General features: G+C 59.6%; 50 protein-coding genes (1 of these 50 only partly in view). 23 read left to right on the top strand and 27 right to left on the bottom strand.

The window, feature by feature from the left end:
* From Q7C20_RS00995 to Q7C20_RS00950, 10 genes are all read right to left on the bottom strand, one after another.
* A protein-coding gene (locus Q7C20_RS00995) for a fimbrial protein (protein ID WP_375064552.1) crosses the window boundary here: on the bottom strand, positions 1–779 show its 5' portion. The gene continues 178 nt to the left of window position 1, outside the view; only the first 779 of its 957 coding nucleotides appear in the window; it begins with the start codon at positions 777–779; its stop codon lies off the left edge, out of view.
* 88 nt (positions 780–867) lie between these two features.
* Positions 868–1,416, bottom strand: a complete 549-nt coding sequence (locus Q7C20_RS00990; RefSeq protein WP_375064550.1) for a fimbrial protein — start codon at positions 1,414–1,416, stop codon at positions 868–870.
* 11 nt (positions 1,417–1,427) lie between these two features.
* Positions 1,428–1,907 carry a fimbrial protein gene (locus Q7C20_RS00985; protein WP_375064548.1) on the bottom strand — a complete coding sequence of 160 codons (480 nt, stop codon included), beginning with the start codon at positions 1,905–1,907 and terminating at the stop codon, positions 1,428–1,430.
* A gap of 13 nt (positions 1,908–1,920) precedes the next feature.
* Positions 1,921–2,403: a fimbrial protein gene (locus Q7C20_RS00980; RefSeq protein WP_375064546.1), complete on the bottom strand. Its 483-nt coding sequence runs from the start codon at positions 2,401–2,403 to the stop codon at positions 1,921–1,923.
* Between the two features lie 10 nt (positions 2,404–2,413).
* Complete coding sequence (locus Q7C20_RS00975; protein ID WP_375064544.1) at positions 2,414–2,986, bottom strand: fimbrial protein; 573 nt, start codon at positions 2,984–2,986, stop codon at positions 2,414–2,416.
* Positions 2,987–3,007: 21 nt separating this feature from the next.
* Entirely contained in the window at positions 3,008–3,769 is a 762-nt protein-coding gene (locus Q7C20_RS00970; protein ID WP_375064542.1) for a fimbria/pilus periplasmic chaperone, read from the bottom strand.
* A complete protein-coding gene (locus Q7C20_RS00965; RefSeq protein ID WP_375064540.1) occupies positions 3,766–6,369 on the bottom strand; it encodes an outer membrane usher protein in 2,604 nt (867 codons plus the stop codon). Before Q7C20_RS00965 ends, Q7C20_RS00970 begins: the two co-directional genes overlap by 4 nt.
* Before the next feature lie 19 nt (positions 6,370–6,388).
* Positions 6,389–6,949, bottom strand: coding sequence for a fimbrial protein (locus Q7C20_RS00960; RefSeq protein ID WP_375064538.1), 561 nt, complete (start codon positions 6,947–6,949; stop codon positions 6,389–6,391).
* 53 nt (positions 6,950–7,002) lie between these two features.
* Entirely contained in the window at positions 7,003–7,512 is a 510-nt protein-coding gene (locus Q7C20_RS00955; protein WP_348058223.1) for a fimbrial protein, read from the bottom strand.
* Between the two features lie 504 nt (positions 7,513–8,016).
* Positions 8,017–8,202 carry a hypothetical protein gene (locus Q7C20_RS00950; protein ID WP_375064535.1) on the bottom strand — a complete coding sequence of 62 codons (186 nt, stop codon included), beginning with the start codon at positions 8,200–8,202 and terminating at the stop codon, positions 8,017–8,019.
* Positions 8,203–8,508: 306 nt separating this feature from the next.
* On the opposite strand from Q7C20_RS00950, the gene galU reads away from it, so the two are divergent.
* Positions 8,509–9,342, top strand: coding sequence for a UTP--glucose-1-phosphate uridylyltransferase GalU (galU, locus tag Q7C20_RS00945; RefSeq protein ID WP_020293893.1), 834 nt, complete (start codon positions 8,509–8,511; stop codon positions 9,340–9,342).
* A gap of 327 nt (positions 9,343–9,669) precedes the next feature.
* Positions 9,670–11,028, top strand: a complete 1,359-nt coding sequence (gene gorA / locus Q7C20_RS00940) for a glutathione-disulfide reductase (RefSeq protein ID WP_375064532.1) — start codon at positions 9,670–9,672, stop codon at positions 11,026–11,028.
* Here gorA and Q7C20_RS00935 read toward each other — a convergent pair whose 3' ends face one another.
* Positions 11,029–12,036: a DNA-binding protein gene (locus tag Q7C20_RS00935; RefSeq protein ID WP_375064530.1), complete on the bottom strand. Its 1,008-nt coding sequence runs from the start codon at positions 12,034–12,036 to the stop codon at positions 11,029–11,031.
* Positions 12,037–12,206: 170 nt separating this feature from the next.
* Between Q7C20_RS00935 and Q7C20_RS00930 the strand changes: the two genes are divergently transcribed.
* From Q7C20_RS00930 to ahpF, 3 genes are all read left to right on the top strand, one after another.
* Positions 12,207–13,139, top strand: a complete 933-nt coding sequence (locus Q7C20_RS00930; protein WP_375064528.1) for a site-specific integrase — start codon at positions 12,207–12,209, stop codon at positions 13,137–13,139.
* Positions 13,140–13,271: 132 nt separating this feature from the next.
* The gene (ahpC, locus tag Q7C20_RS00925) at positions 13,272–13,835 is read left to right on the top strand and encodes an alkyl hydroperoxide reductase subunit C (RefSeq protein ID WP_375064526.1); all 564 of its coding nucleotides are present in this window, start codon (positions 13,272–13,274) and stop codon (positions 13,833–13,835) included.
* A gap of 127 nt (positions 13,836–13,962) precedes the next feature.
* Positions 13,963–15,519 carry an alkyl hydroperoxide reductase subunit F gene (gene ahpF, locus Q7C20_RS00920; RefSeq protein WP_375064524.1) on the top strand — a complete coding sequence of 519 codons (1,557 nt, stop codon included), beginning with the start codon at positions 13,963–13,965 and terminating at the stop codon, positions 15,517–15,519.
* A 52-nt stretch (positions 15,520–15,571) separates the two neighbouring features.
* Here the strand turns inward: ahpF and gloA are convergent, their stop codons facing one another.
* Positions 15,572–16,093: a lactoylglutathione lyase gene (gene gloA, locus Q7C20_RS00915; RefSeq protein WP_348061173.1), complete on the bottom strand. Its 522-nt coding sequence runs from the start codon at positions 16,091–16,093 to the stop codon at positions 15,572–15,574.
* A 198-nt stretch (positions 16,094–16,291) separates the two neighbouring features.
* On the opposite strand from gloA, the gene Q7C20_RS00910 reads away from it, so the two are divergent.
* Positions 16,292–16,828, top strand: a complete 537-nt coding sequence (locus Q7C20_RS00910) for a DUF4946 domain-containing protein (RefSeq protein ID WP_375064845.1) — start codon at positions 16,292–16,294, stop codon at positions 16,826–16,828.
* 108 nt (positions 16,829–16,936) lie between these two features.
* Here Q7C20_RS00910 and Q7C20_RS00905 read toward each other — a convergent pair whose 3' ends face one another.
* From Q7C20_RS00905 to Q7C20_RS00895, 3 genes are all read right to left on the bottom strand, one after another.
* The gene (locus Q7C20_RS00905) at positions 16,937–17,302 is read right to left on the bottom strand and encodes a histone-like nucleoid-structuring protein, MvaT/MvaU family (RefSeq protein ID WP_348061177.1); all 366 of its coding nucleotides are present in this window, start codon (positions 17,300–17,302) and stop codon (positions 16,937–16,939) included.
* 199 nt (positions 17,303–17,501) lie between these two features.
* Entirely contained in the window at positions 17,502–19,043 is a 1,542-nt protein-coding gene (locus Q7C20_RS00900; RefSeq protein WP_375064521.1) for an EAL domain-containing protein, read from the bottom strand.
* Positions 19,044–19,163: 120 nt separating this feature from the next.
* Complete coding sequence (locus Q7C20_RS00895) at positions 19,164–20,033, bottom strand: LysR family transcriptional regulator (RefSeq protein WP_375064519.1); 870 nt, start codon at positions 20,031–20,033, stop codon at positions 19,164–19,166.
* A 77-nt stretch (positions 20,034–20,110) separates the two neighbouring features.
* Between Q7C20_RS00895 and Q7C20_RS00890 the strand changes: the two genes are divergently transcribed.
* Together Q7C20_RS00890 and hppD are read left to right on the top strand one after the other, a co-directional pair.
* Positions 20,111–21,034 (top strand): DMT family transporter, encoded by a 924-nt coding sequence (locus tag Q7C20_RS00890; protein ID WP_375064516.1) that lies wholly within the window; start codon positions 20,111–20,113, stop codon positions 21,032–21,034.
* 245 nt (positions 21,035–21,279) lie between these two features.
* Positions 21,280–22,356, top strand: coding sequence for a 4-hydroxyphenylpyruvate dioxygenase (gene hppD / locus Q7C20_RS00885; protein WP_375064514.1), 1,077 nt, complete (start codon positions 21,280–21,282; stop codon positions 22,354–22,356).
* 56 nt (positions 22,357–22,412) lie between these two features.
* On the opposite strand, the gene rarD is transcribed toward hppD, so the two are convergent.
* The 3 genes from rarD to Q7C20_RS00870 all read right to left on the bottom strand — a co-directional run bounded on the left by rarD (position 22,413) and on the right by Q7C20_RS00870 (position 26,544).
* A complete protein-coding gene (gene rarD, locus Q7C20_RS00880; protein ID WP_375064512.1) occupies positions 22,413–23,294 on the bottom strand; it encodes an EamA family transporter RarD in 882 nt (293 codons plus the stop codon).
* A gap of 357 nt (positions 23,295–23,651) precedes the next feature.
* The gene (locus Q7C20_RS00875) at positions 23,652–24,662 is read right to left on the bottom strand and encodes an aldo/keto reductase (RefSeq protein ID WP_375064510.1); all 1,011 of its coding nucleotides are present in this window, start codon (positions 24,660–24,662) and stop codon (positions 23,652–23,654) included.
* A 571-nt stretch (positions 24,663–25,233) separates the two neighbouring features.
* Positions 25,234–26,544, bottom strand: coding sequence for an MFS transporter (locus Q7C20_RS00870; protein WP_375064508.1), 1,311 nt, complete (start codon positions 26,542–26,544; stop codon positions 25,234–25,236).
* Between the two features lie 161 nt (positions 26,545–26,705).
* Between Q7C20_RS00870 and Q7C20_RS00865 the strand changes: the two genes are divergently transcribed.
* The 3 genes from Q7C20_RS00865 (at position 26,706) to Q7C20_RS00855 (ending at position 29,611) form a co-directional block, all read left to right on the top strand.
* Positions 26,706–27,812 carry a sugar diacid recognition domain-containing protein gene (locus tag Q7C20_RS00865; protein WP_375064506.1) on the top strand — a complete coding sequence of 369 codons (1,107 nt, stop codon included), beginning with the start codon at positions 26,706–26,708 and terminating at the stop codon, positions 27,810–27,812.
* A gap of 91 nt (positions 27,813–27,903) precedes the next feature.
* The gene (locus Q7C20_RS00860) at positions 27,904–29,049 is read left to right on the top strand and encodes a glycerate kinase (RefSeq protein WP_375064504.1); all 1,146 of its coding nucleotides are present in this window, start codon (positions 27,904–27,906) and stop codon (positions 29,047–29,049) included.
* A 49-nt stretch (positions 29,050–29,098) separates the two neighbouring features.
* The gene (locus Q7C20_RS00855; RefSeq protein ID WP_375064502.1) at positions 29,099–29,611 is read left to right on the top strand and encodes a GNAT family N-acetyltransferase; all 513 of its coding nucleotides are present in this window, start codon (positions 29,099–29,101) and stop codon (positions 29,609–29,611) included.
* Here the strand turns inward: Q7C20_RS00855 and Q7C20_RS00850 are convergent.
* Positions 29,608–30,300 (bottom strand): aspartate/glutamate racemase family protein, encoded by a 693-nt coding sequence (locus tag Q7C20_RS00850; RefSeq protein WP_375064499.1) that lies wholly within the window; start codon positions 30,298–30,300, stop codon positions 29,608–29,610. The genes Q7C20_RS00855 and Q7C20_RS00850 overlap by 4 nt on opposite strands.
* Before the next feature lie 175 nt (positions 30,301–30,475).
* Between Q7C20_RS00850 and Q7C20_RS00845 the strand changes: the two genes are divergently transcribed.
* Together Q7C20_RS00845 and Q7C20_RS00840 are read left to right on the top strand one after the other, a co-directional pair.
* Complete coding sequence (locus Q7C20_RS00845) at positions 30,476–30,970, top strand: hypothetical protein (RefSeq protein ID WP_375064497.1); 495 nt, start codon at positions 30,476–30,478, stop codon at positions 30,968–30,970.
* A gap of 87 nt (positions 30,971–31,057) precedes the next feature.
* Entirely contained in the window at positions 31,058–31,729 is a 672-nt protein-coding gene (locus tag Q7C20_RS00840) for a DUF3313 domain-containing protein (RefSeq protein ID WP_375064495.1), read from the top strand.
* A 54-nt stretch (positions 31,730–31,783) separates the two neighbouring features.
* Here the strand turns inward: Q7C20_RS00840 and Q7C20_RS00835 are convergent, their stop codons facing one another.
* The 3 genes from Q7C20_RS00835 to Q7C20_RS00825 all read right to left on the bottom strand — a co-directional run bounded on the left by Q7C20_RS00835 (position 31,784) and on the right by Q7C20_RS00825 (position 37,793).
* On the bottom strand, positions 31,784–33,184 hold the full coding sequence (locus tag Q7C20_RS00835; protein WP_375064493.1) for a DUF1254 domain-containing protein: 1,401 nt from the start codon (positions 33,182–33,184) through the stop codon (positions 31,784–31,786).
* A 239-nt stretch (positions 33,185–33,423) separates the two neighbouring features.
* Positions 33,424–33,789 carry a response regulator gene (locus tag Q7C20_RS00830; protein ID WP_375064491.1) on the bottom strand — a complete coding sequence of 122 codons (366 nt, stop codon included), beginning with the start codon at positions 33,787–33,789 and terminating at the stop codon, positions 33,424–33,426.
* Positions 33,790–33,989: 200 nt separating this feature from the next.
* The gene (locus Q7C20_RS00825) at positions 33,990–37,793 is read right to left on the bottom strand and encodes a hypothetical protein (RefSeq protein ID WP_375064489.1); all 3,804 of its coding nucleotides are present in this window, start codon (positions 37,791–37,793) and stop codon (positions 33,990–33,992) included.
* Positions 37,794–38,069: 276 nt separating this feature from the next.
* Between Q7C20_RS00825 and Q7C20_RS00820 the strand changes: the two genes are divergently transcribed.
* The 5 genes from Q7C20_RS00820 to Q7C20_RS00800 all read left to right on the top strand — a co-directional run bounded on the left by Q7C20_RS00820 (position 38,070) and on the right by Q7C20_RS00800 (position 44,637).
* Positions 38,070–41,567 (top strand): response regulator, encoded by a 3,498-nt coding sequence (locus Q7C20_RS00820; protein ID WP_375064487.1) that lies wholly within the window; start codon positions 38,070–38,072, stop codon positions 41,565–41,567.
* Positions 41,568–42,398: a CheR family methyltransferase gene (locus Q7C20_RS00815; RefSeq protein ID WP_375064485.1), complete on the top strand. Its 831-nt coding sequence runs from the start codon at positions 41,568–41,570 to the stop codon at positions 42,396–42,398.
* Complete coding sequence (locus Q7C20_RS00810; RefSeq protein ID WP_375064483.1) at positions 42,395–42,994, top strand: chemotaxis protein CheB; 600 nt, start codon at positions 42,395–42,397, stop codon at positions 42,992–42,994. Before Q7C20_RS00815 ends, Q7C20_RS00810 begins: the two co-directional genes overlap by 4 nt.
* The gene (locus Q7C20_RS00805; RefSeq protein WP_375064481.1) at positions 42,988–44,181 is read left to right on the top strand and encodes an ATP-binding protein; all 1,194 of its coding nucleotides are present in this window, start codon (positions 42,988–42,990) and stop codon (positions 44,179–44,181) included. Before Q7C20_RS00810 ends, Q7C20_RS00805 begins: the two co-directional genes overlap by 7 nt.
* 78 nt (positions 44,182–44,259) lie before the next feature.
* Entirely contained in the window at positions 44,260–44,637 is a 378-nt protein-coding gene (locus tag Q7C20_RS00800; RefSeq protein ID WP_049713300.1) for a response regulator, read from the top strand.
* Between the two features lie 25 nt (positions 44,638–44,662).
* Here Q7C20_RS00800 and Q7C20_RS00795 read toward each other — a convergent pair whose 3' ends face one another.
* From Q7C20_RS00795 to Q7C20_RS00785, 3 genes are all read right to left on the bottom strand, one after another.
* Entirely contained in the window at positions 44,663–46,285 is a 1,623-nt protein-coding gene (locus Q7C20_RS00795) for an ATP-binding protein (RefSeq protein ID WP_375064843.1), read from the bottom strand.
* A 44-nt stretch (positions 46,286–46,329) separates the two neighbouring features.
* Positions 46,330–47,832 (bottom strand): ATPase domain-containing protein, encoded by a 1,503-nt coding sequence (locus Q7C20_RS00790; protein WP_375064478.1) that lies wholly within the window; start codon positions 47,830–47,832, stop codon positions 46,330–46,332.
* A 148-nt stretch (positions 47,833–47,980) separates the two neighbouring features.
* Positions 47,981–49,039 (bottom strand): hypothetical protein, encoded by a 1,059-nt coding sequence (locus Q7C20_RS00785; RefSeq protein ID WP_375064476.1) that lies wholly within the window; start codon positions 49,037–49,039, stop codon positions 47,981–47,983.
* Positions 49,040–49,385: 346 nt separating this feature from the next.
* On the opposite strand from Q7C20_RS00785, the gene Q7C20_RS00780 reads away from it, so the two are divergent.
* The 5 genes from Q7C20_RS00780 to Q7C20_RS00760 are packed head-to-tail and all read left to right on the top strand — an operon-like array spanning position 49,386 to position 54,943.
* Positions 49,386–51,035 (top strand): AMP-binding protein, encoded by a 1,650-nt coding sequence (locus tag Q7C20_RS00780; RefSeq protein ID WP_375064474.1) that lies wholly within the window; start codon positions 49,386–49,388, stop codon positions 51,033–51,035.
* 21 nt (positions 51,036–51,056) lie between these two features.
* Entirely contained in the window at positions 51,057–51,824 is a 768-nt protein-coding gene (locus tag Q7C20_RS00775; RefSeq protein ID WP_375064472.1) for an SDR family NAD(P)-dependent oxidoreductase, read from the top strand.
* A gap of 12 nt (positions 51,825–51,836) precedes the next feature.
* Positions 51,837–53,021, top strand: coding sequence for an acetyl-CoA C-acyltransferase (locus Q7C20_RS00770; RefSeq protein WP_375064470.1), 1,185 nt, complete (start codon positions 51,837–51,839; stop codon positions 53,019–53,021).
* 9 nt (positions 53,022–53,030) lie between these two features.
* Positions 53,031–54,158 carry an acyl-CoA dehydrogenase gene (locus Q7C20_RS00765; protein ID WP_375064468.1) on the top strand — a complete coding sequence of 376 codons (1,128 nt, stop codon included), beginning with the start codon at positions 53,031–53,033 and terminating at the stop codon, positions 54,156–54,158.
* An 11-nt stretch (positions 54,159–54,169) separates the two neighbouring features.
* Complete coding sequence (locus Q7C20_RS00760; protein ID WP_375064466.1) at positions 54,170–54,943, top strand: enoyl-CoA hydratase; 774 nt, start codon at positions 54,170–54,172, stop codon at positions 54,941–54,943.
* 137 nt (positions 54,944–55,080) lie between these two features.
* Here Q7C20_RS00760 and Q7C20_RS00755 read toward each other — a convergent pair whose 3' ends face one another.
* Both Q7C20_RS00755 and Q7C20_RS00750 read right to left on the bottom strand, forming a co-directional pair.
* On the bottom strand, positions 55,081–56,232 hold the full coding sequence (locus tag Q7C20_RS00755) for an acyl-CoA dehydrogenase family protein (protein ID WP_375064464.1): 1,152 nt from the start codon (positions 56,230–56,232) through the stop codon (positions 55,081–55,083).
* A gap of 3 nt (positions 56,233–56,235) precedes the next feature.
* Positions 56,236–57,339, bottom strand: coding sequence for an enoyl-CoA hydratase/isomerase family protein (locus tag Q7C20_RS00750; protein ID WP_375064462.1), 1,104 nt, complete (start codon positions 57,337–57,339; stop codon positions 56,236–56,238).
* Positions 57,340–57,360 lie beyond the last annotated feature (21 nt).

Below are 57,360 nucleotides of genomic sequence, written 5' to 3'. Positions count from 1 at the left end.
ACGTCCGGATTGGTCATGCTCAAAAGGCGAGGATCAAACGACGACGGGATGCCTTTGTAGGTGATCGTAATCGGTGTGGTAATTCCGCCTTGCGGGCAGGAGTAGGTCAGTCTGCGGTCGCTGCGCATCGGCGTCGTCAGCGGGTCAGTGCCGATTGCCCGTTGGTGGACGGTGCCGAAATTGACTTCAATCGGGCTATTGTTGTTGATCGTGCACGTCGATGGCGCGACGGTGAAATTGTTGTTGGCCTTATAGGTGACGGTGAGTCGCGGTTGGGTAGGGTCGTAATTGTTGGAACTGGTGAGACGCAGCAGGCCCAAATTATCGCCCACTCGAACATCGATTGGATTAGACGGATCATTGCGCATCAGAATGTAGGGCGTGACATTGACCGGGTAAAACGCCGCGTTGTTGGGAATGGTGACGATGCGTATACCCGCCGGAACAGGGCTGTTATAGAACGATCCATTCAGGCGTAAACCGGTCCTTTCACCGCCGAATTTGGGGCCGGGCGTCCAGGCCGTGCCGGCTGAACTTCCTGTCGACCAGTAATCCTCCCGCCACGAAGGGCCGCCATCGGGGGTGTAGCGGCATTCCAGCCGTGCGCCTTCCAGTGTGATGCGGGTTCCATCGGCGCTCAGGGTGACGGTGACGGGAACAACCAGGTCAGGATTGCCATTTTGCCAGGGGCCACCGTTGACGCGACAATCGACAGCCAGTGCAGTCGGACTAACGCCACTCAACACGAGAAGCCCCATGGCTCCATAGAGTCGTTTCATTTTGATCTCTCGCTGCTGTTCTTCCCGGGCACGGTTCGACGAACACTCGACCGTGCCCAGGGGGAGATTTAACGGTTGTTTGACGCTGCTACGGATAGTCGAGCGTAAATGTGGAGGTCACTGTGAAGCGGCCATACCCGATGGTTTGATCCCTGATCGCGTCCGGCTCACCCTTCACGTAGGCCTTGAGCTCGATGACGTTGCTGCCAATACTCAGCACCTGTTCGTCGCTGACGGCATTGAGGGGCAAGGGCTTGTCGCTCGGCGTTTCCAGGCCAAGCCCAATACCGGAAGCACCGCTTCCTCCGTCCAGTGCGAACAACCCTGGCAGCGCGGCGTTTTCTGCTCCGCCGAACTGAATGGTGACCGAGTTGCCGATCGTGGTATCGCAGTTCTCAAGATGCAGCTTGAAGCCTCTGCCCTGTGAGCGCGTGTTGATGTAGAGGTGCTTGCTTGTCACGTCCCACAGTTCCAGAGTGATCGCTTCGTCGCCGGGGCGAATGGTGCAGGCTTCCTCAACCAGGTTGCCCTTCAATCTCAGGTTGTCAGCCGCCTGCGCGTTGGCAAGCATGCCGAACCCGAGCAGTAGTGCCAGGCCGGCACGTGGCCAGGCTTGTTGATCCCTTGCATGTCGCATAGCGTTGACTCCTACTCGTATTCAGCCAGGAGCGTGGCCACCGCAGAAAACCTTGCGGGGGCGAGTACCGCGCCGGGCTGTTTGACCGGTACCACTTCCAGCGTCGGCGGTAACGACAGGCTGATGTCCAGCGGCGTGTTGAGTTGAAACGGCAGGTTGTTCTGGAACAGCCGGATACCCAATTCGGGCACGCTGGTCTGCACCGCCGAGTCATCAAATGCCGTCGGCGTACCGTTAATGCTCAACTTCAATTCCCACGGCAGCGTGGCGGGGCCACAGCTGATGGTGTAACCCACACCTCTGCGGTATTTCACCCCGTCGACGCGCTTGACGCCCACATCTCCAAAGTCCACTTCGATGGTGTTTCCTGCATCAATCGTGCAGGGCGGCGGCTCATTCAGTGTTCCACTGAACGTCAGGTTGGCCGACGCTGCGCAGCACAGGCCGAGGGAACACAAGGCGAGCGAGGTTCGCCGTTGCCAGCAGGTCATGAGTTATTCCCCTTCATTGGTAATCGACCAACAGGGTCGCAGTCGCATCAAAGGCCCCTCCGGTCAATGTGCTGCCCGGGCGTTTGACGGGCACCGCCTGCACCACCGGAAAGTCCGGATAGGTAAAATTCACGGCGCGGTTCAGCGGCCAGTCAGCGCCGTTGACGAACAGCTTTACGCCAAGGTCCGCCTTGCGCGTCATGAGCACCGCACTGTCAAACGCAGCACCGGCACCCCTGAGTTCCAGCGTCAGCGCGTTGCTGAAAGGCGCGTCGCACGTGACGGTGTAGGGCACATCCCGACGGTAATTGACCCCGTCAACCCGTGACGTCAGCAGGTCGTTACCGAAGGGCACATTGAGCGTGCTGCCGCTGTTAATCACACACGGCGGAGGCGCGATGATCACTGCGCGAATGGTCAGGCCGGTCTCGGCCTGCACCCCCTGGCCGAGCGTGCATAACACGCTGATACCGATAAGAATGGTTGACTTAGCCATCGTTGCGCCCCTAGTCATAATTGAGCCTGAAATCCACCACGGCCCGGTACGCGCCGCTGCTCAGCGGCGCGGAAGTGCGCGTGGGCTGGACCGTCCAGACCTGTGTGTTGCTGGCCAACGGCAAAAACAGCGGTTCGCCCCTGGCGCCCAAGTTGACATCGCGCCCCAGGGCGTCGGTCAGGTGCAGGCCCATTCCGGTGATGCCTTGCACCTTGACCAGCCGTGGATCATCGGCATCGGCGGGGGCCATAAAGGCCACCGACAGCACGGGCTGAAACGCGCTCCATGTCAGGTTTCCGGTGCGTTCGCTGCGGATGCTGCCGGCGGTGCGCTGGCAATCGGCAAAACGCAGTTCGAAGGCAATCGCCTTGGCCTTGTCGCCAGGGCGTTGCAGCTGGCTGGTCGATACGGCGCCGAGGTCAATGGTTTGATGCAGCGAGGTCATTTCCAGGCTGCAGGGAGGCTCATGCATCGAACCGGAAATATTCAGCATCCCGTTCATGCCTTCGACGTCCTCGGCCAGCGCCTGCCCGGCGAAGGCCAGCAACAGGCTTCCCACGGCCTTTACAGTCGGTGAATTCATGCGGTTCTCCGGCAGCGCGCGCTAGTCATTGGGCGTCGAGCCTTGGGCGTTCACCTTGCAGGTGTTGCCACTGCAGGTGAAGGCCAGCACCGGACGTCCGCCGTAGTCATTCACGTAAGCCAGGTACGGGCTGGTGCCCAGCACTTGGGCGGTCGGGCCAAGGGTCAGCGTGCCTTTGGGTGGAACCATCACCGGCTCAAAGCCCGCCACGGTTTTGCCGTCCTTGGTGCTGCGTGCGTCTACCAGGGTCACGTAGTAGGGCGTGGGGTTGTTCACCTGATAACGCTCGCCGTCGCGGGTGAGGGTCAGCTTTTCCTGCCAGGGGTTAGACAAATCCTGCTGGCTTGGCCGGATGGCGTGTGGTCGGTAGAACAACTTGATGCGGGTCTGTAGCGCAATTTGCAGTGTGTTGGCTTTGTCGCTGCGCGGCGGGATTTCGCGCAAGTTGAAGTAGTAGACCGTCTCGCGGTCCTGCGGCAGCGACTTGGCCGCAGGCAGCGCCTGAACCTTCACCTGGCTTTGTTTGCCCGGCTCCACGCGCTGCACCGGCGGCAGTACGATCAGGGGCGTGGCAATCTTTTTCCCGGCCTCATCCTCAATCCAGCCCTGAGCCAGGTAGGGCAATTGGGTGTTGTTGTTGGTGATGTTCACGCTGGTGGCGTCTTTGCCGCCATCGAAAATCACGCGGGTACGGTCCAGGCCGATGGCGGCGTTGGCGCTGTGGCTTACGCCCAGCGCCAACAGGGCGAGGGCAGGGAGCGTGATGGGTTTATTCGGTGTCATGAGGAAGTTTTCTCCGTATCGGTGCGCGTCCCGGTCAGTGCTGCTGGCTCGGGCGAGGTTTTTTCCATGGCTACCATTCGGCAACCCAGGTGCAAGGCATCGGTCAGGCCGTCCGCCGGTAAAACCACTGGAAGGGTGAGGGTGCAGCGCGCAGTTCCGCCCCAACTGACGACCATTTCTTCGCCGGCCTGAATGCCGCTCAGGTAAACGCTGCCGCCGTCATTCACAATGCCTGTGTCCTGTTGCTTGGCATTCCTTACGGTCGCGCCGAAAGGGGGTGAGGTGCCATCCGGCAGGCGAAGCACAGCCATGGCTTTCTCACCGGCGATCACTTGCAGGGTGCGATAACCGATTGCGCCTTCGGTGAGGGTCAGTTGGGTGACGGATTGAGTGGCTTCGACATTGCCCGGCAAGTTCTCCAGGTCGACACTGGCCGCCGTACGCTGGTAGCTGCCGATGTCGGAAATGACCGCTTTGCCGAACGCGTTACTGCGGGTCGGCGTGCCGTAGCCGCGTACTGGCACATCGGGCACACCGCCGGTGTCGACCATCAAGCGTGTGCCGCCGGTGCTGTTGGTGCGGTGCAGTGCAGCGCCGTAAGGCGTCAGCGTGCCACCGCCGCGTGCAGACACAGTCAGGCTGGTGTAACTGCCTTCTTGCCGACTGGCGGCCAGATCGAAGTCAGCCCGGTCACCGATATGGCTCAAATAACCGCTGGCCGCTTTGTCACTCGCGCTGAGTTGGTAACTGTTGCGCTCATCCAGGCGATCGCTGTAGCGCGTCGACAGGCTGCTACTGCCTGCGGCCCTGTTTGCATCCATCGACAGGGTGCCGCTTGGCCCCAATGGCAGACTGACCGTCAGCGCTACGCCGTTATCCTTATAGTTATAATCGTGGGTGCGATGCACATTCAGGGATAAGCTCATGTTTTTGATTGTCCCGACATTAAAGTAGCGTGACACCGACACATTCCAGCGCTGCGTAGGCGGCCGCTCCCAATAGGTTTGTTTGTTGTAACTTGCGTAGACGGTGGCGCCTAAATCACGAAACTGTTTATTGACCGTTGCGGTATACAGCGCCTTGCTCCCGCCAATAGGTTTCCAGTCGCCAATTAATTCGTCGTATTTGTCGCGCCCGGCAAGTTCCCCATTTCTGCCGTAATGCCGCGCGTCCAGGTATTCACTCATGCTCAAGTAATTCTTTTCGGAAAACCGGTAACCGGCGAACGTGATCTGGCTGTCGTATTGTTCAAAGTTCTTCGAATATTGAAGGCGGTATGATTTACCCGAGAGTTTCTCGTCCCACACGGTTGCGCTGGACTGAGTTGCATCCAGCGACACGGCGCCAAACATCAACAGGTCACGGCCCACGCCTAACGACAAGGCGCGGTAGTTGTTATCCGTTATGGCGCCGCCATACAGCGACCAACCATTACTGACGCCCCAGGAAAACTCGCCGGTGCCGAACACGTCACCGTCTGCGCCGTATTGAAGATTGGACGGTCGTCCCGTGGCCAGTTTGTAACGCACGTGGCCAGGGCGGGTCAGGTAAGGCACGCCCGCCGTATCGATCTTGAAGCTGTGGACCGAACCGTCCTGTTCTTCTACCCGTACATCCAGCCTGCCGGTGACTGCGTCATTGAGGTCCTGGATCCGGAAAGGCCCGGCCGCGACCAGCGTTTCATAGAGCACACGCCCTTGCTGGCTGATGATGACCCTGGCATTGGTCTTGGCGACGCCGACCACCTCAGGTGCGTAACCGCGCAAGTTGGGTGGCAGCTGGGTTTCGTCGGACTTAAGGGCGGCGCCGGTAAAACGGAAGCTGTCGAACAGGTCTGAATACAGGTAATCCTCGCCCACAATCAGGCGCGCCTTCAGCGCCGGAATGGCCCGATAGGCGTAGTAACGACTCCACTCCAGCTCATGTTTCCTGGCGGTTGCCTCGCGGTCTTTGTCGACACGCCCCTGCCAGTCGGCCCTGAGACGCCAAGCGCCGGCATTCGCGCCCAGTGTGCCGTTACCACTGAAGTTGGTGCGGGTACCGTTATCCCGTTGATGGCTCGACTGCGCCGTCATGTTGTAGTCAACCAACAGCCCCGGCACGCCTTCGTCCCAGCGCGAGGGCGGGTCCCAATTGATGGCGCTGTATTCGAGATAGGCTTGGGGCAAACTGATGTTGAGCGTGGATGTGGCCAAATCGCCACTGACCTCCATGCCCGGCAAACCCTGAATGTCCAGGCATTCGCCGGCTTTCCACCAGCTGAGTTCGGCAGCATTTGATTCTTTGAGTCCCAACTGATCCACAAGCGCTTGCGACACACAGGCCTGGCTGCCTTTGGGATCATTGTCGGGCGGATAAAACGCCACTGACTGTTCAGAAATTGGCTGGTTGTTTATCTGCACCACCATTGAATAGGTGCCGGGCAGAATGAACCCGCTGCGGGCAAACCGAGACAAGTCGATATTGCTGCGGTCATTGAGATCCAGGACGTCGGTATTGAACTCGATATCCCCGGCACCCAATGCGGTTCCCGCAACCGACATCAACCCGCCAATCAGGTGTGGGCGCAGCGTATTTTTGATCTTCGACGCATTCAACATGGAAACAACCCATTACTGTTCAAAAGTATTCCAACTTGAACCGCACTGCGGCGCGGTGGGCGCCAGGTAGCAGCGGCAGACCGTTGCCGATCAGGCGAAGCGTGTAGTGCAGTGTCATGTCGCCTTCGGCCAAGGGGCGTAAAGCCATCGGCTCACCCGGAACACTCTCTTCACCGGCCGAATCCCAGATATGAAACGCGGCACCCTGTGAGTCGCCAAAGGCGGCAAAGGAGCGGCCTTCCCGGTCGCTGGAACCGTCAAACGTGACTCGCAGGTGTTGCCAATCCGGCAGGCTTGCACCCGGGCGCAACGGGTCGGGGCGGCTCAACGAGCAATTGACCAGGCGCAGCTGGAAGGGGTGTGGCTCGCCCATCGTGTTGCGCAACAGCCGGCCAATGGGTTCGGGATTCATCTCGATGGACTGGTCAACGCTGCCCAGTTCCAGGCCACACGCTGAGTCAACGATCTCTCCACCCAGCGTCACCAGCCCATCGCCCTGGGAGGGCGTTTGCGCAAGGGCGCAGGGGCTGAGACCTATCGTGAATGCAGAGGTGATAGCGATACGCAGGAATGTGTTCACCTTTATCTCCCGTCAGCTTTCCCCCGCCACCCAAAGAGCGGCGGGGGAAACACTTACTGATAAGCCAGGGTGAAGTTGGTGACCGCGCTGAAATCGCCCGGGATGATCGGGTCGGTGGCTGCGCCTTGTACGTAGGCGCCGAATTCCAGGGTGTTGTCACCGGCGACGATGGCCTGCGGGGTGGTAGGGACACCCAGCTCAATGGCTTTGCTGCCATGGGTCATCATGATCCCGATACCGCCGGCACCGCCGATGGTGCCGATTGCACCGGGAACAACCGACGATGGCGCCGCGGTGAAAGTGGTGGTGACTGTGTTGTCGGTAAGGCCTGTCAGGTCGCAGCCTTCCAGTTCAATCAGCACGCGGCGCGCTTCTGATTTGCCGCCGGTTTGCAGTTGATGCTTGGCAATCGCCCCCAGGTTAACCGTTTGATCCACCGAGTCGGGTTTGATAGAGCAGGCACCTGAGTGAACCGACCCCAGAAACGTAACCGTTCCATCCGCCGCTTGAGCAACGGACATCGAACCTGCTAACAGCCCGAGAGACAACAGCACAGTTTTCATTTCAGTTTTCATTTGCAAGAACCCATCTAGGAGTAAAAGTTATAAATACCCGGCGCATTTCGGCGCAGGGCGCATCAGGCACGCATTCACGGCCAGCGCCATTCAGCATTTATGAGTGGTCAGTCGATGCCGCGAACTCAGCCTTTTGGTGAACGGCAATGCAGCCTGAAAAAACATGTGCTTTTCCAATTAGTTGCATTGCTATTCGGCATAAGTTCGAAGCCAGGCAATTGTCCGGTCTAAACATGAAAAAGTAAGTCGCCGGATTCGCACAGGTGCGTAGCCTGGGGTTGCTGATTGATATAAGAAGATTATGGCAATTTGCCAAAACTTGAAAAGTGGCTGTAAGAAATGAACTACACGGGGTTTTATGGGAGGGGCTTAGTTGTTGTAATGTCTGTCAGAATAAGATGACAGTCGCCTGAAAACAATGAAGTTTGTGTTTAAACGACGCGCACAAAAAAGCCCCGATTAACGGGGCTCTTTGCGCGGCGGCCTTGAGGCTTATTTGCCCTTTGGGCGTTTGCTTGAGGCGTGGCCTGCTTCATCCACAAATACTTCGGCCACCGCACACGCTTCACGTTCGGTCGCGAATGCCCCGGCGACGCTGTCTCCGTGGAAGTTGATCAAGTGCCAGCCGTCCGCTCGCTGGGTGATCAGGTAGCCGTTTACGCCTTTTGGTTCTGACATCTATCAATCTCGTGGTCTGGTTCAAGCGGGCCATGATAACGCCAAACGCCGCCTTGAGGCGCAAGTTGTTGCAGGTCAGTGCCCTGCACTGAAAAGCGTGCTAAAACGGTCGCAGCCCTTTTAAACAGACAGGCGAGGGCAATTGACTGGCACCGTTGGTGAGGCTGTTCGCAAAACCTTCGGAACTTACGCCGGGATTTTTTCTCTATGTTGACATCGCAACGCCAGCAGGACCCATTGTAAGGTGACTGCGGCCTCATTAGACTGCGCCGAATTCCGTACGCACAGCCCTTTGTAAGGACTCATATGATCAAGAAATGCTTGTTCCCAGCAGCCGGTTACGGCACTCGCTTCCTGCCAGCGACCAAAGCCATGCCCAAAGAGATGCTGCCGGTGGTGAACAAGCCACTGATTCAGTACGGCGTCGAAGAGGCACTGGATGCCGGCTTGAATGAAATCTCCATCGTCACTGGCCGTGGCAAACGCGCACTGGAAGACCACTTCGACATCAGCTACGAGCTGGAAAACCAGATCAAGGGCACCGACAAGGAAAAGTACCTTGTGGGCATCCGTCGCCTGATCGACGAGTGCAGCTTTTCGTACACGCGCCAAACTGAAATGAAAGGCCTGGGTCACGCGATCCTCAGCGGCCGCCCTCTGATCGGTAACGAGGCGTTCGCCGTCGTCCTGGCCGATGACTTGTGCGTTAACCTCGATGGCGAGGGCGTATTGGCCCAGATGGTCAAGCTGCACAAGCACTATGGCTGCTCGATCGTTGCCATCCAGGAAGTTGATCCAAGCGAAACCCAGAAATACGGCGTTATTGCCGGTGAAGAAATCAAGCCAGGCCTGTTCCGTGTCACTGACATGGTTGAAAAGCCGAAGCCGGAAGATGCACCGTCGAACCTGGCAATCATTGGCCGTTACATCCTGACGCCGGACATCTTCGAAAAAATCGAAGCGACAGAGCCGGGCAAAGGCGGTGAAATCCAGATCACCGACGCGCTGATGAAGCAGGCTGCCGAAGGCAACGTGCTGGCGTACAAGTTCAAAGGCACTCGCTTCGACTGCGGCGGCGCTGAAGGCTATATCGAAGCCACCAACTTCTGCTTCGAGCACTTCTACAAGAAAGGCAGCTAAAGCGCTGAGTTGTTTTCAGCCTGTCGGGTAGCGCACTGTTGCCAGTGTGGGACCTGACCAGCAAAAAATGCTCCGTATCGAAAGGTACGGAGCATTTTTCGTTATAGGTGTTCTGGAAATGGGCTAGTTGTGGCGAGGGAGCTTGCTCCCGCTGGGCCGCGCAGCGGCCCCAAAGATGGGACTGCTGCGCAGTCCAGCGGGAGCAAGCTCCCTCGCCACAGGTGCGGTGCCTGCCTTTAACTGACCTGCATTAGTCAGTCTGTGTGGCTTTTTCGTTTTTCAGCCCCATGTAAGTCGGTATGCTGATGTTCTGCCGAGGAGAGTGAAATGGCCTACGATTTTGACCTGTATGTAATTGGCGCCGGTTCCGGCGGTGTTCGCGCGGCGCGCTTTGCCGCAGGCTTTGGCGCCAAAGTTGCGGTTGCAGAAAGCCGCTACCTGGGCGGCACCTGCGTAAACGTTGGATGCGTGCCGAAAAAACTGTTGGTCTACGGCGCGCATTTCGCCGAAGACTTCGAGCAAGCCAGCGGTTTTGGCTGGTCACTGGGCGAGGTGAACTTTGATTGGGCGACGCTGATCGCCAACAAGGACCGCGAAATCAACCGCCTCAATGGCATCTACCGCAACCTGCTGGTCAACAGCGGCGTGACCCTGCACGAAGGGCATGCGCGCTTGGTGGACCCGCATCAGGTAGAAATCAATGGCGAGCGTTTTACCGCCAAGCACATCCTGATCGCTACCGGTGGCTGGCCACAGATTCCCGACATCCCGGGCCGCGAGCACGCGATAGGCTCCAACGAGGCCTTCTTCCTCAAAGAGCTGCCCAAACGCGTGCTGGTGGTGGGCGGTGGTTACATTGCGGTTGAATTTGCGGGCATCTTCCATGGCTTGGGCGCGCACACCTCGCTGCTGTATCGCGGCGACCTGTTCCTGCGCGGTTTTGATGGTTCGGTGCGCACTCATTTGAAGGAAGAGCTGACCAAGCGTGGCCTCGACCTGCAATTTAATGCCGATATCGAACGCATCGACAAACAAGCCGACGGCAGCCTCAAGGCCACGCTGAAGGATGGCCGCGTGCTCGAAGCCGATTGCGTGTTCTACGCTACGGGCCGCCGCCCGATGCTGGACAACCTCGGGCTGGAAAACACCGGCGTCAAGCTCGATGAGCGTGGCTTCGTTGAAGTGGATGACCTGTACCAGACCGCCGAGGCGTCGATCCTGGCTATTGGTGATGTGATCGGCCGCGTGCAGTTGACGCCGGTCGCCCTGGCTGAAGGCATGTCCGTGGCACGTCGTCTGTTCAAGCCGGAACAGTATCGTCCGGTGGATTACGCGATGATCCCGACGGCGGTGTTCAGCTTGCCGAACATCGGCACGGTTGGCCTTACGGAGGAAGAGGCGAAGAAGAACGGCCACAAGGTTCAGGTCTTCGAAAGCCGCTTCCGCCCGATGAAGCTGACCCTGACCGACTGCCAGGAAAAAACCCTGATGAAACTGGTGGTCGACGCCGACACCGACAAAGTCTTGGGTTGCCACATGGTCGGCCCGGACGCCGGCGAGATCGTGCAAGGCCTGGCGATCGCGCTCAAGGCGGGCGCGACCAAGCAGCATTTCGACGAAACCATCGGCGTGCACCCTACGGCGGCGGAAGAGTTCGTCACCATGCGCACGCCTAAGGCCGACTGATCAGGTGGCAGGTTTTGCGTCTGGCGCCGTTGCAACGACGGCGGCGAGGCGCAATGCCTCGATACTCGCCTGGGCTTTGATCAGGTCCAGCTCCAGCGCCTTGTTGTCCTGTTGCTGGGCGGTGAGCGCGTCCTGCCGCGCCTGGTTTTCCTGCACGGCAACGCGCAAGCGCTCCTGGAGCAGGGCGCGTTCGCTGTCGACCTGACTGACCTGCTCGCTCAATTTGAGCTGTTGTGCCTGGTCCTTGCGGGTCTGTTCCTGTGCCGCCTGCAATTCTTTCGCCGTCACGCGGTGTTCAATCAGCAGTCTTTCATTGTCGCGGTGCAACTGAGTGATTTCATCCTGGCGCACCATCGCGCTTTGCTGGGCCTGGCGCAATTCCGCCTGAACCTGCTGCAACTGACCTTCGTGGCGCCGTTGTTCTTGCTCGCGCTGCTCCTTGACCGCATTGCGGTAATGCTCAAGCGCATCCCGAGCGTGCAGGTGCTTGTCTTCGAGCGAGCGAATCTGCTCGTCCTTATCGTTGATTCTTAATTCGTAATCACTGCATGCCTGGCTCAGCCCGGCGTTACGGGTTTGCTCGGTCTGCAGGCTGGTGCTGGCGGTCTGCAAGGCGGCGCTTTCTTCCGCCAGTGCCGCCGCTTGAATATCAAACTGCTGCTTGAGTTGAGCGTGCGCGGCTTCCAGCGTCTCTATCTGGGCGAGCAGGGTGGCTTTGTGTTTCTCAAACTGCGCCAGCGCCAGGTCGATGGGCTCTTGGGCTTTCTCTTTCAAACGCTGAGCCAGCCGTGCCACCAGCTCGCCGAGCTCGTCGTCGATGGGCGCTTCGGTGATGGTGACGCGGGTTTCGCTTTCTTCCAGCTCCTTCAAATAACGATGAATCGTGGTTTTCGAGCCGGTATTGCCCATCTCGATGCGTACTGCATCGATGCTCGGGTTTTCGCCACGGGCCAGGATCGCCAGGCGTGCCGTTTGAACCACTGCTTTGTTTATGCCGCCGCGCGCCATGAGGTCTCCGTCGATTTTGTACTGTGGTACGTAGTATGTAGATACATACTGTAACACGAATAAAAATCCGTTTAAATTCATGATTTAACAGATGGGATATTGGCGTATTATCCCGCATCAGGAGCTTTTTACGCTCGCAAACACGCCGTAGCAGTACGAATGGGGCTTTCATGAGCGACCTGGACCGTTATCTAAACGCCGCCACCCGCGATAACACGCGGCGCAGCTACCGCGCGGCCATCGAGCATTTCGAAGTGAGCTGGGGCGGGTTCCTGCCAGCGACCAGCGACAGCGTGGCGCGCTACTTGGTGGCGCACGCCGGCGTGTTGGCAGTGAACACCTTGAAACTGCGGCTCTCGGCGTTAGCGCAGTGGCACACCAGCCAAGGCTTTCCGGACCCGACGAAAGCCCCCGTGGTGCGCAAAGTGCTCAAGGGCATTCGTGCCGTGCACCCGGCGCGGGAGAAACAAGCCGAGCCCTTGCAGCTCCAGCATCTGGAACAGGTGGTGGCGTCTCTGCAAAGTGAAGCCCAGGCGGCGACTGCTGCACAGGATCAGCCGCGCTTGCTGCGCGCCCGGCGCGACACGGCGCTGATCCTGCTCGGCTTCTGGCGGGGTTTTCGCAGCGATGAATTGTGCCGCCTGGAGATTCAACACGTGCAAGCCGTGCCGGGCGCTGGCATCAGCCTGTACCTGCCGCGCAGTAAAAGCGACCGCGACAACCTCGGTAAAACCTACCAAACCCCGGCGCTGCTGCGCCTTTGCCCGGTGCAGGCCTACAGTGAATGGCTCAGTGCTTCGGCGCTGGTGCGCGGCCCGGTGTTCAGGGGCATTGACCGCTGGGGCAACCTGAGCGAGGAGGGGTTGCACGCCAACAGTGTGATCCCGTTACTGCGCCAGGCCCTTGAGCGCGCGGGCATTCCGGCCGACCTTTACACCAGCCACTCCCTGCGCCGTGGCTTCGCGACATGGGCACACCGCAGCGGCTGGGATTTGAAGTCGCTGATGAGTTACGTCGGCTGGAGCGACATGAAATCCGCCATGCGCTATGTTGAAGCGACGCCCTTTCTCGGCATGACCTTGGCCACCCAGCCGCTCATGTGAAGTTTCTTCTATTAATACAGCTACCTGATAGGGAAAACCAATCGTCAGCATCAGGTTTGCCAATGAGCCATCGACGGAAAGAGTCGGTAGGATTCATCTCATCAACTTCTTAACCCTGACGGAGAGTCAACGATGCCTATCATCAACAGCCAAGTAAAACCGTTCAAAGCTACCGCGTACAAAAACGGCAACTTCGTAGACGTGTCGGACGCTGACCTGAAAGGCAAATGGTCCGTTGTGTTCTTCTACCCAGCCGACTTCACCTTCGTTTGCCCAACCGAGCTGGAAGACCTGGCCGACAACTACGAAGAATTCAAAAAGCTGGGCGTCGAAATCTACAGCGTTTCCACTGACACCCACTTTGCTCACGCTGCCTGGCACAACACTTCGCCAGCCATCGGCAAAATCCAGTACACCATGATCGGCGACCCAACCCTGACCATCTCCCGCAACTTCGACGTACTGATCGAAGAAGCTGGCCTGGCAGACCGCGGCACCTTCGTGATCAACCCGGAAGGCCAGATCAAAATCGTTGAGCTGAACGACGGCGGTGTTGGCCGTGACGCTTCCGAGCTGCTGCGCAAAATCAAGGCTGCTCAGTACGTCGCTGCTCACCCAGGCGAAGTGTGCCCAGCCAAGTGGAAAGAAGGCGAGGCCACTCTGGCTCCGTCCCTGGACCTGGTCGGCAAGATCTAAGTCTGTGAAGCCTCAAGGGCGGGTATCCGCACTTAAGTAAGCTGCAACCGCCCTCGAAACGCCCGGGCGAGATTCGCTCGGGCGTTTTTTTGTCTGCAATAAACCGAATTAACAGGAAATCGCCCGTATGTTGGACGCCAATCTTAAAGCTCAGTTGAAGTCATACCTGGAACGGGTCACCCAGCCGATCGAGATCGTCGCCTCCCTCGACGACGGCGCGAAATCCCAGGAAATGCTCGCTCTTTTGCAGGATGTTGTCAGCCTCACCACGCTGATCACCCTGCACACCGATGGCGATGATGCGCGCAAGCCGTCGTTCTCCATCAACCGCCCGGGTGCCGATATCAGCCTGCGTTTTGCCGGCATCCCAATGGGCCATGAATTTACTTCGCTGGTGTTGGCCTTGCTGCAAGTCGGTGGCCACCCGTCGAAAGCCAGTGTCGAAGTGCTTGAACAGATTCGCGCCCTGAAAGGCGAGTTCAGCTTTGAGACGTACTTCTCGCTGTCTTGCCAGAACTGCCCGGACGTGGTCCAGGCGCTGAACCTGATGGCTGTGTTGAACCCGAACATCCGCCACGTCGCCATCGACGGCGCGCTGTTCCAGGCTGAAGTCGATGAGCGCCAGATCATGGCGGTACCGAGCGTTTACCTGAACGGCGTGAACTTCGGCCAGGGCCGCATGGGCCTGGAAGAAATCCTCGCCAAACTCGACACCAGCGGCATCGAAAAAGCCGCCGAAAAAATCAGTGCCAAAGACGCCTTTGACGTGCTGGTGGTCGGTGGTGGCCCTGCCGGTTCCTCCGCTGCGATCTACGCCGCACGTAAAGGCATCCGCACCGGTGTGGCCGCTGAGCGTTTTGGCGGGCAAGTGCTGGACACCATGTCCATCGAGAACTTTATCTCGGTACAGGAAACCGAAGGGCCGAAACTGGCCAGCGCCCTTGAGGCCCACGTGCGTCAGTACGACGTGGACATCATGAACCTGCAGCGCGCCATTAGCCTGATCCCGGCCAAAAACGCCGGTGACTTGCACGAGATTCGCTTTGAAAGCGGCGCGACGCTCAAGTCCAAGACCGTGATTCTGGCTACCGGCGCTCGCTGGCGTGAGATGGGTGTGCCGGGCGAGCAGGAATACAAAGCCAAGGGCGTGTGCTTTTGCCCGCACTGCGATGGTCCGTTGTTCAAGGGCAAGCGCGTGGCAGTGATCGGCGGCGGTAACTCCGGCGTTGAAGCCGCCATCGACCTGGCCGGTATTGTCAGCCACGTCACCTTGCTTGAGTTCGACAGCAAGTTGCGCGCCGACGCAGTATTGCAGCGCAAGCTTCACAGCCTGCCGAACGTGGACGTGATCACCAGTGCCCTGACCAGTGAAGTGAAAGGCGATGGCCAGAAAGTCACCGGCCTGGCGTACAAGGATCGCGACAGCGGCGAGTTCAAGACCATCGACCTGGAAGGTATCTTTGTGCAGATCGGCTTGTTGCCTAACACCGATTGGCTCAAAGGCACTGTAGAGCTGACACCGCGCGGCGAGATCATCGTCGATGCACGTGGCGAGACTTCTCTGCCAGGCGTGTTTGCCGCCGGTGACGTGACAACCGTGCCGTACAAACAGATCGTGATCGCGGTAGGCGAGGGCGCCAAGGCTTCCCTCAGTGCTTTTGATCACCTGATTCGCACGTCGTAACCTTTAGCGTCAGCCATAAAAAAACCCATGAGCGATCATGGGTTTTTTTCGTTTACATCGGCGCTGGCTGAATGATCTCAACCCAGTACGCATCCGGGTCTTTGATGAAGGCCAGGCTTTTCATGCGGCCATCGCTCAGGCGCTTCTGGAAGTCGCAGCCCAGCGCTTCGAAGCGCTCGCAGGCGGCCACGATATCCGGCACTGAAATGCAGATGTGGCCAAAGCCACGTGGGTCGGTATTGCCGTTGTGGTAGGCAAAATCGGCATCGTTTTCGGTGCCGTGGTTGTGGGTCAGTTCAAGGATGCCCGGAATCGACTTCATCCATTGGGTGCGCTCGGCGGCGTCGGCCGGAATGTCGGCCTTGTCCACCAGGGCAAGGAAGTACAGGCTGAATTCGGCTTCAGGGAAGTCGCGTTTTTCAACCAGGGAAAAACCCAGCACGCGGGTATAGAAATCCAGCGATTTGGTGATGTCCTTGACCCGCAGCATGGTGTGGTTGAACACGAAGTTCGCGGTGGCGGTGTCAGGCTGGGCAGTGACGCCCGGGAAAGTGTTCAGATCGTGCAGGCTCATGGGCCCTCCAGAAAAAAATGGGGCAAACGCAGCTCCAAGTGAAAAGAGCGGTCCCTTGGCGTGCGGCCGGCATCCGTGCAGCCAAACCATGATACGCAAGGCCCGCGCGCTGCGCCAAATGAAAAAGGTCACGCAGGCCTTGCGACGGGCGGGTGCGCAGGCTCAAACTTTGGCGCTGGAATCTTGGGTATTTTCGCAATGATTGAATTTCGTAAACCGTTGTTGAGCGCTGTGTGTGTGCTGTTGGGCAGCTCGTACGTGTGGGCGGCCGACCCGGAAATTCACTGGCCCAGCGGTTGGCAGGTCGAGGAAGTGGTACCTGACGGCGAGGCCCCGGCAAAGCCCCAGGCTGTGTCACGCCAGCGCGCGATCAAAAATGATGAAAATGGCAACACCTTGATGGTCATGGAGTTGACCGGTACACCGATTGAAGCCGGGCACAAAGTTAATCTTCAAGGTGTATTGCTGGAAATGCGTAAATCCATCCAGAAAGATTTTGCTGGTGGCGGTTATCAAAGCGTGTGCAGCAAGATGCACCAGACGACGTTAAGTAACCTTGACGCGCTGGAAACTACTTGCGTGATTACCGAGAATGGACGCCACGTATTGTCACAAACATTGGTAGGGGCGGTGGACGCCGATAAGGCTTATGTTTTTTCGTACGCCGGCCAAACGGATGCATACGAAGCCAGCAAGGGCGAAGTCAGTTCAGTGCGTGACAGCCTGAAACTTTGAATGGTGCGCGCGGGTCGATGTTGAACAAAATGAAAGGTTAGTTAAGTTCGATTTCGAACCCTGAACAAAAAAACCCGCCTCGGCGGGTTTTTTGTTAGTGCAGCCTGATCACTTGCGCAACCAGGACTCTACGGTGTCGGAACCGTGCTCTTCTTTCCAGGCTTTGAGGCCGCGGTGGTTGCCGCCTTTGGTCTCGATCAGCTCGCCGGTGTGCGGGTTGTGGTAAACCTTGACCACGCGCGCGCGACGCTGTTTTGGGGCGGCAGCGGTCGCAGCACCGGCCTTGCCAGGGTTAGGATCAAGGATCGAGATGATGTCACGCAGGCCTTTGCCGTAGTGCTTCATCAGCGCCTGGAGCTTTTCTTCGAATTCGATTTCTTTCTTCAGGCCGGCGTCGTTCTTCAGGGATTCCAGCTGGGCGAGCTGCTCTTGAAGGGCTTTTTCTGCTGCGCGAAATTCGGCGAGTCTGGACAAAATCTGTACTCCAATAGTGTAGTTTGCTGATTCAACTGCAGACAAAGCTATAAGCCAGGCGCTTATAAAAATAACTCAAAGAAAATAGTCTTTCCGAGAGTGCTGCACAGGCAGGAAAAATTGTAGTAGTTAATGCGTTAAGAGTAAATCACGTCTTTTGTCTGAATAAAATATTTCATCCTGGCCATCGAATGGCTATTCAATGGCTGGTCAAAGACTTAATGAATTCGGCGCAAGGCAAGGGTCGGCCAAACAGGTAGCCTTGCAGGAAATCCACCCCGTGTGCTGCCAGATAGTCGCACTGCTCGGGTGTTTCTACGCCTTCGGCGACAATGCCCAGGTCCAGCTTGGCGCAAAGCTCAATGATGCTGTCCAGAATATGCCGCGAGAGTGCGTCGGCCCCAATCATCGCGACAAAGCTTTGATCGATCTTCAAGTAGTCCACATTGAAGTTGCGCAAGTAACCCAAGCTTGAGTGGCCTGTACCAAAGTCATCAATGGCGATCATGACGCCGAGTTGATGCAGGGCGTCGAACAGGCGTCGAGTGATGTCGGTCGGCTCAATCAGCTCCCGTTCCGTCAACTCCAGCACCAGCGTGATCTGGCCGGGAGGGAAGGCGGCCAGAAATTCCCGGCAGTCATCCACCAGCGCCAGATCCAGGCAATGTCGGGCGGTGATATTCACGCCGATATGAAAGCCTGGCGCGAATCGCGCGGCATGCGGCGCGAGTTGCGCAGCGGTCTGGCGCAGCAGGGCACGGGTCATGGGCACGATCAGCCCGGAATGCTCGGCCAGCGGTATGAACAGGTCAGGGCGCACCAGGCCTTCCTTGGGGTGTTGCCAGCGCATTAATACTTCACAGCCGGCCCATTCCTGGGTGTCGCCGCGCACGACTGGCTGGAAGTACGGGATAAATTCGTTGGCGCCCAATGCACGCTGTAACTCCTGGGTCGGCGCGGATGAGCGCTTTTGCAGCCAATGGGCGAGCGCGCCTGCCAGCACGCCAAAGAACACCAGCAAGCTGAACAAGGCGGGGTAGCGCGCCTCCATGTAGCGCCACACTTCACCGGCGGGCATGCCGGCGTCGACGCTGTAGTGATAGCGCTCGGACACCCGGTGATGATGAGCCACTGGGAACACCGGAGCAGCGCTGTTGTGCACCTTGCCATCGGCATCCAGCCAGTTGGGCCCGACCTGCAAAACCAGGTGCGCGTACCGGCTGATCAGGCGCAACGCGTTGGTCAGGTGGTAGCCGTCGACCGAGGCGAATGCGGCCTTGTCACCGTCGACCAGTCGATACACCAACAGGGCCGTGTCGGGTGTCACCGGGTTGCCGTTCATCAACCACAGCCTGCCGTCGACGTAGTCATCCGGGTTGACCGGCGACTGATAATTGTCACCGAACAGCGAGCTGCAATAGATGTTCTTCTGCCAGGACAAGGTGGTGGCGCGCACAAACGGGCGACGCGTGACCTGCTCACGCAGCGCCAGTTGCGCACCGCTGTCGCACGGCGAACCCGCCAGCGGCAGCAAGGCCTGGGCGGCGAGGGCAGTGTTGTCGAGCATCAGGTCAAACTGGCGCACCGCTTCCTGGGCGGTCTGCGCGGTGCTGTATTGCAAGGTGCGTTCGGCTTGCCAGTGCAGGATGACCACGCCCAGCGCAATCGGCAGCAGGCCGCTGAGTGCGGTGATGAAGCAGCGGGTGGCGCGTTTTCGCGGGCCGTTGACGGTCAAGGGCATGGGTATAACGACCTGTTGCAAGGTGGGAGTTCGCCCCAAGGGCGGATCAGAATCAATCGATGATAGATGGCTCTTTGGAAATAAGCTTGCCGCACCTGACCGTTCGGCCAGGTGCAGCGACTAAAAAGCACTGCGTTGCGCCAACCGGATAAACGCCAGGGTTGCCGGCGTTGACTCACGCTGGTCCAACACGGCCAGGCCAATTTCACGGCTGACCGGCGGCGACAGCGGTCGTACCTGATAACGCGGGTCCGGCGCCTCAGGCAACGACGCCTGCGCTACCACGCTCACACCGTCGCCCCGGCTCACCGCCTCCAGGGAGCTGAGCAGTTGCGAGTATCGGTAGCGCACATTCGGTGTCAGCCGCGCCGAACTGAACAGCCGCGAGACCAGCTCCAGCGAACCGGCTTCGGTGAGGATAAAAGGGTCGTCACACAGCGCCTTCAACGCCACGCTGGCGTGTGCGGCCAACGGGTGCGCGGCCGGCAGCAGAGCGACCATCTGGTCCTCGAACAGCGCAAACGTATCGAAACGTTCCTGTTCCAGCACCACGAACCCCACGTCGATGCGGCGCTCATCCAGCCACTGGATCACCTGACGGTCCGGGCCTTCGTCCACATGCACTTCGATACCCGGATGCGCCTCGCGAAACTGCTTGAGAATGCGCGGCAGCAGCCGGTTGGACGATGTAGGGCCAAAAGACCCGATGCGTAGCGTGCCGCGCTTCATGCCTCGGGCATCGGAAGCTTCCTGCTGCAGAGTGCTGGCCACGCCGAGCAAGGTGCGTGCGCGCATCAACAGTTGCAGGCCGATGTCGGTCAGTTGCACTTGGGACTGGTGCCGGCGAAACAACTCCACGCCCAGTTCCTGCTCGAGGGCCTTGATCGCATGGGACACCGCCGACTGGCTGATCCCCAGGCGCAGGGCAGCGCTGGTGAAGCCTTGCAGCTCGGCGACCCGCGAAAAGATTTCAAGTTGCGTGAGTGTCATGAGCATTTACTCATTTTACGATGACTTGTCATTAGCGCGAGCATACGCCAATCCTGACCGCCATAGAGCACGCGCTGATGCCTTATTCTTCCGACCGCCTGACCTACGTAAAGCTGGCCTCGGTCACCATGATCTGGGGCGCCACCTTCGTCGCCGGCCGCTACCTGGCGGCCGATGTCGAGCCGTTGCTGGCCGCGACTTTGCGCTTTGTGCTGGCCAGTGTGGCATTGCTGGTGTTTATGGCAGTTGCACGCATTCGTCTGGTTCGGCCCAGCGTTGGGCAGCTTGTGCAGTTGGCGATGCTGGGTTTTTTCGGCATCTATTTCTACAACTTGTGCTTTTTCTATGGGCTGCATTACATCAACGCCTCGCGAGCCTCGCTGATCGTGGCGTTGAACCCGGCGGTGATCGGTCTGGCGTCACGGGTGTTGTTCAAGGAACGCCTGGGGCCGACCAAATTACTGGGCATCGCGCTGTGCCTGGGCGGCGCAGGCGCCGTTATCGTCAGCCGTAACCCGGCGCTTCTGGACGGCGCGGCGAACGCCTGGATCGGCGACCTGCTGATTTTCGGCTGCGTGGTGGGGTGGGGCGCGTATTCGCTGTTTTCCCGTGGCCTCAACCGGGAGCTGGGTGCCTTGCAGACGGTGACCTGGTCGATTTTACTCGGCACCTTGATGCTCGCGGCCACCACTGCGTTCAGCGGCAAACTGACAGTCGCCGCCGTGCAAGCCATTCAACTGCCGCAGTGGCTGAGCCTGCTCTACCTGGGCGTATTGGGTTCGGCACTCGCCTATATCCTTTGGTACGACGGTATCCGCCACATCGGCGCAACCCGCGCCGGGGTGTTTATCGCGCTGAACCCGCTGACGGCGGTGATCTGTGGGGCGATGCTGCTGGGCGAGCAACTGACGTTGCCGATGCTGCTGGGCGGCGCAGTGATCCTGCTCGGCATCTTCCTGTGCAACAAACCCCTTGCACCGGCCAAGGCATTGGGGATTTGATAAGACTACGGACAAACGTTGTTACGCTGTGTAGAATCGATTTACGCATACAAGAATATGGACTTGCGCTCACGCAAGCCTCGGCCGTCAGAGACTGATGACACCATGAAGCTACTCGGCTCCCCCCTCATCTTTGGTGACTTCCTCGCCCGCAGCGTGCGAGGCCTGTCCTGTGCGCCACCGCGCAACCTCATCCTTGCACGCAACTGAACAATTGCTACCCACACGCATGATGAGGTGCCGACATGGCCGACCAATACGAAAACCCAATGGGCCTGATGGGCTTTGAATTTATCGAATTCGCATCGCCAACCCCGGGCGCACTGGAGCCGATCTTCAAGATCATGGGCTTCACCAAAGTAGCCACCCACCGCTCCAAAAACGTCGACCTGTTCCGCCAGGGCGAAATCAACCTGATCCTCAACAACGAGCCTGACAGCCTCGCCTCGTACTTCGCGGCCGAGCACGGCCCGTCGGTGTGCGGCATGGCGTTTCGCGTCAAAGACTCGCAACAGGCCTACAACCGCGCACTGGAACTGGGCGCCCAGCCGATCCACATCCAGACCGGCCCGATGGAGCTGAACCTGCCGGCCATCAAGGGCATTGGCGGCGCACCGTTGTACCTGATCGATCGTTTCGGCGAAGGCAGCTCGATCTATGACATCGACTTTGTGTACCTGGAAGGCGTAGAGCGCAACCCGGTGGGCGCGGGCCTCAAGGTCATCGACCACTTGACCCACAACGTGTATCGCGGGCGCATGGCCTACTGGGCCAACTTCTACGAAAAACTGTTCAACTTCCGTGAAGCGCGCTACTTCGACATCAAGGGCGAATACACCGGCCTGACCTCCAAGGCCATGAGCGCACCGGACGGCATGATCCGCATCCCGCTGAACGAAGAATCGTCCAAGGGTGCAGGGCAAATCGAAGAGTTCCTGATGCAGTTCAACGGCGAGGGCATCCAGCACGTGGCGTTCCTCACCGACGACCTGGTCAAGACCTGGGACGCGCTGAAAGGCATCGGCATGCGCTTCATGACCGCGCCACCCGACACCTACTATGAAATGCTCGAAGGCCGCCTGCCCGACCACGGCGAGCCGGTGGATCAACTGCAGTCGCGGGGCATTCTGCTCGACGGTTCGTCGATTGAAGGCGACAAGCGCCTGCTGCTGCAGATCTTCTCGGAAACCCTGATGGGCCCGGTGTTCTTCGAATTCATCCAGCGCAAAGGCGATGACGGGTTTGGCGAGGGCAACTTCAAGGCGCTGTTCGAGTCGATCGAACGCGACCAGGTGCGTCGTGGTGTACTGACCGCCGACTAAACCATAAAAAAGCCCGGCCGAGGATTACCCCGGCCGGGCTTTTTATCGCCTGCCTTTCAAGCTTTGCGCTGACGCACCAAGTGCTTGAAACCTTCGTACACCAGCACCATCACCGCCATCCAGATCGGGATATAGGTCAGCCATTGGCTGCCCTTGATGCCGTCTCCCAGTATCAACGCTACGCCCAGCAACAACACAGGTTCAACGTAGCTGAGCAGCCCGAACAGGCTGAAGGGCAGCAAACGGCTGGCAACGATATAGCTCACCAGAGCCGACGCGCTGATCACCCCCAGCATCGGAATCAACGCGTACAGCTTTGGGTGACTATCCATCACCGCAAAGCCTTGTTCGCCATGCTGCACGAACCACCAGGCCACCGGCAGCATCAGTGCCATGTCGAGCCACAGGCCGCCCAGGTTATCGGTGGCCAGGTATTTGCGCACCACGAAATAGATCGGGTAACCAATGATGACCACCAGGGTCGCCCAGGAAAAACCGCCGGCCTGATACAGCTCATTCAGCACGCCAAGCGCGGCAAAAAACACCGCAATTTGTTGCAGACGCGACAAGCGCTCGCCGTACACCAGGCGCCCGGTCAGCACCATGGTCAGCGGCAACAGGAAATACCCCACCGACACATCCAGGCTGCGCCCGTTCAGCGGCGCCCACATAAACAGCCACAATTGCACGCCCAGCAACGCGGAAGACAACACCACGCCGCCCAACAGACGTGGCTTGGCGGCCAGCATCCGCACCAACTCCCACACCCGTCGCCACTCACCGCTGACGATCATGAACAGCGTCATGCACGGCACGGTCAGCAGCATGCGCCAGCCGAAAATCTCCAGGCCACTCAATGGCGTCAGCAGCGATGTGAAGTAATACATAACGGCAAACAGCACAGAGGCCGAGACCGATAAAACAGCACCTTTAGACACACTGTCCTCGCGAAAAACGATTGATTCAGAAGGGTGTGGATTATGGTGCTTTTGGCCGGGGAGAGGTGGGCTGTTTGGGAGCGTATTTATGGAAAAATGCTCACCGCCGTCGATTTTGAGACGCCGTTGTGGCGAGCAGGTTTGCTGTGGCGAGCGGGCTTGCCCCGCGTTGGGCTGCGCAGCAGCCCTGAAACCTGCAACCGTGAATTGTCTGAAATTACGCGGTGGCTTTACTGGGGCCGCTTCGCGCCCCAACGCGGGGCAAGCCCGCTCGCCACAACAAGCCCGCTCGCCACAGGAAGCCCGCTCGGCACGACAAGCGCACTGGCCACAACACGCCAGTGCTCCACAATCAAGCTAGGGGCGTGGCGTGCGGCCGGATACAAAATGGCCTACATCATTGAATCCCGGTGTGGACGAATGCCCCGGCGTCACCAGCGAATCAATAAACGCTTCATCTTCAGCCGTGATCTTCACTTCCAAAGCGCCCGTGTAAGCGTCCCACTGCGCCTCGGTCCGTGGCCCGACAATCGCCGAGCTCACCGCTGAGTTGTTCAACACCCAGGCAATCGCAAACTCAACAATGCCTACGCCGCGTCCTTGTGTGTATTGCTGAATCTGTTGAGCGATGCGCAGCGACTCCACGCGCCATTCGGTTTCCAGAATGCGTTTGTCCTGGCGCGCCGCGCGGCTGCCGGCTTCGGGTGTGACATCCGGTGCATATTTGCCGCTCAGTACGCCACGGGCCAACGGGCTGTAAGGCACCACGCCCAGGCCATAGGCAGCGGCTGCAGTAATCTGCTCGACCTCGGCCTGGCGGTTGACGATGTTGTACAGCGGCTGGCTGATAATCGGCCGGTCCACGCCCAGGCGCTCGGCCACGCGAATCACCTCTGCGATACGCCAGCCACGGTAGTTGGACAAGCCCCAATAGCGGATCTTGCCCTGGCGGATCAGGTCGCCGATTGCCGACACGGTCACTTCCAGCGGTGTGTTGTGGTCTTCGCGGTGCAGGTAATAAATGTCCAGGTAGTCGGTGTCCAGGCGCGTCAGGCTGGCTTCCAGTGCGTTAAAAATACGCTTGCGGCTCAGGCCGCTGCGGTTCGGCAAACCGTCGGTGGGGCCAATCGCAACTTTGGAGGCCACCACCCAATCCTGGCGATTGCGAACAATGGCTTCGCCGACGATTTCCTCAGAGCGCCCGCCGGTGTAGACGTCGGCCGTGTCGATAAAATTGATGCCCTGGTCCCACGCCTTGTCGATGATGCGCAGCGAGTCTTCGGTGTCGGTCTGTTCGCCAAACATCATGGTGCCCAGGGTCAGCGCGCTGACCTTCAACCCGGACTGGCCCAATGTGCGGTAAATCATGCAAAGCTCCTCATGGCAGGGAAATGTGAGGTATGCAATACCAGACTCAACCGCTCTGGAACAAGCCCTGAGCGCGTTTCTTCACTGATGCAGCAAGGTCTGACAGCGCGCCTTTAAAAATCGGTGCAGCACTTTCACGCGCTCCCACAGTTTTGACCGGGTACAACTTCAGTAGCTGCACAAGTCCGCTTTTCTGTGGGAGCTGGCTTGCCTGCGATGCGCATAGGTATCTACACAACTCGAGCTAGACGCTTAAACACCAGTAGGTAGGGCTTTCGTGGCGAGCGGGCTAGCCCCGCGTTGGGCTGCGAAGCAGCCCCGATAAAGAAGAATACGGTGTATCAGACTACTTCGTAGTGGCTGGTTCTGGGGCTGCTACGCAGCCCAACGCGGGACAAGCCCGCTCGCCACAGAGAGATTCGCCAGCCTCTAAAAGTTGTGTAGATACCTATGCTGCGATGCAGGCACATCGGTACATCAGGCAAAACCAGTTGATGCCATCGCAGGCAAGCCAGCCCCCACAAAAGCCAGATTCCACACTGAGCCACTTTTTGGCTGGAACGAATCCCTGCTACGCCGTCAAAGTCCGCGTCATTCGTAAAGCCAAAACACTCCCCGCAACAATCACGGCCGCCAGCAAGTACAACGCGATATCCGTTGACCCTGTGGCGTCTTTCACGAACCCGACAATATATGGGCTCAGGAACCCGGCCATCTGGCCCATGGAGTTGATCAGTGCCAACCCGCCGGCTGCGGCGCCTGCGCTGAGCATGGCGGTGGGCACTGGCCAGAACATCGGCAGGCCGGTCAGCGCGCCCATGGTGGCAATGGTCAGCCCAAGGATCGCGATCGCTGGCGTGGTGGCAAAATTCACCGCAATCACCAGGCCAATGGCGCCCATCAGCATCGGCACTACCAGGTGCCAGCGACGTTCTTTGCGCAGGTCCGCCGAGCGGCCTACCAGCAGCATGAACACCGCCGCCAGCAGGTAAGGGATTGCACTGAGCCAGCCGATTACCAGGTTATCGCTGAACCCGAGGTTTTTGATGATCGATGGCAGCCAGAAGTTGATCGCGTACACACCGCTCTGGATGCAGAAGTAGATCAGGCCAAACGCCCAGATCGCCGGGTTTTTGAACACTTCGGCGAGGGAGTCGGTGGTGGTTTTCGGCTTGTTGGCCAGGTCGGTCGCCTGGTCAGCTTCCAGCACCGCGCGTTCGTGGGGTTTGAGCCATTTGGCGTGGGCGAAGCTGTCGCTGAGCAGGAAGTAGGCGAGGGCGCCGAGGATCACGGTCGGGATGCCTTGCAGCAGGAACATCCACTGCCAGCCCGCGAGGCCGTGTTGGCCGGCGGCGAAGTGGTTGAGGATCCAGCCGGAAAACGGGCTGCCGAGCAAACCGGAAACCGGGATCGCCGACATGAACAACGCCATGATTCGCCCACGGCGGAAGGTCGGGAACCACTGCGAGAGGTACAGCACCACTCCCGGGAAGAAGCCGGCTTCGGCGGCACCGGTCAGCAGGCGCAAGCCGTAGAAATGTGTCGGCGTCGTCACAAACAACAGGCAGGTGGACAAAGTGCCCCACACGATCATCATCAGCGCAATCCAGCGCCGTGGGCCGAATTTGGTCAGCGCCAGGTTGCTCGGCACGCCGCACAGCACGTAGCCGATGAAGAAAATCCCGGCGCCGAGGCCGTAGACGGTTTCACTGAATTTCAAGGCATCGAGCATCTGCAACTTGGCAAAGCCAACGTTTACCCGGTCGAGGTAGTTGAACAGGTAGCAGATGAATATGAAGGGGATCAGGCGCAGGGTGATGCGCTTGTAGATGGCGTTTTTATCGTCATCGGTGGCCAGTGTGGCAGCGGCGCTCTGGGACATGGGAGTCTCTCTTTATTATGATTTTTTGCGATGCGAGGGTAACGTCTATCGCCAGATGAGTCTCGGCCACCACGCGGGGTGCTGTCTTTGTGCTTGCGCACAGTGAAGCATGAATTGCGCTGTGCCGATGAACAACCCATGCGTTTAAGGAAGTTAGCCCCATGTTCGAGCTGGATCATGACCTGGCGCAGGATATTGTCGATCGCACCATGGCCATCCTGCCCTATAACGTCAACGTCATGGACAGTCAGGGGCTGATCCTTGGCAGCGGCGAACCGGAGCGCATCAACACCCGCCACGAGGGTGCGCAATTGGTGCTGGCCAACGGGCGCGTGGTGGAAATCGACGGTCAGACCGCAAAGCACCTCAAGGGTGTGCAGCCCGGCATCAACCTGCCGTTGATGCACGACCAACGCCTGATCGGCGTGCTGGGCATTACCGGCGAACCCGAGCTGTTGCGCACGTATGCGCAACTGGTGCGCATGACCGCCGAAATGCTCGTCAGCCACCGCCATCAGCAAGCCGAGCAGCAATGGCGGCGCCAGCGTTGCGACGACCTGCTGGCCCTGTTGCTGGCCGAGAGCGGCGATTCACCTCGCTTGGTGGATGAGGCGCAGCAGCTGGGCCTCAAGCCGCAACTGGCGCGCACGCCGTATCTGTTTGAATTGGGCGTGGGCCAGTCGGCGGATGCGTTAAGCGCCTGGCTCACCAGCCGTTACCCGGACAGCTGGTGCGTGAGCTCCGCGCAGTTTTCCCTGCTGTGGTGCAGGCCCGCGGCGGTGCAGGTGGACAATCCCAGGTTGCTGGAGAAACTTCAGGGCCTGGGCTGGAACATCCTGCGCGTGGCCGTCGGTGGGCAAGCCGATGGCCTGGCCGGGTTGCGCCGTTGTTACCGCCGCGTAGGTGACTTGCTGGCTTACGGTCGCGATATCCTCCCGCAGTCGCGGCTGCTGACCCTCAACCGATACCGCCTGCCCGTGATGCTGTGGCGCCATCGCAACGACGACGCCCTCGACGAATTGCTCAACCCGCTGCGCAAAGTGCTGGTCAAGGACACCAACGGCCAACTGCTCGCGACCCTGCGCAGTTGGTGCGAACACGACGGCCAAAGCCAGGCCTGCGCCGATGCGCTGGGTATTCACCGCAACAGCCTGCGTTACCGCATGGAGCGCATCGCCGAACTCAGCGGCGTTGACCCGCTGACCCTGGACGGCATGCTCGCGCTCTACCTCGGCGTACAGCTGTTGCCCCAGGCTTTGTCGGAATGAACAACAAACCTCACGCGTACTTGTGCATCGGACCGGCGTCATTCCCCGAGCCAACTGGCAGCATGGGCCTTATAAAAAACGGAGAACGCCCATGAAAATCATCATCGCCCCCGACTCGTTCAAGGACAGCCTGAGTGCCGAAGGCGTCGCCCAGGCCATTGCCGAAGGCCTGGCCCAGGTGTGGCCGGATGCCGAGCTGATCCAGTGCCCGATGGCGGACGGCGGTGAAGGCACGGTGGATGCGGTGCTTGCGGCCTGCAACGGCGAACTGCGTCGCCAAACCGTTCAAGGGCCACTGGGCGGCACGGTTGACGCGCGCTGGGGCTGGTTGGCCGACAGCCGCACCGCCATTATCGAAATGGCCGAAGCCAGCGGCCTGCAGCTGGTGCCGCCGGGCCACCGCGATGCGTGCTGCAGCACAACCTTTGGCACCGGCGAGTTGATTCGCGCCGCACTGGACCTGGGCGCCAAGCGCGTGATCCTAGCGATTGGCGGCAGCGCGACCAACGACGGTGGCGCCGGCGCCCTGCAGGCCTTGGGCGTGCAATTGTTCGATAGCCAAGACCAGCCCTTGCCGCCGGGCGGCCTGGCCTTGGCCCGTTTGGCGCGTATCAGCCTGGACACGCTCGACCCGCGACTGGCGCGCGTGCGCGTTGAAATCGCGGCCGACGTGAACAACCCGCTCTGCGGGCCGCACGGCGCCTCCGCCATTTTCGGCCCGCAAAAAGGTGCCAATCCCGAGCAAGTGCAACAGCTGGACGCAGCCCTCGGCCACTTCGCCGACCGCTGCGCCAAGGTGCTCCCCAAAGACGTTCGCGACGAGCCCGGCAGCGGCGCCGCCGGTGGCTTGGGTTTTGCCGCCAAGGCTTTTTTGGGCGCGCAGTTCCGCGCCGGGGTGGAGGTGGTCGCCGAGCTGGTCGGCCTGGAGGCAGCCATCCGTGGCGCCGACCTGGTCATCACCGGCGAAGGCCGTTTTGACGCCCAGACCCTGCGCGGCAAAACGCCCTTCGGTGTGGCGCGAATCGCTCAACAACACGCTGTACCCGTGATTGTTATTGCGGGCACATTAGGCGATGGCTACGAGCAGATGTACGCCCATGGTGTGGACGCCGCGTTCGCCTTGCCCGCTGGCCCGACAACACTCGAGCAGGCCTGCGCCGAGGCACCGCGTCTGCTGCGTGAGCGCGCAGCAGATATTGCGCGGGTATGGCGAGTGGCGACGTTGCGCAGCCAGTAGAGCCGCCTCTACACTGGTCGGCCAGCTGCTTTTCAAAGGATGAAGCACCATGCACACACCTGAACCGTCTATCGTGATCCAGCGCTTTACCGAGGCCCACCTGGAAGGCGTGGCTGCGCTCTACAACGAACCCGCCGTGTGCCGTCAGGTGCTGCAAATGCCTTTTCAGTCAGTGGAAATGTGGCGCAACCGCCTGGTGATGGACAACGAACGGCGCCTGCAACTCGTGGCGCTGCACGGCGGCGAGGTGATCGGCCAGTTGGGCCTGGAACAGTACCTGCGCGTGCGCCAGAGCCATGTCGGTTCGTTCGGCATGGGCGTTTTACCCGCCTGGCAGGGCAAGGGCGTCGGGTCGCGCTTGCTGACGGCCGCGCTGGAGGTGGCCGACAACTGGATGAACCTGCACCGCGTCGAACTCACCGTGTACGCCGACAACGAAGCCGCGCAACACCTGTACCGCAAATTCGGCTTCGAGATTGAAGGCCGGCTGCGCGATTACGCCGTGCGTGACGGCCAGTACGTCGACACCCTGAGCATGGCGCGCCTGCGCAAATCGGCTTAGTCCGCCAAGGCAAACGCCACCGCAGCCCGCGCATGCAGCTCGGTGGTGTCCAGCAACGGCAGCTGGCTGTGTTCCGGCTTTATCAGCAAGCTGATCTCCGTACAACCCAGAATAATCGCCTGGGCGCCTTGCGCCGCCAGCGACTCAATCACGCGCTGATAGACCTGGCGCGACGCCGCGCTGATCACGCCCACACACAATTCCTCGTAGATAATCCGGTGCACGGCCTGGCGCTCGTCCGCGTCGGGTATCAGCACGGTCAAGCCCTGGGCCGCCAGACGCGATTTGAGAAAGTCCTGTTCCATGGTAAACGCCGTGCCGAGCAGGCCGACCGTCAGCGTTCCGGCTTGCACCGCCGCCAACGCTGCCGCATCAGCAATATGCAGAAACGGAATCGACACCGCCGCCTGTATACGTGGCGCCACCAAATGCATGGTGTTGGTACACAGCACCACGCAATCGGCGCCGCCGGCTTGCAGGCGGCGCGCGGCATCTTCGAGGATCAGCGCGGTGTCATCCCAACGCCCTTCGTGCTGGGCCTGTTCCACCGGGCCGAAGTCCACGCTGTACATCAACAGCTGCGCCGAGCGCAGCGGGCCGAGCTGATCGCGTACGCACTGGTTGATGATGCGGTAATACTCAGCGCTGGACTCCCAGCTCATGCCGCCGATAAGGCCGATGGTGCGCATGCGTAGCTCCGGACAAGGAATGTCGCTTCACCTTACTCATCGGCCGTCGATTAGTCATACGCAGTTGCCCGCCAAATGAGCGGTGCAGTTGGCAGGTCGGTGTTAATCCCACAGTGAACCGCTGCATCTGCCATGATCAAGGCTCGCAACCTGACTCACCCAAAGGATTCCTGCAATGGACGATGTACAGCAACTGGGCGAGATGCTTCGTCATTACGCCGACAGCGAAGCGCATAAAAAACAGCAGTTCGAGGTGCAATCAGCGCGCTGGGCGCAAAAGCTCGGCGAGTTGTTCGGGCAGATTGAACAGTGGCTGGAGCCGGTCAAGAGCGCAGGTTTGCTCGAAGTACACCGCGAAGCCTACGTCGCCAGCAACGCCAGCATCCCTTCAGAGACGTCGACGTTCAAAACCGAAAAACTCAACGTGCAGATTACCGGCAAGAGCGTGGAGTTCGTGCCGGAGGTGATGGGCGTGGGCGGTTTTATTTCCGTGTCGGTAATAGGCCTGACGGCTGCGCGCCACGGCAGCGTGTCACTGGTACTGCCGGCGGATAAAAACGACTGGCTGTGGAAAAAGACCAACGGCCTGAAAGACCCGGACACCTTCACCTTCAACGCCAACTTCCTGGCGTCGCAGCTGCAAAGCCTGATCCCCCGCGAGCGCGGCTGAGCGTCGCTTGAAATAACGGCTTATTTGCGAGAGTTGGCTATACCTACAGTTCAGTGGTTTCGATGGTTATCGCCAAGGAGTTCAATGATGAAATCAGTCCTGATGATAAGCACGCTGTGGGTTGCCTCACTTGCAATGGCAGGCTGTGCCAGCAACGTGACCCAACCGGACGAATACTCCGGTTTCCTCTCGGATTACAGCCAGCTCAAGCAAGCCAAGTCACCTTCGGGCGCCGAGGTCATGCGCTGGGTCGATCCTGACCTCAAGCTTTCCAGCTATAACGCGGTGTTCGTCGAGCCGACGCAGTTCTACCCCAAACCCCAGGCGACGTCGAAAATACCGGCCAGCACGCTCAACGGCATCAATACCTATTACAACCAGGCGCTCAAGCGCGAGCTGGTCAAGTCTTTGCCGCTGGCTAACGCCCCGGGGCCGGGTGTGATCGTGGTGCGTGCGGCGATCACCGCCGTCGGCAGCAAGACCGAAAGCCTCAAGCCCTATGAATACGTGCCCGTGGCCCTGGTCGCGGCGGCGGTGAGTACCGGCGCGGGCATTCGTGATCAAGAGACGATGTTGGGTACCGAAGCACAGTTTCTCGACGGCGCGACTGGCAAGGTGATCGCGCAAGTGGTGCGCAAAGGCACCGGCAAGCCGCTGTCCAACGAGTCCCAGGTGATGAAAGCCGATGACGTCAAGGGCGTGATGGATGGCTGGGCCTCGGACCTGCACCAGTCGTATATCAAACTCAAAGGCCAATAAACGGTTTTTAACCCTGAGCCGTGCGCGCCCGCTTCTGCAAGCGGGCGCGCGGTATTACTTGAGCGGTGTCAACGGTGGCAGCTTCCATTGACCGTTGATGGCCTCAGGCTTGGGCAGGTAAATACGCAGCACGGCGTAAAACGGACGGGGCGGCGCGGGCAACCAGTTGCTCTGTTCGGCTTTCGGTGGCTCGTGGTGCTGCAACGCCAGCGTCAGGCCGCCGTCGGCGTCCAGCTTGAGGTCTGGCAGCATCCGCGAATTGATCAAGTAGCGTTTCTTGAGGTTGGGTACCAGCTGCTTGGTTTTGGCGTCGTACATAGTCAGCGACCAGAACGCTTCGGCAGGCGGCAGTTGGCCCTTGTCGAAATGCACGGTGTAGCTGTGGCGGGCACCATTGGCCGGCTTGCCTTCGCTGTCGACGTAGTAGCTCAGGTAGAGCGCTTCATCGGTGGAATTGCCGAACATCCCCAGGTCGGCACCGGCGTAGCGGTACAGGTAGTTGTTGTTCAGGCGATCACGGCTGCCGAACAGCTCACCACTGGACACTTGCTGGGTGTCGATCTTGTCTTTCTTGAACGCGGCAAACTCGGCGCGGGCGTCGGCGATGCCGTCTTCCAGGGCCTTGCGTTGTTCAGCCGTCAGCTCCTTGACCTTGAACGGCGCGCCAGGGGCGATGCCAATCTTGGCGAAGCGCGCCAGCACGTCTTTTTCGCTGTCCTGTGGCGCGGCAAACGCCAGCATGAAGTTCAGGTAGCGAAACAGTTGCGGGCCTTCGGTCATGGTAGCCATGGGCTTGGGCCATTCGATCTTTGGCACGTTGGCCGGCGCCGGTTGCTTCACGTAGCTGCTCAAGGGCTGCACTTTGTAGCCATTCTGGATTTGCTTGACCTTGGTCAGGTCCTTTTCGTCGAACAACTGCGTGCGATAGAGGGCGTAGGCGATATTGCTTTCGCTGTAGACCACTCGGTCGACGTCAACCGGCTGCTGACCTTTCCAGTCCGGGCCGGCGATCATGTAGTGGCCGCCGTTATTGCCGGTGCTGCGGGTGCCGAGATAGGCGAAGTTCTGCGTGTAGAGGTCGATCAACTGCACCGAGTAGTAACGGTTGTCTTCGATTTTGGGCAGGGTCAACACCAGCGGTTCTTTGCGCAGGTCCATCCAGACGAAGGAGTAGGGCGTGTCGGAGTTGGGGGTGACGAATGCGGTGTCCTTGGGCGTGAACACTTGGGCGGTGTTGCCAATGTGGTTGAACGGCGCCTTGAAGTTGGCACCGCCTTTGTCAACGGCCTGGGTGTAGAGCGTCTTGTACATCGCCACGACCGGGTAGCCGTACAGGTAGGCTTCCTTGGCGATGGCGCGGGCTTCGGCGGGGGTCGCCGTGAAGTCGGCCCAGGCGCCGGTACTCATGAGTATCGAGAGGCTCGCCAACAGCAGGCGCGTCGGTTTTCCAATCATGTTGTTGCGTCCTTCCAGGGGTCGTTTTAACGGGCGTGGGGATCAAAGCGCTGAGTTTCCAGCTTTATTGGCCGAACGTCACGTTAATCCCTGCAAACAACCTGAACTGAGGCACACCTGAACGACGACACTGCCGATTTTTCGCGGTAATACGCACCGCCTTTGAAGCCAGCCGTTAAATTGGGACTAGCCAGTAGTCTGCATCCGTTAGTCGGTTCGCGCGGGAACCGTCGCAGTTTTCAGGCGCTAGGCAGCATGGATTTGACCTTGTCGCGCAGTTGGTCAATGGAGAAGGGTTTGGCGATCCTTTGCATGCCTTCCGGCACATCGATGTTTTCGGCGTAGCCGCTGGCGAACAGAATCGGCAGGGCGGGGCGCAGCTCGCGTACTTTGGCTGCCAATGCTTTGCCGTCCATGTCCGGCAGGCCGACGTCAGTCATCATCAGGTCGATCACTTGGCTGCTGTCGTCGAACACCTTCAAGGCTTGTTCAGCATCCGCAGCTTCAACCACTATGAACTCCAGTTCTTCGAGTACATCGACGATCAGCATGCGCACGATGGCGTCATCTTCGACTACAAGGATGGTGGAGTTGGGCGCGGACATAAGAAAAGCTCTCGATATAAGGAAAGGACTGGCCTTTAACGGTTGAAAGGCCACTCTCTAATGAGTCGCGCCAATCACGGCAAGTTCCGTTGGTTGGCGCATTGTGAGGGCAAAGGCGGGAAATGTCCCGTGGAGGGTAGGACGTTGGCTGTTGCCCGTCGCCGCTATAGATAATCAGCGGCTTACGGGCGTTGGCCGAGTTACAACTCGGTCATGAACAAGTCGGTGACGGCACCGGGTGCTGCCTTAACCGAGTTGTTCAACTCCACTTCGTCAAACACCGAAATTTTGTATTCCGGCGCGGCGGGGTTGTCGCCGTAATGATTCAGCAGGCTTTTGGTTCGGCCCGACTTCAGAGCTTTCTCCAGGGAGGCACTCATCGCCGCCTCGGTACTGAACGTCGCTTTACCGAAGTTGGGGTCAAAATAGAACCACTCTTTTTTACCGCCATTAATAACGACGCCAGCGGTAATGCCGTGGCCCGGACCATTGATCAGCAGCGTTTTTGAAATTCTGGCACTTGCCAGTTCCGAGATGATGGTGGTGTAAGGAACCTGCCTTTCTTGCATACCGTGATGGAATCTCTTCCCGAGTATTTCCTGGTAGCTGTCTAACTGATCGTGGAACTTGGCAACGCGGGTTGCGCGACGTTCCTCGATAACGGCCTTGGCCGGGTCGATTTTACGCAGCTCGGCAATCTCGGTCGGGCTGAGCGTCGGGGTCAGGGAGGTATGCATGTTAGACAAAAATGTTTGCTGTTTTCCATGTTTGGTCGCAGCAGCCATTACGTTGGACAGCGCCGCGCATTCACCTTCTGAAAGCAGCGCAACCTGGCTCAGATAAAAGCCTTGCGGACTCGATTCTATTTTGACGCCCACATGCCCAAGGTCGGCTCTGAATGCCTGATAGTTTTCCAGGCTTATCCAAATTCTTCGGTTTTCGAGGTATTTGATCAAACGACCCACTTCTTCGGGTGTACGCCCACGAACGACTGCCAATTCTGCCAGTTGATAATTGGTGAGTGTTTCCGAGAAGCCCGCGATCTCGTCGGGCTTCCCCTTGGCATATCCTCTTCGGAAGCCTTCGGGATCGACAATTCTCGATGTCTGCCGTGTGGTGTTGAGTCGAGCCGGTAGAGCGTCAAGCTCATCGATACGACGTACAAGGGCACCCAGCTCCTGCGGTGTACGACGCTCTGCCACCGCCAGACGCTTCAAGTCATCGGGTTTAAGCGCGGTGGAGTAGCCAAAAATCTGCTCCGGCTTCCCGCTGTTGCTGCCGCGTATATAGGCGGCTTTATCGGTAGCTTTCGCTGTCTTTACTGCCTCGATGAAATCGCTGCGAAAGTTCGGGTTTACCGCCGGAGGTGCCAGCACGGAACCTATCATCTTGCCAAGCCAGGTGTCGGTGAAGGTTCGGATCTCACCTTCAAGCGCGACGACCTTGGGGGTGAAGTCCTTGAGAGGAGGGCCATACGGGCGATTGCCAATGGGGTCGAAGCCATACCATTGTCCCTCGCGAAACACTGCACCGGTTTCCAGGGTTTGCTCTGCCAGCGTGTAAGTGCCCGTCGCCGTGACACCATTACTTTTGCTGGCGGCCTTGAGCAGGTCGTAACTGCCGGTCGCACCCTTTAGTTTGTTGACGATTTCGCTGCCTTTGCTCGCGAGATAACCAGCACCCTTGCTCAGTAACTTGCCGCCTGCAGCGGCCACATCGCCCAAGCCGCTGACGGGATTGAGTACGCCGATGGTGGCGGCGCCAATTACTTTGGCAGTCTTTAGTGCCTTGGCTCCGGTAGAAAGTGAACTGCTGCCTATCTTGACCAGTTTCCCCGCCGTTGCAGCGCCAGCGGTGAGGAACCCGAACACATCCAGCGAAAGATCGAATACCCCTTCGCCGTAGTTGCCTTTTTGAAAGTTGACGATGGCTGACCGCAGCGGAATCAAGTTCAGCAGGAAATCACTCAGTGGCTTGGGCCCACCGTTCAGCTCGTCAAGTGTCGTCTGCCCTCGGGCCTGTTTTTTAATGTCCGGGTCATCGAGCTCCAGGTGCGCAATAAAAACGTCGGCAACGTCAGCGGATCGACTGCTGCTGAAGCTGTTTATAGAGGATTCGCTCGAAGGGGATTCACGCTCGAGATTAGGTGAACTGCCCAAAGGCTCGAACTTTACGGTCTGGTCTACCCACGCCGCCTGGCGAGCTTCCTGCTGTTTAGCCCGCTGAGCGTTGACCGGTTTAATCGTGCCAGTGTTGAAATTGATTTCGTAGGCGTACGTCTTGCCATCTCGCTCAATGTTGGCCAAAAGCTGCGGTTGTTTCGGGCCGGGTGTCGAGCCCCAGAAACCTGCGCCTAATTGGTACGAGCTTTCCTGGAAGAAGCTTATTTTTCCATGTTCAAAGTTTTTTCGATCCTCCAGTGGAAGCTGCGATATCAAGTGCCTGACCGTTGTATTGACGGCGGCTTTTTTATCCTCAATCGCGCTTGCAACCTGCTGGTCGAATGCCTGGGTTACGCCAAATGTGCGGTTGCTGTTCAACGCTGCTAACGGGATGCGTGAGTCACTCGACGTAAAGGGCCTTGAATTCGGCAAGTCCATCATGGCGATGTCCAGCAGCGAATGCAGCCCGCTCAGGCCGACTTGCTCCGGTTCCCCACTATATTGATCAGTACCCAGCAGTTTTTCTTCGAAAAGCGCCCCCAGGTCGCCAAATCGCTCCTTGAGTTTTTCCAGGGCGATCTCTTTTCGAGTCGGTATGGCCTTGTCCATGGTCTGCGACGCAGACAGCCGATCGTTCAGTTGCTGGTTGAAGGCGGTTCTGATGGTGTCGAGTTGCTCACCGGTGTAGGCGTCATCTGTGCTTTTTTGAACCACGCCATTGGCCACCGCCCAGTCCACCAACGCGTTTCTTTGCGCAGATGCAACGGCGTCCGATTGACCCTCAGTGGTCGTTGAATAACTCATGACCTGGGCGAAGGTCATGTTGGCGACCGCACCCGGCCGCTCAGCTTCGACCGTCGCTGCAGCAATCGACAGGTTGACCCAAGCCTGGCTGCCGATTGTCACGCTGTCGGGCATGTCCTTGATCAGAAATTGCGGTGCAGTGCGGGCCAGGAGCAGGTAACTAACCATATTGGCGAGGGCAGGGCTGCAGCGCTTTTGGGCGATAAGGTGATTTCTGAGCTTTGCTGCGACCTGGGAGGGAGGCTGGCCCCAATTATCGGGTTGTAAAAGATCAAAGTTGGCAATTTTGTTGCGTTCGGGTGCGGCCCAGGACTCCGGATCGAGCTTGTAGTGAAGCAGGGCGAGTACATAGTCGTAAGTGCTGGTGTCGGTGGACACGCCGTCCATGTGGCGCTGCAGCTCTTGCCCCAGCGCCAGGGTCCGCGGGTTTTCGAGGATTCTTTGCAGCGCCTCGGCAGGGTTTTGCAGGTCGCTCGCCGGGATCGAACGGCTATCGAGCAAGTAACCTTTCTGGCCTTTGGTCCCACTCTCGTCCGAGACCACAAATGCCTGCATTTTGGCCAGGTCGGCGTGCGATAACGGAACCGGCCAGGAAAGCCCACCGCCGAAATTCCCCAAAGGATGCTGGTCGGCCTTTTGCTCCAGCGCATGCGCGAGGGCTTTGACCTCATCGTCGGTGCTCGGCAATTTATAACCGAGGTCGGCGATAACGGTCGCTATATTCGGGAAGGTAACTCCCGACAAGGCATACGTCGAATCCGGGTGCGCGTTCACGCGGGTTTTGGTCAGCCAGGTTGAGAAGTTGCTATCAACCCAACCCACAATGCCCCGCAGCCGCAAAGCCACATCCTTAATGGTTTCATTATCGGCCAGCAGTTTTTGCAAAGGCGTAACGGTTGGCGCCTGAACCGTTGACGCAGGGCTTTGGGAGAGGGCGGTTGCAGCCGCATGGGTGTCGCCTTGCGTGATCGCAGGGTCCGCAGCGATTGCGTGCCGGGGGGTGTTTATTGTTTGCCGTGCAACGGTAGTCATGCTCATTGGGCTTACCTGAATGGGTCAAAAATGACGCCCTCCAAAAGATCTTCCGTGTTCATGAGGCGCGTTTTTGAGTGAACGAACGCGTCACCGTCGTTCCCTGGCCGTGTAGGGCAATTGTTTTGAACTGTGTAAATGAGCTGACGAAACCGGCCTGAATCCGCGCGAGATCCACGCGTGCTCTGTAGGTTTTTGCAGAAATTCGACGCTGAAACATAGCCCTGGCCCCTTGTCTTCGGGCAAACTCCCCCTTTTTCCGCACCTGGCCAAGGCATGCCCATGACTCCCGCGTCGTCTGTCGATGAAAAGAGCTTCCGTAAACTCCTGACCCGAAACGTGGCCCTGCCATTAAGCGTCGGCGTGCTTAGCGCGGTGTTTTTTGTCGTATTGATCACCTACCTGTTGTCAGTGATTCAGTGGGTGGAGCACACCGACCGCGTCATCAATAACCTCAATGAGTCATCCAAGCTGACGGTGGACCTGGAAACCGGCATGCGCGGCTTCCTGATCACCGGCGACGAGCATTTCCTCGACCCGTACGAAGTGGCCAAGCCGCGGATCATTGCCGACTTGCGCAATTTGCAGGAGCTGGTGGCAGATAACCCCCAGCAAGTGGACCGCCTCAAGCGCCTGGAAGCCCTGCAGACCGAGTGGAACAAGTACGCCCAGTCGATGATTGACATGCAGCGTGAATCCGGCGATTACCGCAGCGCGGTCAAGGCCGGGCGCGGCAAGCGCCTGACGGATGAAATTCGCAGGGAATACGACGACGCGGTGGCGATGGAGCAGCAGTTCCGGATTACCCGTAATGAGGAAGTCACCAAGACCACGGTATTCAGCGTCACCCTGTACCTGGCGTTCGTGCTCGGGTTGAGCGGCTTCCTCGCTTACTCGGGTCGTAAAAATCTTGTTTCACTGGCGGGCAGTTACAGCGCAAACCTCGCGTCGCAACGCAAGATAGCCACCCGCCTGGAACAGCAAGCCTGGCTGCGTAACGGCCAGACGGAGCTGGCCGAACAAGTGCTGGGGCAACCGACTCTGAAGCTGCTGGGTCGCAATATTTTGCAGTTCTTCGCCCAATACATGGGGTCGGCAGTGGCGGCGCTGTACGTGCGTGAAGAACACGGCGGTCTGAAGCGCATTGCTACCTATGGTTTCTCGCGCGAACAGGAGCAAAAGGAACAGTCGATCTACAGCGACGAAGGCATCGTTGGGCAGGCCGCCCAGCTCGATCGCCTGATTCGCCTGGACGATGTGCCGGTGGATTACTTCAAGGTCAGCTCTGGCCTGGGCGATGGTTCGACGCGCAGTGTGTTGGTCATGCCCACCAGCGATGACGGCCGCGTGAATGGCGTGATCGAGCTGGGCTTTTTGCGCCCTCTGCAAGAGCGTGACGTGGAGCTGCTGGAGCTGATCGCCGGCAATATCGGCACCTCCATCGAAGCCGCGCGTTATCGCCAGCGGTTGCAAGAAGTGCTGGCCGAAACCCAGCAGCTCAACGAAGAGCTGCAAGTGCAGCAGGAAGAACTCAAGACCGCCAACGAAGAGTTGGAAGAACAGTCGCGCATCCTCAAGGAATCCCAGGCCCATCTGGAAACCCAACAGGCAGAGCTTGAGCAAACCAACGAGCAGCTCGCCGAACAGACCGAGACCCTGGCCGCGCAACGCGACGCCATGGACCGCAAGAACGTCGAGCTGAACAGGGTTCAGCTTGAGCTGGAAGATCGCGCCGACGAATTGCAGCGCTCCAGCAAGTACAAATCCGAATTCCTCGCCAACATGTCCCACGAGTTGCGCACGCCGCTGAACAGCTCGCTGATCCTCGCCAAGTTACTCGCCGAAAACCCCCAGGAAAACCTCAGCGTCGAGCAGGTCAAGTTTGCCGAGTCGATCTATTCCGCGGGCAATGACTTGCTCAACCTGATCAACGACATTCTCGATATTTCCAAGGTCGAAGCCGGCAAGCTGGAGATGCGCCCGGAAAACTCCAGCGTCGCGCGTCTGGTAGACGGCCTGCGTGGCATGTTCGAGCCACTGGCGGCCGATCGCAAGCTGGGCTTCCAGGTGGAGGTGCAGAGCGATGCGCCGATCATGCTGTTTACCGACCGCCAGCGCTTGGAACAGATTCTCAAAAACCTGCTGTCCAACGCGCTCAAGTTCACCGAACAGGGCGAAGTGAGCTTGTCGGTGGCGCGCGCCTCGGGGGAGGGCATTGCCTTCACCGTGCGCGACTCCGGCATCGGCATTGCGCCAGACCAGCAGGAAAGCATCTTCGAAGCCTTCCGCCAGGCCGATGGCACCACCAACCGCCGCTACGGCGGCACCGGCTTGGGCCTGTCGATTTCCCGCGACCTGGCCTCCTTGCTCGGCGGGTACATCAGCGTCACCAGCGAGCCGGGCAAGGGCAGCGTATTCACCCTGGTGATCCCGGAGCACTACGTGGAGCGCGAGGAAGACGCGGCGCCCATCGAGCAACCACGTCAGGTGGTTGCCGCACCGGCACCCAAGCCGATCGTGGTGTCGCCGCTGCCGGTGGCCGACGCCAAACACATCCCTCGCTTTGCCGACGACCGAGATAAAGCGCCGTTCACCACCCGCTGCATTCTGGTGGTGGAGGACGAGCCGAACTTCGCGCGCATCCTGTTCGACCTGGCCCATGAGTTGGGCTACCACTGCCTGGTGGCCCATGGCGCCGACGAGGGCTACAGCCTGGCCGAAGAATACATTCCCGACGCGATCCTGCTGGACATGCGCCTGCCCGACCATTCCGGCCTGACCGTGCTGCAACGCCTCAAGGAACACGCCAACACCCGCCACATTCCCGTGCATGTGATTTCCGTGGAAGACCGCGTAGAAGCCGCCATGCACATGGGCGCAATCGGTTATGCGGTAAAACCCACTACTCGCGAAGAGCTCAAGGACGTATTTGCGCGCCTGGAAGCCAAGCTGACCCAAAAGGTCAAGCGCGTACTGCTGGTGGAAGACGATGACCTGCAACGCGACAGCATTGCCCGCCTGATCGGCGACGATGACATCGAGATCACCGACGTCGGCTACGCCCAGGCGGCGCTCGACCTGCTGCGCACCAATGTTTATGACTGCATGATCATCGACCTCAAGCTTCCGGACATGCTCGGTAATGAGCTGCTCAAGCGCATGGCCACCGAGGATATCTGCTCGTTCCCGCCGGTGATCGTCTACACCGGGCGCAACCTGACCCGCGACGAAGAGGCCGAGCTGCGCAAGTACTCGCGCTCGATCATCATCAAGGGCGCACGCTCGCCGGAGCGTCTGCTGGATGAGGTCACACTCTTTCTGCACAAAGTCGAATCCCAGCTGTCCCATGACCGCCAGAAGATGCTCAAGACTGCCCGCAGCCGCGACAAGGTCTTCGAGGGGCGCAAAATCCTGCTGGTGGACGACGATGTGCGCAACATCTTCGCCTTGACCAGCGCCCTTGAACACAAAGGCGCGGTGGTGGTGATCGGGCGTAATGGCCGTGAAGCCATCGACAAACTCAATGAAGTCGACGATATCGATCTGGTGCTGATGGACGTGATGATGCCGGAAATGGACGGTTACGAGGCCACCACCTTGATCCGCCAGGACCCGCGCTGGAAAAAGCTGCCGATTATCGCGGTCACGGCCAAGGCCATGAAGGACGACCAGGAACGCTGCCTCGCGGCGGGCTCCAACGATTACCTGGCCAAGCCGATCGACCTGGATCGCTTGTTCTCGCTGATTCGCGTATGGCTGCCAAAGATGGAACGCATTTAAGTGGAGCGAAGTTTTTTGGATAAAAGTAGCGACATCGAGCTGCGCCTGTTGATCGAGGCGATTTACCTCAAATACAGCTACGACTTTCGCGACTACTCCGGTGCGTCGGTCAAGCGGCGCGTGGCTCACGCGCTGCGTCAGTTCGACTGCGCGACCATTTCGGCGCTGCAGGATCGGGTGCTGCACGACCCGGCCGCATTTATGCAGTTGCTGCAATTCCTGACGATTCCGGTGAGCGAGATGTTTCGCGACCCCTCGCACTTTCTGGCGATCCGCCGGGAAGTGGTGCCCCTGCTAAAAACGTACCCGTCGATCAAGATCTGGATCGCCGGTTGCAGCACGGGAGAAGAGGTGTACTCCATGGCCATCCTGCTGCGCGAAGAGGGTTTGCTGGACCGCACGATTATCTACGCGACGGACATCAACCAGACCTCTCTGGATAAAGCCAAGCAGGGCATCTTTTCCCTGGAAAATGTGCGCGCCTACACGGCCAATTATCAGCAGGCCGGCGGGCAACGTTCATTTGCCGACTACTACACTGCAGCCTACGATTACGCGATCTTCGACAAGACGCTGCGTGAAAACGTGACGTTCGCCGATCACAGCTTGGCGACGGATAGTGTATTCTCAGAAACTCAATTAATTTCATGCCGCAACGTACTGATTTACTTCAATAAAAAATTGCAGGATCGTGCGTTCGGGTTGTTTCATGAGTCGCTGTGTCACCGCGGCTTCCTGGTGCTGGGCAGCAGAGAAACCCTGGACTTTTCCGCTTACAGCAAACAATTCGAACCCTTGGTCAAACAGGAACGGATCTACCGCAAATCATGAACGACGCGCCCGCCACCCCGATTCGGGGGATTGAAGCCATCGTTGTCGGCGCATCTGCCGGCGGCGTAGAAGCGTTGCTGACTATTTTTGGTGAGCTGCCTGGGGATTTCGGCTTGCCAATCATTGCCGTATTGCACCTGCCGGATGAGCGTCGCAGCCAACTGGCTGAAGTGTTTGCGCGGCGCCTGCGCGTTCCGGTGAAGGAAGCGCGGGATAAGGAAGTGATCGAAGCCGGCACTTTGTACTTCGCCGGGCCGGGTTATCACCTGTCGGTGGAGCAGGATCGCAGCTTGTCCCTGAGCCAGGAAGACCGTGTGCACCATTCGCGGCCCGCCATCGATTACTTGTTTGCCTCCGCCGGCGACGCCTATGGCCGGGGCTTGCTCGCGATTCTGTTGACCGGCGCAAATCAGGACGGCGCGAACGGGTTGGCCCATGTCAAAAAATCGGGCGGCACCACGGTAGTCCAGGACCCCAAGGAAGCACGCATCGCCGTGATGCCCCTGGCGGCCCTGGCCCTGCACACACCTGATCATATTCTCACTCTGAGCCACATTGGTTCATTGCTGGCTTCCCTGGAAAATTCCCCATGCTAAGTACTGTCCAGGCCAAACTGCTGATCGTCGACGATCTGCCGGAAAACCTGCTGGCCCTTGAAGCGCTGATCAAGCGCGAAGATCGACAGGTCTACAAGGCCTTGAGCGCTGACGAAGCGCTGTCGCTGTTGCTGGAACATGAGTTCGCCATGGCGATTCTCGACGTGCAGATGCCCGGCATGAACGGTTTCGAGCTGGCTGAGCTGATGCGCGGCACCGAAAAAACCAAAAACATCCCGATTGTGTTCGTCAGCGCCGCCGGCCGCGAACTCAACTATGCGTTCAAGGGCTACGAAAGTGGGGCCGTGGACTTCCTGCACAAGCCGCTGGATATTCACGCGGTGAAGAGCAAGGTCAATGTTTTTGTCGACCTGTACCGCCAAAGCAAGGCGATGAAGCTGCAAGTCGAAGCGCTGGAGCGCAGCCGCCGCGAGCAGGAACTGCTGCTGACGCGCCTGCAGTCCACTCAGGCGGAGCTTGAGCAGGCGGTGCGCATGCGTGATGACTTTATGTCGATCGTCGCCCACGAGGTGCGTACGCCCCTTAACGGCCTGATCCTGGAGACCCAGCTGCGCAAAATGCACCTGGCCCGCGACAACGCCGCTGCGTTTACGCTGGACAAGATGCACGCGATGGTCGACCGCGATGAACGCCAGATTCAAAGCCTGATCCGCCTGATCGAAGACATGCTCGACGTGTCACGCATTCGCACCGGCAAGCTGTCGATTCGCCCGGCGCGCTGCGACCTGACGCAATTGGTGCGCAACCTGGTGGAGAACTTCGCCCCGCAAGTAGCGGCGGCCAATTGCTCCATGCAGTTAGTCGCCGAAGAGGCCGTAGTCGGCCATTGGGACGAGTTCCGCATTGAGCAAGTGATCACCAATCTGCTGACCAACGCCCTTCGCTACGGCGCCAAAAGCCCGGTGAACGTGCGCGTCTACACCGAGCATGGTGAGGCGCGGGTTGAAGTGCGTGACCGTGGCATCGGTATCAGCGCAGACAACCAGAAGCGTATTTTTCAGCAGTTCGAACGGGTGTCCGCCAGTCATGTGTCGGCAGGCCTGGGGCTTGGGTTGTTCATTTCCGAACAGATTGTGGCGGCCCATGGCGGCACCATCGAGGTCGAGAGCCAGATAGGCGAGGGCGCCTTGTTCCGGGTGTGCCTGCCGCTTGAGGCACGGGCATGAAATCAATCGTCAGGCCGACGCAACCTCTGCGTGACCCCATGGTCGTAACTGCAGCAATTGACCGGACAAAGGCTTCCCATGAGTGAAGATGCGCAAGACGTTGTACTGATCGTCGAGGACGACGAATCGATTATGTTTGTGCTGGGTGAATACCTGGCCGGGCTGGGCTATCGGGTCTTGAAGGCGATCGATGGGGAGCAGGCGTTCGAAATCCTCGCGACCAAACCGCACCTGGACCTGATGGTCACCGATTACCGCCTGCCCGGCGGGATTTCCGGGGTGCAGATTGCTGAGCCGGCGATGAAGCTGCGACCGGAATTGAAAGTCATCTTTATCAGCGGTTACCCGCAGGAAATTCTCGACTGCAACAGCCCGATCACGCGCAACGCGCCGATCCTGGCCAAGCCGTTTGACCTGGACACGCTGCAAGAGCATATCCAGCGCCTGTTGGCCTGAAGCGCCGAAGGGCTGCGAGGCAGCCCTAATCCCTGATCATTTCCCGAACTTTTTCCGTCAACAGGTCGAACGTGAATGGCTTGGTGATCAGTTGCATGCCAGGGTCGAGGAAACCACCGCGAACCGCCGCGTGTTCGGCGTAGCCGGTGATGAACAGCACTTTGAGGCCAGGGCGTATCTGCCGACCGATCTCCGCCAGTTGCCGACCGTTCATGCCCGGCAGGCCCACGTCGCTGATCATCAGATCAATGCGCTGGTCAGACTCGATGATCGGCACGGCCGCATTGGCATCGCCTGCTTCAACATAGGCGTAACCCAATTCCTTCAGCACGGCGCTGACCAACACCCTGACGGCCGGATCGTCCTCGACGATCAAGATGGTTTCGCCCGCATTGGCAAAAGGCAGCATCGCAGGGTTAGCGGACTCTTCCATGAGGACGTCGCCCACAAAACGCGGCAAAAACAAGCTGACCGTTGTGCCTTCGTCGACTTTGCTGTGAATCGTCACATGCCCACGGGATTGCCGGGCAAAACCGTAGATCATCGACAAGCCGAGGCCCGTGCCCTGACCAATCGGCTTGGTGGTGAAAAACGGATCGAACACGCGATCAATCACGTTCGCAGGAATCCCGCAGCCGTTATCGCTGATGCTCAGCTCTACATAGTCGCCGGGAGGGAGCGTGCCGTAGGCGGCTGTGAATACGCTGTCCAGGTGCCGATTGGTGGTTTCTACCACCAGCTTGCCACCGCCGGGCATCGCGTCACGGGCATTGAGTACCAGGTTGAGCAGGGCACTTTCGAGCTGATTGGGGTCGGCTTCGGCGGTCCAGAGTTGCTCTGAAAGGCGCATTTCCAGGACGATGCTTTCATTGATGCTGCGCTGCAGCAATTCATTCATCGAGCTGACTAACCGGTTGATCTCCACAGGCTTTGAGTCCAACGACTGACGGCGGGAAAACGCCAGCAGGCGATGGGTCAGGCCGGCAGCGCGGTTTGCCGAGGTGACGCCCAAGTCGATCAGGCTGTCGAGATCGTCCAGGCGACCACGCGCCACGCGCCTTCTCAGCAACTCCAGGCTACCGATAATGCCGGTGAGCATGTTGTTGAAGTCGTGGGCGATGCCGCCGGTGAGTTGGCCAACCGCTTCCATTTTTTGCGACTGGCGCAACGCCTCTTCATTGGCACGCAGTTGCGCTGTGCGTTCTTCTACCTGTTGCTCCAGCGTCTCAAGCGTGCGCTGCAGGCGCAGTTCGCTTTCACTCAAGTCAATCAGACGGTCGCGCGCCTCATACTGGCGCCGGCGACCGCGCACGGCCGTACTCACAAGACTGATCAAGGTGCTCGGGTGGAAAGGCCGTTCCAGGAAGGTGACATTGCCCAGCAAGCCGCTGAGCCTGGACGAGCCAGCTTGCTCTTTGCCACCGTGGTGCGTCATCAACACGATTGGCATGTCGGACCAGGCCGGTTGCTCACGCAGCCACTCCAGCAGCGGGTCAAGCTCGACACCGCGCAACGCTTCAACCGCAATGATCAGCATACCGGCGCCTTGTTCCAGCGCCTCGCACAACAACGGCAGGTTACCCGTGACGATGCCGCCGTAGCCTGCCTCTTTGAGCATCATTAATGCGAGGGCGCCATCTCGGCCCATGGGCGCAAGGATAATGGCTCGCTCGGACGTCGGGAACAGCACATTCACTCCCCGTGTTCCTTAAGCAGTGGGGCACCTGCGCCCATGTAAGTCGGAACACCGCGCAGCACGCCTTGAAATTCCTCCAGTGGCTCGCCAATGACCATGCCGCCGGTGCCGATGACGTATTCACGAATGGTCGACTCGTGGGTGCCCGTGCGTTTTTTAATCACGGAAATGGCACGACGCACCTTGCCGAGCGCTTCGAAGTAGCGCAACAGCACCACGGTATCCGCCAGGTAGGTCAGATCAACCGGCGCCGCCATGTCGCCGACCAACCCGTGCTGGGCAACGGTCATAAACGTCGCAGCGCCACGCCGGTTCAAATACAGCAGCAATTCGTGCATGTGCAGGATCAGCGAGTTTTCTTCCGGCATGGCCGCCTGGAAGCCGTTGACGCTGTCGATGACCACGGTCTTGATGCCCTGTTCATCCACTGCGCGGCGCACCCGATGAGAGAACTCGCCAGGAGACAATTCAGCGGCGTCAACCTGCTCGATATACAGGTTTCCGGTCGCCTGCAAAGCCTTCAGGTCGATTTTCAACTGGCGCATGCGCTCAAACAGCAGGCCCAGCTCTTCATCGAAGATAAACAGTGCGGCTTTCTCGCCACGCGCAACGGCTGCAGCGGCAAAGAGAATCGAGATCAGCGATTTGCCGGTGCCCGCAGGGCCGAGAATCAGCGTACTGGAGCCGGTTTCGATACCGCCGCCCAGCAACGCATCCAATTCGTTGATGCCGCTGGGCAGCGTTTCACGCACATAACCGGCGCGATGCTCTGCTGCGACCAGGCGCGGGAAAACGTGGATGCCATCGGCGGCGATGGTGAAATCGTGAAAACCGCCACGGTACTTTTGCCCGCGGTATTTGACCACGCGTACGCGACGTCGCTCGGCACCGTAGACCGGCGTCAACTCTTCGAGGCGGATGACCCCGTGAGCGACACTGTGAACGGTTTTGTCGAGGGCTTCGGTCGTCAGGTCGTCGAGCAGAAGCACTGTGGCGTCGTAGCGTACGAAGTAATGCTTGATCGCCAGAATTTGCCGACGGTAGCGCAGCGAACTTTGGGCCAGCAGTCGAATCTCGGAGAGGCTGTCGAGCACCACGCGAGTGGGCTTGACGCGCTCCACGACTTCAAAGATCTGCCGCGTCGCTTCGCCCAGTTCAAGGTCGGACGAATACAACAGGCTTTGCTGGTGTTCCGCGTTGAGGATGCTTTCAGGCGGCGTCAGCTCAAAAACGTGGATGTTGTCATCCAGGTCCCAGCCGTGGGATTTGGCTCCCTGGCGCAGTTCGCGCTCGGTTTCCGACAAAGTGATGTAAAGCGAACGCTCCCCGCGCTTGGCGCCCTCTTGAAGAAAGTGCAGGGCGACGGTGGTTTTGCCGGTGCCGGGCTCACCTTCAAGCAGGAACAAATGGCTTCGAGACAGCCCGCCGGCAAGAATGTCATCGAGACCGACAATACCGGTGGCCGCTTTTTCGCTTAATAACGCATTGGATGTAGACAAGAAGTGCCCTCAGGTCACATACGTGTAGAGTTGCGCGCCCGTTCGAGCGCGCCATAATCTCTTGACCGTGGCGTGATGCGGCGGTTCAAAGGATTTGGAATTTGTACCTGGAGCGGCGGGCGCGAGCTTCACGCCACGCCCGTGGGGCCTAAAGCCCTTGTTGCAGCGCCGGATCATCCGGGTTCTGCTGCTCAAGTTGCGCAAGCAGCACTTGAACGTTCTGCAATTGCCCACTTTCTTTCCAGTAATTGACCAGCAACACACGCGCCTTGCGGTTGGCCGGATTGCGCTGGACGATTTCCTCCAGCTGGCGCTGGGCGGCTTCCAGTTCTTGCTGGGCGTGCAGGGTGGTCGCCAAGTCGTAGCGGTAATCCTGATTGTCCGGTTCCAGCTCCACCGCCTTTGACAGGCCGAGCAGCGCATAAGGGCGCTCGCCATGGTGCAGCAGCCACATGCCCAAGGCATGTTGCAGATACGCCGACTCCGGATGCGCCGCCAGCTGCCGCGCCAATAGCTGACGGGATTCTTCGGTCTTGCCTTGCTTGTCCAGCAACTCAATTTGCGCAACCACGGCCTGCAGGTTGTCCGGCTGCAGGCGTATCGCCTGTTCCAGGGCATTTTGCGCGTCCGGCAACAAGGCGCTGTGGATGTAGAGGCGCGCCAGTTGAATCCAGTTTTCAGCAGACTCGGGCTCGGCCTTGATCTCCTTCACGAACTCGTCGAGCACTTGCTGCAGGGGGCCAAAATACAAGCCCAAGGTATCCGGCGACAGGCCCAGCAACGCGTTGGCCGCGGCAAAACGCACCTCCTGCTCGGGGTCGTCCAGCGCTGGCCCGAGGAGCAACGTACGTTGGCCAGTAGGCACCAGCCCGACAATGCTGTGAATCGCGGCTTCGCGCACCAGTGGCGACGGGTCGGCCAGGTCTTTATCGGCGAGCTTCAGCGCCTGAGGGCTTGGGTAGTTGGGCAGTTCAGCATGCAGTGCGGCGCGGCGCTGAGGAGACAGGTCCGGCCGGCCCAATTGCTGATACAGCACGCGCGCCGCTCCCGGCTCACCGTTATGCGCTTGCCTCAGCGCTTTGGCGTAGCCATGGGCAATGGCAGGCGGCACAACCACCGGAGTGGTGCGGGCAAAAAACCAGGTGACCGACACAATCAACAGCAGGGCGCACAGGCCGACGATGGCATTACGGCGTGACTTTGACATGCAAGCTTCCAAAAACTTATCGCAAAGCGAGCAGCTTCGGTCAGACCATCGCGAGTGTCAAACCCGCATCACTTCAGCACGTAATCCACCGGCTTCAGGGAGGCCGGCAGGTCAGTTTCGGCGAAGCCAATCGGGTCTTCGAGGTCATTTGCGAATCAGCGAACGCACCTCAATGATCATCTCGAGCCGTAGAGGGAGAACAGGATGCCGAAGAGGTAGCGCGATCAATGATTGGCCAAAACAGTCAGCGAGGTTGAAGGCTTTGACCATTGCCGCTGCGCCGCTCTAGAGCGACTATTTGAGGGGTTTACGTCCTGAAAATAAAAATACAGAAGGATTTGAAGCGATGCGTGAGTATTTGGCTGCCACCACCGAGTTTGATTATCAGCACACCGTCGACGCCGCTCTGGCCGGAAACCTGCAGGCGCTCAATGCCTGTGTGGAATGCTGTGACCGCCACGCGCTGCCTGGGCGCATCGCGTTGTTCTGGGAAGGCAAGGACGGGCGCAGCGCCACGTCGACCTTTACCGAGTTGCAGGACCAGGCCTCACGCTTCGCCAATTTCCTGCTGGCCCAAGGCGTCAAGCGCGGGGACAAGGTCGCCGGCCTGTTGCCTCGCACGGCTGAATTGCTGGTGGTGGTATTCGCCACTTGGCGCATCGGTGCGGTGTATCAGCCTTTATTTACCGCATTCGGCCCCAAGGCTATAGAACATCGCCTGAACAGTTCCGGCGCCGCGCTGGTTGTCACCGATGCGATCAACCGGCCCAAGCTGGCAGAGGTGGAACGCTGCCCGACTATTGTGACGGTCGCTGGCGCCAGGGGCGAAGGCATTGTGCGCGGTGACTTCAGTTTCTGGGCTGAACTGCCCAACTATTCCAACGTCTGCGAGCCGGTGTTGCTGGGCGCGGAAGATCCGTTTTTGCTGATGTTCACCTCTGGCACGACTGGCCCGTCCAAAGCACTGTCGGTGCCGCTCAAGGCCATCGTTGCGTTTCAGAGCTACACCCGTGACGCCGTGGACCTGCGCCCCGAGGACGCCTTCTGGAACGTCGCCGACCCGGGTTGGGCCTACGGCATCTATTTTGGCGTGACCGGGCCGTTGTCCATGGGCCATCCGATTACCTTCTACGATGGCCCGTTTACCCTGGAAAGCACCTGCCGGGTCATCAACAAGTACGGGATCACCAACCTCACCGGCTCACCGACCGCTTACCGCTTGCTGATTGCCGGCGGCGAACAGTTCGCGGGCTCGATCAAGGGCAAGCTGCGCATTGTGAGCAGCGCCGGCGAGCCGTTGAACCCGGAAGTGATTCGCTGGTTCGCGGATAACTTGGGCGTGACCATTCACGATCACTACGGCCAGACCGAACTGGGCATGGTGCTGTGCAACCACCATGGCCTGGAGCACCCGGTGCATGTGGGCTCGGCCGGGTTTGCCTCGCCGGGCCATCGCATTGTGGTACTGGACGACAACCATCAGGAATTGCCCGCCGGCCAGCCCGGCATCCTGGCGATCGACCGCGAGCAATCGCCGATGTGCTGGTTCGCCGGCTACGACGGCGTGAACACCAAAGCATTTGTGGGCAAGTACTACCTCAGCGGCGACACCGTAGAGTTGAACCCCAACGGCAGCATCAGCTTTGTCGGGCGCAGTGATGATGTGATCACCACCTCCGGCTACCGCGTGGGCCCGTTCGACGTGGAAAGCGCCCTGGTCGAACACCCGGCCGTGGTTGAGGCTGCGGTGGTCGGCAAACCCTGCCCGGAGCGCACCGAACTGGTGAAAGCCTTTGTAGTAATCAACGCGCAATACCGCGCGACCCCCGAGTTGGCCGAAGAACTGCGCCTGCATGTGCGCAAGCGCCTGGCTGCGCATGCCTACCCGCGAGAAATCGAATTCGTCAGCGACTTGCCCAAGACCCCGAGCGGCAAGCTGCAACGCTTTATTTTGCGTAATCAGGAAATCGCCAAGGCCCAGGCTGCGTTGGCGTAACCCACTTTTAAGGAAACAATGATGCAGATTGAAAACAAGGTATTCCTGGTCAGCGGCGGCGCTTCGGGCCTCGGCGCGGCCACCGCTGAAATGCTCGTGGCTGCCGGTGCCAAGGTCATGCTGGTGGACCTGAACGCTGACGCCGTCGCGGCCAAAGCCCAACAGCTCGGCGACAATGCGCGCAGCGCCGTGGCAGATATCAGCCAGGAGGCCGCCGCTGAAGCCGCGGTGCAGGCCACCGTTGCCGCCTTTGGCGGTTTGCACGGGCTGGTCAACTGCGCCGGTGTGGTGCGTGGCGAGAAAATCCTCGGCAAGAACGGCCCCCATGGCTTGGCCAGCTTTGCCCAGGTGATCAACGTCAACCTGATCGGCAGCTTTAACCTGCTGCGCCTGGCCGCTGCGGCCATTGCCGACACTGAGGCGAATGCCGACGGCGAGCGCGGCGTGATCATCAACACCGCCTCGGTCGCGGCTTTCGACGGGCAAATCGGCCAGGCAGCGTATGCCGCCTCCAAGGGCGCGATTGCCAGCCTGACCTTGCCCGCCGCCCGCGAACTGGCGCGCTTCGGCATTCGGGTCATGACCATCGCTCCCGGCATTTTCGAGACGCCGATGATGGCCGGCATGACCCCGGAGGTGCGCGACTCCCTGGCCGCCGGCGTGCCGTTCCCGCCGCGCCTGGGCAAGCCTGCCGAATACGCCGCCCTGGTGCGCCATATCATCGAAAACAGCATGCTCAATGGTGAGGTTATCCGTCTCGACGGCGCCTTGCGCATGGCGGCCAAGTAAGGAGCATTTCCCATGAACGATCCCATCGTTATCGTCAGCGCCGTACGCACGCCCATGGGCGGATTTCAGGGCGACCTCAAAGGGCTGACCGCGCCGCAACTGGGCGCGGCCGCGATTCGCGCCGCCGTCGAGCGGGCCGGTATCGCCCCCGATGCCGTGGATGAAGTGTTGTTTGGCTGCGTGCTGCCTGCCGGTTTGGGCCAGGCGCCTGCGCGTCAGGCGGCGTTGGGCGCCGGGCTGGACAAAGGCACCCGCTGCACCACCCTCAACAAAATGTGCGGCTCGGGCATGGAAGCCGCCATCCTGGCCCATGATTCGCTGCTGGCCGGCAGTGTCGATGTAGTCATCGCCGGTGGCATGGAAAGCATGTCCAACGCGCCGTACCTGCTCGACCGCGCGCGCAGCGGTTACCGCATGGGCCACGGCAAGGTGTTGGACCATATGTTCCTCGATGGCCTCGAAGATGCCTATGACAAGGGCCGCCTGATGGGCACCTTTGCCGAAGACTGCGCCCAATACAACGGCTTCAGCCGTGAAGCTCAGGATGCGTTCGCCATTGCTTCGCTGACCCGTGCGCAAGACGCGATCACCCATGGCAACTTCGCTGCGGAAATCGTGCCGGTGCAGGTCACCGCTGGCAAGGAGCAGAAAACCATCCTGCATGACGAACAACCGCCCAAGGCCAAACTCGACAAGATCACCAGCCTGAAACCGGCGTTCCGCGAAGGCGGCACGGTGACGGCGGCCAATTCCAGTTCGATTTCCGACGGTGCGGCGGCGCTGCTGCTGATGCGTCAGTCCGAAGCACAAAAGCGCGGGCTTAAACCGCTGGCGGTGATCCATGGCCACGCCGCGTTTGCGGATGAGCCGGGGCTGTTTCCAGTGGCGCCGGTGGGTGCGATTCGCAAGCTGATGAGCAAAACCGGCTGGAACCTGGGCGAAGTCGACCTGTTCGAGATCAACGAAGCCTTCGCCGTGGTCAGCCTGGTCACCATGAGCAAGCTGGAAATCGCCCACGAGAAGGTCAACGTGCACGGGGGCGCCTGCGCGCTGGGGCATCCGATCGGGGCCTCTGGCGCCCGCATCCTGGTGACCTTGCTCTCGGCCCTGCGCCAAAGAGGCCTCAAGCGTGGGGTCGCGGCCATCTGCATCGGCGGCGGTGAAGCCACGGCCATGGCCGTTGAATGCCTGTACTGAGGAGTTTCCATGCTGCCAAATGACGAACAACTGCAAATCAGCGAGGCGGCCCGGCAATTTGCCCAGGAGCGCCTGAAACCCTTCGCCGCCGAATGGGACCGTGAGCATCGCTTTCCCAGGGAGGCGATAGGCGAAATGGCCGAACTGGGCTTTTTCGGCATGCTGGTGCCGGAACAGTGGGGCGGTTGCGACACGGGATACCTGGCCTACGCCATGGCGCTTGAAGAGATCGCGGCCGGCGACGGCGCCTGCTCGACCATCATGAGCGTGCACAACTCGGTCGGCTGCGTACCGATCCTCACCTTCGGCAACGATGCGCAGAAACAACAGTTCCTCACGCCTCTTGCCAGCGGCGCCATGCTCGGTGCCTTCGCGCTCACCGAACCGCAAGCCGGTTCCGATGCCAGCGGCCTGAAAACCCGCGCGCGTCTGGAAGGCGAGCATTACGTGCTCAATGGCTGCAAACAGTTCATCACGTCCGGGCAAAACGCCGGGATCGTGATTGTGTTTGCGGTCACCGACCCGGCCGCCGGCAAGCGCGGGATCAGCGCGTTTATCGTGCCCACCGACTCACCGGGCTACAGCGTAGCGCGGGTCGAAGACAAACTGGGTCAGCACGCGTCGGACACCTGTCAGATCCTGTTCGAGGATGTGAAAGTGCCGGTTGCCAATCGTCTGGGGGAGGAGGGTGAAGGGTACAGGATCGCCCTGGCCAACCTGGAAGGCGGACGCGTCGGCATTGCTGCGCAAGCGGTGGGCATGGCCCGCGCCGCCTTTGAAGCCGCCCGCGACTATGCCCGCGAGCGCGAAAGCTTCGGCAAGGCAATCATCGAGCATCAGGCCGTGGCCTTCCGCCTTGCCGACATGGCCACGCAAATCGCCGTGGCGCGGCAGATGGTGCATTACGCCGCCGCCCTGCGTGACAGCGGCAAGCCTGCGCTGGTGGAAGCGTCCATGGCCAAGCTGTTTGCCTCGGAAATGGCCGAGAAAGTCTGCTCGGCCGCCTTGCAAACCCTGGGCGGTTACGGTTACCTGAGCGACTTCCCGCTGGAGCGGATCTACCGCGACGTGCGGGTCTGCCAGATTTACGAAGGCACCAGCGATATCCAGCGCATGGTCATCTCACGCAATCTTTAAGGAGCCGAAACATGAGTTACGAGACTATTTTGCTCGAGGTGCAGGGCCGCGTCGGGTTGATTACCCTTAATCGCCCGCAAGCCTTGAACGCCTTGAATGCGCAATTGGTCAGCGAGTTGAACCAGGCGCTGGACGGCCTGGAAGCCAACCCTGAAATTGGCTGCATCGTGCTGACCGGCTCGAAAAAAGCCTTCGCCGCCGGCGCCGACATCAAGGAAATGGCCGAGCTGACCTACCCGCAGATCTACCTCGACGACCTGTTCAGCGACAGTGACCGCGTGGCCAACCGTCGCAAGCCGATCATTGCCGCCGTCAACGGCTTTGCCCTGGGCGGCGGCTGCGAACTGGCGTTGATGTGCGATTTCATCCTGGCCGGTGACAACGCCAAATTCGGCCAGCCCGAAATCAACCTCGGCGTACTGCCGGGCATGGGCGGCACCCAGCGCCTGACCCGCGCCGTGGGCAAGGCCAAGGCCATGGAAATATGCCTGACCGGGCGTTTTATCGACGCGGTGGAAGCGGAGCGTTGCGGGATCGTCGCGCGAATCGTGCCTGCCGATGAACTGTTGGAAGAAGCGCTGAAAGTGGCCGCGCTGATTGCCGGCAAGTCAGTGCCGATCAGCATGATGGTCAAGGAAAGCGTGAACCGCGCGTTTGAAGTAAGCCTGTCCGAAGGCGTGCGCTTTGAGCGCCGAGTCTTCCACGCAGCGTTTGCGACCCAGGATCAGAAGGAAGGCATGGCGGCATTCGTGGCCAAACGCGCGCCGGAATTCAAAGATAAGTAAGTAATCCTTTAACGCTGAAGATCAAAATGTGGGAGCGGGCTTGCTCGCGAATGCGGAGTGTCAGTCACCGAATGTTTCGACTGATCCACCGCATTCGCGAGCAAGCCCGCTCCCACATTGGTTTTGTGGCGTACCCGTTAGAGCTGGTAGTTCTTCAGTTCCCGCGCAATCACCATCCGCTGAATCTCGCTGGTGCCCTCATAAATCTGCGTGATCCGCGCATCCCGGTAGTAGCGCTCCACCGGGTAATCCTCCAGATACCCATACCCGCCGTGAATCTGAATCGCAGACGAACAGACCTTTTCGGCCATTTCCGAGGCAAACAGCTTGGCTTGTGACGCCTCCGACAGGCACGGCTTGCCGGCGCTGCGCAGGCGTGCGGCGTGCAGGATCAGCAAGCGGGCGGCGTTCAGTTGGGTTTGCATGTCGGCCAGCAGGTTGGCCACGCTCTGGTGTTCGATGATCGCTTTGTTGAACTGCACGCGGTCACGGGCATAGGCCAACGCGGCCTCGAACGCTGCACGGGCGATGCCCAGCGCCTGAGCGGCAATGCCGATGCGGCCGCCTTCCAGGTTGGATAGGGCGATGGCCAGGCCTTTGCCGCGCTCACCCAGCAGGTTGGCTTCGGGGACGCTGCACTGGTTCAGCGTGACCGCGCAGGTGTCCGAGGCGCGAATGCCCATTTTGTGCTCGGTGCGATCTACCACGAAACCCGGCGTATCGGTGGGTACGAGAAATGCGGAGATACCTTTCTTGCCCAAGTCCGGGTCAGTCACCGCAAACACGATGGCCAACTTGGCGCGCTTGCCGTTGCTGACGAACTGCTTGGCGCCGTTGATCACCCACTGGCCGTCGCGCAGTTCGGCGCGGGTGCGCAAGTTGTGGGCTTCCGAACCGGCCTGGGGCTCGGTCAGGCAGAAACACCCGATGGCCTGGCCGCTGGCGAGGTCAGCCAGCCAGGTTTGCTTTTGTGCAGCTGTGCCGTAGTTGAGAACTGGGCCGCAACCCACTGAATTATGGATACTCATCAGTGCACCGGTGGCACCATCGCCGGCGGAAATTTCTTCAACCGCCAGGGCGTAGGCGACGTAATCGACATAGGTTCCGCCCCATTCCTCCGGCACCACCATGCCCAGCAGGCCCAGTTCACCCATCTTCGCGACCAGCGCGTCATCGATCCAGCCGGCCTTTTCCCATGCTTGGGCGTGTGGGGCAATTTCGCCACGGGCAAAGTCGCGAGCCATGTCGCGGATCATTACTTGTTCTTCAGTATATTCAAGGTCTTGCATGGCTTATCTCCCACTCTGCTTGAAGTTATGGAAGAAGCTTTCGACATGGGCTGGGTCCAGCGCCTCAACCGTGGGCGGGTTCCAGCGCGGGGTTTTGTCCTTGTCGATAATCAACGCGCGCACGCCTTCGATCAGGTCACCGCGTTCGAACCATTGGCGGTCCAGGTGCAATTCGAGCGCAAAGCATTGTTCCAGCGGCAGGCGCCGGCCACGGCGGAGCATTTCCAATGTCACGGCCATGGCCAGTGGCGAACGGGTTTGCATCAGGCCGACGGTGGTCAGCGCCCATTCGTGGCTGTCGGCGACGGTGACTTCCTGCAATTGCTCGATAATGCTCGGCACGTCCGGCAAGTCGAAGAAATGGTCGATGGCAGGGCGCAGGGCGATCAACGGCGCGTCAGGCAACTGCTGCACCGCGAGTTTGGCGAGTACACCTTGCAAATCTTTCAGGGGCGACTCACTCCAGTGCAGCCGGTCGAGCTTCTGGTCGAGTTCGCCGAGCCTGACGCTGTCGATGTACCAGTTCGCCAAGCCACAGTACAGCGCGTCGGCGGCGCGAATCTGCACGCCGGTCACGCCGAGGTAAATCCCCAGCTCGCCGGGAATGCGTGGCAGGAAGTAGCTGCCGCCCACGTCCGGGAAATACCCGATGGCCACTTCCGGCATCGCCAGGCGGCTGCGTTCGGTCACCACACGCAGGTCTGCGCCTTGCACCAGCCCCAAGCCGCCACCGAGGACAAAACCGTCCATCAGCGCGAGTATGGGTTTGCGGTAGTGGTGGACGGCCAGATCCAGTGCGTATTCCTCGACGAAGAAGTCTTCGTGCAAGGTGTCGCCGCTTTTGAAACTGTCGTACAGCGAACGAATGTCGCCCCCGGCGCAGAAGGCTTTGTCGCCAGCCCCACGCAGCGCCACGGCGTGCACCTGAGGGTCATCCGCCCAGGCCTGCAAGTGCCGGGTCAGGCTGCGAACCATGTCCAGCGTGATTGCATTCAAACCGGCGGGGCGATTGAGGGTGAGGTGACCGATGTGGTTGCGGACCTCGGCCAGCACCTCTCCTTGAGATACATCGACACGGCTTGCTTCGGATGAAACCTGAGCAGTCATCTCTAACTCCATGCTTTTATT

The sequence above is a fragment of the Pseudomonas sp. AMR01 genome, assembly GCF_041946035.1.
Lineage (GTDB): Bacteria > Pseudomonadota > Gammaproteobacteria > Pseudomonadales > Pseudomonadaceae > Aquipseudomonas > Aquipseudomonas antarctica_B.
This window is presented reverse-complemented; position numbering and strand designations above follow the sequence as displayed.

Coding starts and splice junctions, on each gene's coding strand:
- Q7C20_RS00990 (WP_375064550.1), bottom strand. CDS start 1,416: ATGCGACATGCAAGGGATCAACAAGCCTGGCCACGTGCCGGCCTGGCA.
- Q7C20_RS00985 (WP_375064548.1), bottom strand. CDS start 1,907: ATGACCTGCTGGCAACGGCGAACCTCGCTCGCCTTGTGTTCCCTCGGC.
- Q7C20_RS00980 (WP_375064546.1), bottom strand. CDS start 2,403: ATGGCTAAGTCAACCATTCTTATCGGTATCAGCGTGTTATGCACGCTC.
- Q7C20_RS00975 (WP_375064544.1), bottom strand. CDS start 2,986: ATGAATTCACCGACTGTAAAGGCCGTGGGAAGCCTGTTGCTGGCCTTC.
- Q7C20_RS00970 (WP_375064542.1), bottom strand. CDS start 3,769: ATGACACCGAATAAACCCATCACGCTCCCTGCCCTCGCCCTGTTGGCG.
- Q7C20_RS00965 (WP_375064540.1), bottom strand. CDS start 6,369: ATGTTGAATGCGTCGAAGATCAAAAATACGCTGCGCCCACACCTGATT.
- Q7C20_RS00955 (WP_348058223.1), bottom strand. CDS start 7,512: ATGAAAACTGTGCTGTTGTCTCTCGGGCTGTTAGCAGGTTCGATGTCC.
- Q7C20_RS00950 (WP_375064535.1), bottom strand. CDS start 8,202: ATGTCAGAACCAAAAGGCGTAAACGGCTACCTGATCACCCAGCGAGCG.
- galU (WP_020293893.1), top strand. CDS start 8,509: ATGATCAAGAAATGCTTGTTCCCAGCAGCCGGTTACGGCACTCGCTTC.
- gorA (WP_375064532.1), top strand. CDS start 9,670: ATGGCCTACGATTTTGACCTGTATGTAATTGGCGCCGGTTCCGGCGGT.
- Q7C20_RS00935 (WP_375064530.1), bottom strand. CDS start 12,036: ATGGCGCGCGGCGGCATAAACAAAGCAGTGGTTCAAACGGCACGCCTG.
- Q7C20_RS00930 (WP_375064528.1), top strand. CDS start 12,207: ATGAGCGACCTGGACCGTTATCTAAACGCCGCCACCCGCGATAACACG.
- ahpC (WP_375064526.1), top strand. CDS start 13,272: ATGCCTATCATCAACAGCCAAGTAAAACCGTTCAAAGCTACCGCGTAC.
- ahpF (WP_375064524.1), top strand. CDS start 13,963: ATGTTGGACGCCAATCTTAAAGCTCAGTTGAAGTCATACCTGGAACGG.
- gloA (WP_348061173.1), bottom strand. CDS start 16,093: ATGAGCCTGCACGATCTGAACACTTTCCCGGGCGTCACTGCCCAGCCT.
- Q7C20_RS00910 (WP_375064845.1), top strand. CDS start 16,292: ATGATTGAATTTCGTAAACCGTTGTTGAGCGCTGTGTGTGTGCTGTTG.
- Q7C20_RS00900 (WP_375064521.1), bottom strand. CDS start 19,043: ATGCCCTTGACCGTCAACGGCCCGCGAAAACGCGCCACCCGCTGCTTC.
- Q7C20_RS00895 (WP_375064519.1), bottom strand. CDS start 20,033: ATGACACTCACGCAACTTGAAATCTTTTCGCGGGTCGCCGAGCTGCAA.
- Q7C20_RS00890 (WP_375064516.1), top strand. CDS start 20,111: ATGCCTTATTCTTCCGACCGCCTGACCTACGTAAAGCTGGCCTCGGTC.
- hppD (WP_375064514.1), top strand. CDS start 21,280: ATGGCCGACCAATACGAAAACCCAATGGGCCTGATGGGCTTTGAATTT.
- Q7C20_RS00875 (WP_375064510.1), bottom strand. CDS start 24,662: ATGATTTACCGCACATTGGGCCAGTCCGGGTTGAAGGTCAGCGCGCTG.
- Q7C20_RS00870 (WP_375064508.1), bottom strand. CDS start 26,544: ATGTCCCAGAGCGCCGCTGCCACACTGGCCACCGATGACGATAAAAAC.
- Q7C20_RS00865 (WP_375064506.1), top strand. CDS start 26,706: ATGTTCGAGCTGGATCATGACCTGGCGCAGGATATTGTCGATCGCACC.
- Q7C20_RS00860 (WP_375064504.1), top strand. CDS start 27,904: ATGAAAATCATCATCGCCCCCGACTCGTTCAAGGACAGCCTGAGTGCC.
- Q7C20_RS00855 (WP_375064502.1), top strand. CDS start 29,099: ATGCACACACCTGAACCGTCTATCGTGATCCAGCGCTTTACCGAGGCC.
- Q7C20_RS00850 (WP_375064499.1), bottom strand. CDS start 30,300: ATGCGCACCATCGGCCTTATCGGCGGCATGAGCTGGGAGTCCAGCGCT.
- Q7C20_RS00845 (WP_375064497.1), top strand. CDS start 30,476: ATGGACGATGTACAGCAACTGGGCGAGATGCTTCGTCATTACGCCGAC.
- Q7C20_RS00840 (WP_375064495.1), top strand. CDS start 31,058: ATGAAATCAGTCCTGATGATAAGCACGCTGTGGGTTGCCTCACTTGCA.
- Q7C20_RS00835 (WP_375064493.1), bottom strand. CDS start 33,184: ATGATTGGAAAACCGACGCGCCTGCTGTTGGCGAGCCTCTCGATACTC.
- Q7C20_RS00830 (WP_375064491.1), bottom strand. CDS start 33,789: ATGTCCGCGCCCAACTCCACCATCCTTGTAGTCGAAGATGACGCCATC.
- Q7C20_RS00825 (WP_375064489.1), bottom strand. CDS start 37,793: ATGAGCATGACTACCGTTGCACGGCAAACAATAAACACCCCCCGGCAC.
- Q7C20_RS00820 (WP_375064487.1), top strand. CDS start 38,070: ATGACTCCCGCGTCGTCTGTCGATGAAAAGAGCTTCCGTAAACTCCTG.
- Q7C20_RS00810 (WP_375064483.1), top strand. CDS start 42,395: ATGAACGACGCGCCCGCCACCCCGATTCGGGGGATTGAAGCCATCGTT.
- Q7C20_RS00805 (WP_375064481.1), top strand. CDS start 42,988: ATGCTAAGTACTGTCCAGGCCAAACTGCTGATCGTCGACGATCTGCCG.
- Q7C20_RS00800 (WP_049713300.1), top strand. CDS start 44,260: ATGAGTGAAGATGCGCAAGACGTTGTACTGATCGTCGAGGACGACGAA.
- Q7C20_RS00795 (WP_375064843.1), bottom strand. CDS start 46,285: ATGGGCCGAGATGGCGCCCTCGCATTAATGATGCTCAAAGAGGCAGGC.
- Q7C20_RS00785 (WP_375064476.1), bottom strand. CDS start 49,039: ATGTCAAAGTCACGCCGTAATGCCATCGTCGGCCTGTGCGCCCTGCTG.
- Q7C20_RS00780 (WP_375064474.1), top strand. CDS start 49,386: ATGCGTGAGTATTTGGCTGCCACCACCGAGTTTGATTATCAGCACACC.
- Q7C20_RS00775 (WP_375064472.1), top strand. CDS start 51,057: ATGCAGATTGAAAACAAGGTATTCCTGGTCAGCGGCGGCGCTTCGGGC.
- Q7C20_RS00770 (WP_375064470.1), top strand. CDS start 51,837: ATGAACGATCCCATCGTTATCGTCAGCGCCGTACGCACGCCCATGGGC.
- Q7C20_RS00765 (WP_375064468.1), top strand. CDS start 53,031: ATGCTGCCAAATGACGAACAACTGCAAATCAGCGAGGCGGCCCGGCAA.
- Q7C20_RS00760 (WP_375064466.1), top strand. CDS start 54,170: ATGAGTTACGAGACTATTTTGCTCGAGGTGCAGGGCCGCGTCGGGTTG.
- Q7C20_RS00755 (WP_375064464.1), bottom strand. CDS start 56,232: ATGCAAGACCTTGAATATACTGAAGAACAAGTAATGATCCGCGACATG.
- Q7C20_RS00750 (WP_375064462.1), bottom strand. CDS start 57,339: ATGACTGCTCAGGTTTCATCCGAAGCAAGCCGTGTCGATGTATCTCAA.